The sequence below is a fragment of the Nocardia sp. CY15 genome, assembly GCF_009829295.1.
Lineage (GTDB): Bacteria > Actinomycetota > Actinomycetes > Mycobacteriales > Mycobacteriaceae > Nocardia > Nocardia sputi.
The window spans coordinates 1-57,471 of sequence record NZ_VUOT01000007.1 but is presented as its reverse complement, the minus strand read 5'-3'; the positions used below and the strand labels follow the sequence as shown (position 1 = coordinate 57,471).

Genomic DNA, 57,471 nt, shown 5'->3' with positions numbered 1-57,471 from the left:
GTATAGAAGGTGTTGGTGCGCACCGTCACGGAAACACGGGTGCCGATCCGGCCTGCCGCGGCCATCTCCTCGGCGACCTCGGTGGCCAGTCGCGCGACTTGGGCGCGGATCTCGCCGGGATCGGTCAGATCGTGCGGGAAGGTCTCGGATTTGCTGCGACCTACGGGGATTCGCGGTTCGGTGGTGACATCCGTATCGCCCTTGCCGTGGCCGAGCACCCGGAGATACGGCCCGGTGTTCGGCCCGAACTCCGCGGCGAGACGATGCCGGTCGGCCGCCATCAGGTCGCCGACGGTTCGGATGCCGAGGTCGGCGAGACGCGCGGCGATTCGGTCGCCGATACCCCACAGCGCGTTCGTCGGGCGATGGGCCATCACTTCGGTCCAGTTCGCCGCGGTGAGCCGGAAGACGCCCGTGGCGGCGCCCGCGCCGGCCACGGGCTCGGCCGAGGACTTGCCCGCCGATTTGGCGAAACCGGTCGCGAGCTTGGCGGTGAGCTTGTTGTCACCGATGCCGATGGAGCAGGTCAGTTCCAGTCCGGCGATGGCGGCGCGCACCTGGTGCGCGAGGGCCTCAGGGTCGTCGGTGTCGGCTGCGAGGAACGCCTCGTCCCAGCCCCACACCTCGACCCGCCCGGGAAACGTCCGCAGCAGCGCCATGACCTCGTCGGAGGCGTCCTCGTAGGCGGTCATGTCCACGGGAAGGAAGACGCCGTCGGGGCACTTGCGCTGGGCGCTGCGCAACGGCATCCCGGCCCGCACGCCGAACGCGCGCGCCGGATAGGACGCGCAGGTCACCACCTTGCGCGCCTCGGTGGGATCGCCGTGGCCGCCGACGATGACCGGCAGTCCCCGCAGTTCCGGATGACGGCGGAATTCCACCGCCGCCTGGAACTGGTCGAGATCGACGTGCAACAGCCATCTGGCCACATGCCGTTCTTACCGCAGTGCTGCGACACCATGCGTAATTCCAGTGCGAATCGGCGGCCGACCGGCGTTTCCACCGCGCCGCGAGCGTGCGTGTGTCCCGCGGACACCTCGCTGGACCGTTCCCAGGGTGCCGGACCCGCCATCAGGGTGCGAACTGCCCGCCGCTGCCAGGCAGATCCGCCGATGTTCGCCCGGCAGTCCCATGCCGTCGAGGAAGCACGTCTCGCCATGCGCATTGCGCTGCCCGAGAAACAGAATTAAATTCGGTATATGAAGATTCGAGATCGGTTGCTGCTGGCGGCCGAGCGCCAGTTCGCCGAGCACGGTGCGCTCGACGCGACGCTGACGCAGATCCGGGACGCGGCGGGCGCCAGCGTGGGGGCGCTCTACCACCACTTCCCGGACAAGGCCGACCTCTACCGGCAGGTGTGGGCCAACGCGCTGACGGACTACCAGAAGCATTTCTGGGCGGTAGTGGGCGACAGCACCGACGCGCGTGCGGGCGTCACCTCCGGCGTGCGCGAGCACTTGCGGTGGGTGAGCGAGAACCAGTACCGGGCCACGGTGCTCACCTCCGCCCGTCCGCCAGGAGTGCGCGAGAGCGAGAGCAATCGCCGCTTCTTGTCCGATGTGACGCGCTGGTGGCGCACGCACGCCGGATACGGGGTGGTGCGTGATCTGCCGGTCGATCTGGTCTACGCGCTGTGGCTGGGCCCCGCGCAGGAATACACGCGGCAGTGGCTGGGCGGCGAGATGCGCATCGCCCCGGCCGAAGTCGCGGGCGAACTCGCCGACGCCGCATGGCTCGCCCTCGCCGCCGATCGCACCCGAGCCGCGCAAGAGGTATCCCGATGACAACAGCCATGAGCCTCGACAGCGCCAGGAAAGTGCTGGCCGCACAGCCTTTTGCCGACCTGGTCGGCACCGAGATCACCGCCTTCGGCGACGGAGCCGCCACCCTGATCATCCCGTTGCGCCGCGAACTGACCCAGCAGTTCGGCTACGTGCACGGCGGCGTGCTCGCCTACGCCGCCGACAACGCCCTCACCTTCGCCGCGGGGACGGTTCTCGGCGCGAACGTGCTCACCGGCGGTTTCACCATCACCTACCTGCGACCGGGCGCGGGCACTCGGTTGCGCGCCGAGGCATCCGTCACCGGGTCGACGCGCCGCCAGGCGGTTGCCCACTGCCGGATCTACGCGGAGAGCGCCGACCGTGAACCGATCCTGCGCGCGGTGGCACAAGGCACCACCCGGCTCGCGGAAAGCGACCTGACGAACTCCAACCCCGCCTGACTCGCCCCACGCGCGAATCGTCGTGGACCCAGTGCGCCCAGCTCGCGCGCCGTGCGGCAGACGAAAGGCCGGGCACGGAGCATTCTCCGTGCCCGGCCCTTCCAGCACAGGTCAGGCGGTTGCCGCGTAGGCAGGGCCCAAAGCCGATTCGGTGACCGGTTCGATGGCGTAGGCCAGGATGTCGGCCACGTCGGCGACGGGGCGGACATCCAGCGCGGCCAGCACTTCCGCCGGGACGTCGTCCAGATCCGGCTCGTTGCGCGCCGGGATGAAGACCGTCTTCAACCCCGCCCGCTGGGCGGCGAGCAGCTTCTGCTTCACGCCGCCGATCGGCAGCACCCGGCCGTTCAGCGTGACCTCACCGGTCATGCCGACATCCGATCGCACCTGACGACCCAGCGCCAGCGACACCAGAGCGGTGACCATCGTGACGCCCGCGGACGGCCCGTCCTTCGGCACCGCGCCCGCCGGGAAGTGGATGTGGATGTTGCGATCGAGCACCGACGGCTCGATCCCGATTTCCTCCAGGTGGGAGCGCACGTAGGTCAGCGCGATCTGCGCGGACTCCTTCATGACGTCGCCGAGCTGGCCGGTGAGCGTCAGGGAGCGCTCGCCCTCGGCGGCGTTCGCCTCGATGTAGAGGACGTCGCCGCCCGCGCCGGTGACGGCGAGGCCGGTGGCCACACCCGGGACGGCGGTGCGTTCCACCGAATCGGGGGTGAAGCGCGGACGACCCAGGTAGTCCTTCAAGTCGTCCAATCCGATCGTCAGTGCTTCCTCGACCGGCACCTCGTAGCCCAGTTCGGGGTCGTAACCCGCCGCAGCGGGAACACTCTCGCGCTCCGACAGCCGAGTGGCGGCCTTGCGCAACGCTTTCGCGATCAGCCGCTCCATCTGCCGGACCCCGGCCTCCCTGGTGTAGTTGGCCGCGATTTCCCGCAGCGCCTCCTCGCTGACCGTCACCTCGTCGGCGGTCAACGCGTTGCGCTCGAGCTGCCGCGGCACCAGGAAGTCGCGGGCGATGGCCACCTTGTCGTCCTCGGTGTAGCCATCGACGGTGATCAGCTCCATCCGGTCCAGCAGCGGGCCGGGGATGGTCTCCATCACGTTCGCCGTGGCGATGAACAGCACGTCGGACAGGTCCAGGTCCAGATCGAGGTAGTGATCGCGGAACGTATGGTTCTGCGCCGGGTCCAGCACCTCGAGCAGGGCGGCCGCCGGGTCGCCGCGGAAGTCCGAGCCGACCTTGTCGATCTCGTCCAGCAGGACGACCGGGTTCATCGAACCGGCTTCCTTCATGGCGCGGACGATGCGACCGGGCAGTGCGCCGACGTAGGTCCGGCGGTGGCCACGGATCTCGGCCTCGTCGCGTACGCCACCCAGAGCCACGCGGACGAACTTGCGGCCCAGCGCCCGCGCCACGGACTCACCCAGCGATGTCTTGCCGACGCCGGGCGGCCCGACCAGCACCAGCACCGCGCCGGAGCCGCGTCCGCCGACGACCTCCAAGCCCCGGGCCGCACGGCGAGCCCGGACGGCCAGGTACTCCACCATGCGGTCCTTGACCTCGTCCAGACCGTGGTGGTCGGCGTCCAGGACCGCGCGGGCGGCCGACACATCGGTGCTGTCGGTGGTCTTCACCGTCCACGGCAGCTCGAGCACCATGTCCAGCCAAGTCCGGATCCAGCCGGATTCCGGACTCTGATCGCTGGCTCGCTCCAGCCTGCCGACCTCGCGCAGCGCCGCTTCGCGAACCGTGTCGGGTAGATCGGCCTGCTCGACGCGGGTGCGGTAATCGTCGGCGCCGTCCGGCTCGTCCTCACCGAGTTCCTTGCGGATGGCGTTGAGCTGCTGGCGCAGCAGGAATTCGCGCTGGCTCTTCTCCATGCCCTCGCGCACGTCTTCGCTGATCTTCTCGCTGATCTCGGCCTCGGCGATGTGCGCTTTGGTCCACTCGATCAGGGTGGCGAGCCGCTTGGCCACCTCGGGGGTCTCGAGCAGTTCACGCTTCTGCTCGGAAGTGAGGTACGTGGCGTAACCCGCGGTGTCGGCGATGGCCGACGGATCGGTCAATTGATTGACCGCATCGATGATCTGCCACGCCTCGCGGCGCTGCAGCACCGAGACGACCAGCTTCTTGTATTCGGCGGCCAGTTCCTTGGTGCGGCCGTCCGGGGCTGAAGTCTCGACCGGCTCCGCCTCGACCCACAAGGCCGCGCCGGGGCCGGTGACCCCGTGCCCGATCTTTGCGCGCCGTTCGGCCTTGAGGACGGCCGCCGGAGCACCACCGCGCATCCGGCCGACCTGTTCGATGGTGGCGACCACACCGTAGGTGGCGTAGCCCTCGTTCAGGCGCGGCGCGAGCAGCACGGCGTCGGTCCCGGCGGCGCGCGCGGCATCGATCGCGGCCTGCGCCGATTCGTCCAGTTCGATGGGCACGACCATGCCCGGCAGCACGATCGGATCGGTCAGGAACAGCACCGGCAGGTTCTGTGGTGTAGTCACGTCTTCGACCCTTCCAAAAGTTGAGCGATGCCTACTCAACCCGCGATGGTTCGGGTTTGTTCCGTCCACGACCGAACGTTCGCCGACGGCGAATTCCCCACTCGGAACTGTGACGCGCGCCACGGACGCGGACACCGAGCCTCTTCGGATCCTCGCCCCGCCATTCGACTTCCGATTCGCCGGATACTCCTCGTTGACACCCCGTCCAAGGCAATGAGAACGTGGGGGCCTTGATATCTCATACCGGCGGTACCGCCGGATCGGCTTAGGGAGTCCTATCCATGTCGTCGCTCGCCGCTGGCGTGTTCATCGACTGGGAAGGATTGACCGGGCAGCCGAAATTCGTGGTCGACCTGATCACGTTCCCGATCTTCAGCGCGCTGGCCGGTTGGCTGACCAACTGGACCGGCGTGCTGATGCTGTTCTGGCCGATCCGGTTCCGCGGCATCCGCATCCCGGGCCTGCACGTGCTCTATCCCTACTTCCCGCGCCGGGTCCAGGTGTTGCCCACCTTCTCCGGCGACGGCCGCCGCCTCGGATTCCAGGGCTTCATACCGGCGCGTGCGGAAAAGATGGCCAGCATCTGCGTGGACAAGGCGCTGATGCGGATCGGGAGCCCGAAGGACTTCATCCACGAACTCGACCTCGACGGCATCGCCGACTACGTCGCGGTGCTCGCGCGCCAGCAGGTGCGGCCGCTGGTCGACGAGCTGATGTACCGGGAGAACCCGGACCTGTGGCGCACGGTGCCGCGCGCCGCCAAACAGCTGATCTACCAGCGGGTGGATCGCGAACTGCCCGCGCTGTCACGCCGCGCTTTCGCCTCGCTCGGCGACAACGTCGACCAGCTCATCGATATCAAGAGCTTCGTGATCCGCTACCTCCAGCAGAACCCGGCCATCCTGAAGGACCTGACCACCACCATCGCGGCGCCCGAGCTGCGCTTCATGGTGCGCATCGGCTTGCTCGGCGCTCCCTTCGGCGTGCTGCTGGCCCTGTATCTGCATGTACACCAGCACATTCCGGTATTCGGCTGGGTTCCGGGCTGGGTGATCGTCCTGCTCTCCTCGGCGGCGATCGGTGTGATCGTCAACGTCATCGCGGTGAAGATGGTGTTCGAGCCCGGCGACCCGCAACCGAGGTACAAGTACCTGTGGAAGCAGGCGCTGCTGGCGAAACGACAGCCGCAGGCGGCGACCGATCTGGCCCATATCCTGGCCTACCAGGTGTTGACGCTGCCGAACCTGTCCGAGGAACTGCTGGAGGGCCCGAACGGGGACAAGACCAGGCAACTGCTGGAACGGTTGATCGCCGACGAGATCAATCGTCAACTCGGGCCGACCACCACACTGGTGCGGGCGGCTCTGGGTCGTCGCCAGTTCGACAACCTCACGGTGGGCGCGGCGGGCGCCGCGGTCGGTCTGGCTCCGACCCTGACCGAGGACGAAGAATTCAACCTGGAGCAGGCCAAGACCATCGATGAATTCGCGGCGCGCAAATTGCGAGACCTTACGCCGGGGGAGTTCATGGAGATGTTCTACGCGTCCGTGGAACAGGACGCCTGGCTGCTGTATCTGCACGGCGCGGTGCTCGGCCTCGTCGTCGGGGCGGCCCACCTGGTGGCTTTCGGCTGGTAGCGAGGCTCTTTGCGGGCAAGATAAAACAAGCATGCTTGCCTTTTTTTGGTCCCGCTGCGATGCTGGACGGCGGCGGCGCACGAGGCGGTGTGCCCGGATCGGTAGGGGAACGGATGGCTGACCTCGAGGCGCTGCTCGGCGATTTCGCCGACGAATGCGCGGACCTGGAACGACTCGTCGGCCCGTTGGCCGTCGAGGAGTGGGCGCGCGCCACACCTGCGGCCGGCTGGACCATCGCCCATCAGATCGGCCATCTGGCCTGGACCGACGAGGTCGCGACGATCGCCGCCGCGGACGCCGAAGGCTTTCAGAAGCTGCTGGCCGAGGCCGGCCCTCGTGCGCTCACGTTCGTCGACGAGGCGGCCGAGAAAGCCGCCACCGAACCCCCGGCCGACCTGCTCGATCGATGGCGGCGTGGCCGCGCGTCGCTCACCGCCGCGCTGCGCGCCGTGCCCGCGGGGGTCAAACTGCCGTGGTTCGGTCCGCCGATGAGCGCCGCGTCGATGATCACCGCCCGCATCATGGAGACCTGGGCGCACGGGCAGGATGTGGCCGACGCGCTCGGCGTGTACCGCAGGCCGACGGAGCGCCTGCGCACCGTGGCCCATATCGGCGTCCGCACCAGGAACTTCGCCTACACCGTGCACGGAAAGACCGCCCCGGCGGCGGAATTCCGGGTCGAGCTGATCGCGCCTGATCGCACGATCTGGTCGTGGGGCCCCGAGACCGCCGAGCAGCGCGTGACCGGGCCTGCGCTCGACTTCTGCCTACTGGTGACCCAGCGCCGTCATCCGGACGACCTGGCGCTCGTGGCGCACGGCGACGACGCCGCGGAATGGCTCACTATCGCGCAGGCTTTCGCAGGTCCGACGGGTGCGGGGCGGACAGCGGGCCAGTTCGCCTGACCCGCCCACACCCGACCCGATCGATGACGATTCGGGAGCGGGCGAGCGCCACACTTGGGTGCGCCGTGTTCATGTCGACGGCCGGACGCCGTTGGCCGGGTGTCTCGAGGTGGCAGTCGAGAATGACGCTCGCCAGCTGAATGATATTTACCCGCCGCTGCGTTCGCGGAAACATCGACGCCATGTCCATGGTGGGGACCTGTGATTTTTCGGCCTTACGACCGAGCGTCGATGTGATCCCGCTCTCTTCGACGCGGCACTCTCCCCGATCCCACAGGTAATCTGGACGAGCGTACAGCTTCCCATGGTGCTGGTCGCCTGTGGGAGCAGCATCGCAGGGAAAGGAACGCATCGTGACAGCACACCGACCTGCCCAGGTCGCGCGGCATGCCGCCGTCGTGCTCGCCGGTGCCGCCAGCTTGAGCCTGACCGCCGCGGCCGGCGCTTATGTCGTCCAACAGATCGCCGACTCACAGCGCCCCGATACCCGGCTCGCCGCGCCGACAGCCCCGGAGACCCCGCACGAGCCCGACCAGGGACACAGAGCCGTCCCCTATCCGGCATTGACCGGCAGCAGCTTCGTCTTGCCCGCAGCGGTTTCCGCTCCACGTGCCGCCGAGCCGGAAACCTCTGCCCCGCATATTATTTCGCCGACAGAGCCGACCGCGCCGACCGCGCCCGCACCTATCGGCGGCAAAGTCCGGCTCGGCGACGCCTATGTCGGTGCGCAGGTCGCGGAAGTCCAGCACGACACCGTCTCCGTCACCGTGGACACGAACGCCTTCACGATGCTGACGGATTTCCTCCATTCCGAACCCGCGCCGCAGCAGCCGGACGAGTCCGCTGTCACCACTATGCGCACCGACGTCGACACTCGGAGCGGTGAAGTGCGACTGGCGTTCTCCGATCCGAAGCTCGGCGAGCACGATCTGCGCCTCGATCGTCACGCCGCGCCCGCCGCAACCCCATCGCCGGACGGAGACCGCCGCCAGCACCCCGCCGAACCCGCGCTCGGGACAGCGAATTCCGTGGCGGTGTGACCTACCGTTTACCCTGCTCGGCATGAGCGCCTACGACTTCTGCGTCATCGGCGGCGGCATAGTCGGCGTCGCGACCGCGCACCGGATTCTGGCGCGCAACCCCGGTGCGAGCCTGGTGCTGCTGGAAAAAGCGCAGCATCTGGCCGCCCACCAAACCGGGCACAACAGCGGCGTCATCCACTCCGGCATCTACTATCCGCCGGACAGCCTGAAAGCCACGCTGTGCCGCCGGGGTGCGCGCTGGACCAAGGATTTCGCCGCGCGCCACGACATCCCGTATCGGGTGTGCGGCAAACTCCTGGTCGCCACCGACGACGCCGAATACGGACGCATGCTCGCGCTCCACGAACGATCGATCACCAATGGCGTGTCCGTCGAGCTGATCGATGCGGCGGAACTCGCTCGGCGCGAGCCGCGCGTCACCGGGGTCGGCGCACTGTTCGTTCCCGACACCGGCATCGTCGACTTCAGCCGGGTGACCGAAACGCTCGCCGATGAAGTTCGTCGCGCGGGTGGGGAATTCGTGCTCGGCACCGAAATCACCGCGCTCACCGAGAACTCGGACGCGGTGGTCGCCGCAGGCCCGACCGGCTCGTGGACGGCACGCCGCCTGGTGGTCTGCGCTGGTCTGCAGGCGGACCGGATGGCTCGAGCTGCCGGGCTGCGCACCGACTTTCGCATCGTTCCCTTCCGCGGTGAGTACTACCAGCTGCCGCCGGAGCGGCACGGACTGGTCAACACGTTGATCTATCCAATCCCGGACCCCGAATTGCCGTTCCTCGGAGTGCATTTGAGCCCGACGATCGACGGAGCGCTGACCGTGGGCCCGAACGCGGTGCTCGGGCTCGCCAGGGAGGGCTACGGCAAAGGCAGTCTCGACCTCAGGGATGCGCGAGAAATTCTCGCGTTTCCCGGATTTCACCGGGTCGCCAAGGCGAACGTACGCACCGGCCTGCGTGAACTGCGCAACTCGTTGTTCAAGCGCGGATATCTCGCGCAGTGCCGCCGCTACTGTCCGGAGCTGACGCTCACCGATCTGCTCCCGCGGGAAGCGGGTATTCGCGCGCAGGCGGTTCTGCGAGACGGAACTTTGGTGCACGACTTCATGATCGAGCGCACCGAGCGCTCGGTCCATCTGCTCAATGCCCCCTCACCTGCGGCGACTTCGGCCATGCCGATCGCCGAGCACATCGTCGATCAGCTCTGAGCAGGCGCCGGACCAAACCCTTCCCAACCAACCATTCGGTCGAATCCGGCAATACGGCGCACCGAATCGCGCAGAGCCCTCGAATAAATAGGAGAGCTGTAGTACTTTTAACGCCAGTCGTGGGACAGGGAGGGCCTATGGGCCACATCAAGTACGCGAGTGACGTCGGAGCGCCCGTCGAGGTCGCTTTCAACTACACGGACAACCATCTGTTCGTACCGGATTGGATGTTCGGCATCGCGGACTTCGTGCCGACCAGCGATCAGGACCGCGGACTCGGCGCGACTTTCGCCACCACCACACGCCTCGCGCTGTGGCGGCCGACTTCCGCCTGCGAGATCACCGAATACCGCCGCAATGCGGTGATCGAGTATACGTTGCGGGGGCGATTGTCCGGAACGCTGAGACTGCGTTTCGACCCGTTGGGTTACGGACGCTCGGTGCTGACCTCCGAGGCGGAGTACAGTCCACCTCGCGGAGTCACCGGGCGACTCGGCGCCGGCCTTGTCGACGCCGCGGTCAAATCGGCGCTACGGCGTACCGAGTCCCGGTTACGGAGGGAGATAGAGGAATTCCACGGTACCGATCTTGTCGGTCGGATTGCGTAGGGTGCCAGCCATGATCATCGTGAGCACCGACGGATCCTGCCTCCGCAATCCCGGCGGCGCCATCGGCTGGGCTTGGGTCAATCATCAGGGCTCCTCGGCGAGCGGAGGAGCCGCGTCCGGAACCAACCAGGTCGCGGAGTTGCGCGCGGTGCTGGAGGCGATCGTCGCCCATCCCGGGTCCGAACCCCTGCTCATCGAGAGCGATTCGCTCTATGCGATCAAGTGCGCCTCGGAATGGGTGGCAGGGTGGCGGGTCAACGGCTGGCGCACGTCCACCGGTGGCGCGGTGAAGAATGTCGAACTCGTCCGGCAGATCGATCGGGCCATCGCGAGCAGGCCGGGCCCGGTCCGGTTCCGTTGGGTTCGGGGACATGTCGGTAACTATTTCAACGAGCAGGCCGACGCACTGGCCGGAGAAGCGGCTCGGCAGGCCGCGGTCACCGCGGCTGTCGCCGAGGCGAACACCGTGGAAATGCTCGCGGTGACTGTGGAGGAAGCGTCGACGGCGCCGGAAGCGCCGAAGGACAAGGCCGCGGGGAAGGCGGCCGCGCCGTCGGCGCCACAGACTTTGACGCTGTTCTGATGCGCCCGAATCGCCGAAAGCTGCCCGAATGACCTCCGGCGGTGGTGGCTCGGCCCACCGCCGGAGGCGCTCGGCTAGTTGCCCGGCTGCGGTGCGGGTTGACCAGACGGTGCGGGCTGCGGAGCTCCGCCCGGCGCGGGAGCGCCCGGCAGTCCGGTGCCCGCACCCTTCAGCATCGGCGAATCGAGCTTCTCGACCAGCCACTTGTCGCCCGATTTCTGCAGCTGGGCGATCACCACGACGAACTGGCGCTCGGGGTTGGTCTGGGTGAAGTTGGTCCGGAACTGCGTGAGGGTCACCAGCACTTTGGCCGAGGTCGTGTCACCCGACTGGTAGCCGCATTGCACGTCATCGACCCACGACTTGACCTGCGCCTGCGTCATCGCGTCCTTCAACGCCTTGGTCGCGTCGTCGAACTCCTTGAGGAACTCGCCCGTCGAGCCGGCCTTCACCTTGGTGAAGTAGTCGTCGAGGTTCTTCGAATAGTCGTAGACCGAGACGTCCTTGCCGAAGGTGCACGCGGCGTTGGTCGAGTCGCGGATCGCGTCGAGCTTGTCGCCGCGGTCCTTGCCCTGCATGAAGAACACGACCACCGCGGTGATCGCCGCGACCGCGAGCACACCGGCCACGAACGCGGCCACCAGCGGGAGCGACGTGGATTTCCCGGAGGGCGCGGCCGCCTTGGGCGAGTCACGCTTCGCGGCCGGCTCGGATTTGTCTGCCTTCTCCGCCTTGGACATCTCGGGCTTCGCCGCGCCAGCGGCATCCTCCGACTTCCCGGTCACCGCGTCGGTGTCCTTGTCGGAGGCGGCGGCCGTGCTCTCGGCGTCCTTGTCGGTCTCGGCGTCGTCGGTAGACATCGATAAAACCTGCACTTTCCCGGCGCGCGTCGATGCGCCCCGATTGGCTTCAGCGGCTCGCGAGAGCGAACCTTGGGCGTTCCACCAGCGAGTATGCCCGGCCGACGGGATGGCCGCCGGGCCGGGTGCGACTCACCGCACCGGAGGCAGGGTCCGCTCGTTCGGATCCACACCCGGCGGCATGTGCGCGCCGTTGTTCGGCACGTCGGGCCGCGGCGCGTTCGCGGCGCCGCGGATCAACTGACCCGGCGGAGGGTTCTCACAGTAGTTCCACTTCGGGATCGTGCCGTCCTGCACGACCTCGTTGCGGATCTTCGGGGTGTCGTAGGTGCAGAACGGCCGCGGCCAGATGTCGATCATGGCGTGGAATTCGCCGTTGTGGGCCGGGACGCCGAGCGCTTCGCCTCCGAGTGCGAGCGAGGGGAACAGTGCGCGCAGCGCGGGCAGCCGCAGCTGCGCCGCCTTGGTGATCGCCTGGAAGTTGGTCGCGAGGCTGGTGATCGGATCGGCCGTCCGGTCCACCACCGCACCGAGGCTGGTGAGCTGACCTGGCGCCTGCTCGAGCACGCGTTGCAGTTCCGCGTTCGCGTTGTTGAACTGCTCGAACAGCACTCCCGAGTTGCTGGTCAGAGTGGCGAGATCAGGCTGCGCGTTGGACGTCGTGTTGGCGATGGTACGCAGGTTGGTGATCAGGTTCGTGGTCTGGGGGAGCAATGAGTCCAGGCCGGCCATCGCCAGGCTGATCCCGTTGATCATGCCGCGCAGCTGATCCGGACCCCCGCTGAGCGCGATGTCCAGCTCGTTCAGGATGACCTGGAAGTGGTCCGGATTGATCTGCGCGATCAGTGCGCTGGAGTTGTCCAGCACCGACCACACCGGCGTGGGCGTGTAGATCTTCTCCGGATCGAACTTGATCACCGCGCCGTTGGCCAGGTACGGCCCCTGCTCGGCGTTGGGCCGGAAGTCGATGTACTGCTCACCCGCGCCGGACAGCGCCTGCACCGCGATCCGGGTGTCCAACGGAATCTTGTACTTGGACTCGATCTGCGCGGTAGCGGCGATGGCCTGACCGCGATCGGTCAGCTCGATCGAGGTCACCTTGCCGATCCGCCACCCGCGCAGCGTCACGTCGTTGCCGGGCTGTAGACCGCCGGAGCGGTCCAGGTTCACCGTCACCGTGTAGTCGGACGCCAACGGGTTGACCCGCATGACGTTCACCATCAGGTAGGTCGCGCCGATCAGCAGCACGAGCACCAAGCCCACGTTCGACAGGAATATCTTGTGTCCGAGCAATTTGCGCAGGGAACTCATCGCTGTCCTCCCGCGATCCGGCCCTGCACCAGTTGCAGCACCTGGATGAGGCTGCCCGCGAAGTCCTGCAAGTCGTGCAGATCCTGGAACTTGCCGTGCTCCGGATCGGTGAGCGCGCTGATGTCCAGGTTGGTCGCGGTCGCGTACACCGCGAAGCTGCTGCCGCGGAAGGTCGCGTCGACCTTCGGCCGGATCTCCCGCAGCCGGTCCAGCAGTACGCCGAAGCCGTCACCGGTCTTGGCTATCGCGTCCATCAGCTGGCGGGTGTTCTCCAGCAGTCCGGTCAGCTGTTCGCTGGAGGTGTCGGCGTAATTGCCGAGTGCGGCGCTGGCCGTCGACAACTTGGTCAGCAGATCGCCGATGGCCCGGTTGTTCTCGGCGACGGCGCCGATCATCTGCGGCAGCGTGTCGGCCACTTCGCCCAGTTGTGCCCGCCTGCCCTCGAGCGTGTTGGCGAGAGTGCTGAACTCGCCGAGCACGCTGTCGATCCGGGCGGAGTTGGCGTTCAAGCTGCCCACCACGCCGGTCAGCTCGGTGATCAGGTGGGCCAGCTGCTCGCCGCGGCCGCCGACGATGGAGTCCAGCTCGGAGCCCAGCTTGGACAGGCTGGCGATGCCGCCGCCGTTGAACAGCATGGAGACCGAGATGAGCAACTGCTCGACGGTCGCGCCCGCGGAGGTGCTGTCGAGGGTGAGCGTGTCGCCGTCGTTCAGCATTTCCGCGCCGGGCTCGGTCTTGGGCTTGGACACCGCGACGAACACGTCGCCGAGGGGGGTGGCCTGCCGCAGCTCCGCCGTGCTGCCCTTGGGCAACTCGATGTCCTTGCTGATGGTCAGGTCCACGATGGCCTGGAAGTTCTTCGTCTTGATGTCGGTGACCACGCCGACGTCCGAGCCGCCGATCTTCACCTTCGCCTGATCGGGCAGGTTCAGCGCGTTCTCGAAGACCGCGTGGATGGTGTAGGTCTCTCCGGCCAGACCCGGTTTCGGCAGCGGCAGCTTCTCCACGGTGAGCCCGCAGCCGGAGGTGACCGCCACACCGGCCACCGCGGCCACGGCGACCAGCGCCCTGCGTGCCTTGATCGTCATTCGGTACGTCATTTCGTCAGTCCGAGCAGTGCGGCGGTGAGCCCGTAGTCGGGTCCGAAGTCCTGCATGTTCCCGGTGCGGCAGCCGTCGGCCTTCATTTGGATGCGTTCGCAGAACAGGCTGACGATCTCACCCGACAGCGCGGTGCCGATCACCGCGTGCAGCCGGACGTACCCGTGCTCGCGGTTGACGATCCCGTCGATGTTCTGCATGACCATCGGCGCCAGGTCGGCGACTTCGGTGAGGCCGTAAGCGTTGTCGCGCAGCTGCTGGGTCACGTTGGTCAGGCCGGTCATGGTCCCCGACAACTGATCCTCGTACTGGGTCAACGTGGTGCTGGTGTTCCGCAGGAAGGCGAGCAGTTGGTCGAGCGTGGCCTGCAGGCCGGGGGCCTGCTCGGCGAGCAGGCCGGTCATCTGGGTGACCCGGTTGCTGAAGTCGCGCACCGACTGGTCGTTCTCGGCCAGCATGGTGGTGAGATCGTTCAGCTTGATGATGATGCTGGAGATCGCGTCCTTGTTGTCCACACCGACCTTCAGCGCACTCGACAGCGCGTTGAGGGTGTCGCGAATCTTCTCGCCGTTGCCGTTGAGCATGGGGTAGAGCACCCGGCCGGACAGCGGGCCGATGCCCTCCTGGCCCGGCTCCGGCTTCAGCGCGGCCGCGAACTGGTCGATGGTCTTGATCATCGTGTCCAGCTCGACCGGCGTCTTGGTACGGGCCTTGGGCAGGTGCGCGCCGTCGGACAAGGTCTCGCCGCCGGTGTAGACGGGGGTGAGCTCGATGTGCCGGTCGGTCACGATGGACGGCGAGATGATCGCGGCGACCGCGTCCTTCGGGACCTTCACGTCCTTGTCGATCGACATGTGCACCTCGACCAGAGTGCCCTTGGGCACGATCTTGTCGACCTTGCCGACATCGAGCCCGAGCACCGTGATCGGGTTGCCCTCGTAGATGCCCGCGATGTTGTCGAAGTCCGCGGTGATCTGGAGGGTATTACCCAATGCGTCGTTCACCGAGCTCGGCAGCAGCGAGCAACTGCCGACCGTCAGCGCGGCGGCGCTGATCATCAGCGTCTTCGCGACGGTCTCGGGCCGAAAGCCCATGCGGAATCTCATCCCTGGCACCCCTCGATAACTTCGGCGAAGCACAACCAGTTGTCCGGGAACAGCCACGGCAGGCCGACGTCACCGTACGGACCGCTGCCACCCCAGGAGTTCGCCAGGTAGCGCACGGTCGGCGGCATGAGCGACAGCATCCGGTCCAGGTTGTCCTTGTTCTTCTGCAAGCCTTCGGCCATGGTGTTCAGCTGCTGGATGGTCGGGCCGAGCTGATCGTTGTTCTCCGCGCCGATCACCTCCAGCTGCTTGGTCAGGGCGGCGATGTTGTCCAGCAGCTGGCGCAGCAGTGCCTGGCGCTCCATCACCCGATTCGCGATGGCCTCGCCTTGGGTGATCACCAGCAGAATGCTGTTGCGGTTGTCGCCGAGGATCTGGGTGACGCGGTCCAAATCCTTGAGCAGGATGTCCACCTCGGTCTTGCGGCTATCGATCACTTTGGCCAGTGCGCCGACGCTGTCCAGTGCCTGGGCGGTGAGCTGAGGCGAGCCGTTCATCTGCTCGTTGATCAGGTTCAGCGACTCGGCCAGCTTCCTGGTGTCGAGCGCTTCGAACTTCGGGGTGCCGACCTGCACCACGTCGGCCAGGTTGTACGGAACCGCGGTGTTGGAGACCGGGATCCGCTTGCCCTTCAGGCCCGAGCCGTCGCCCGGCTCCAGGTCGACGTACCTGGCGCCGAGCAGCGTGGCCATCTTGATCGAGGCGCGGGCGTCCGGGCCGAGCTTCACGTCGTCGCTGACGCTCAGCGTGAGCAGCACGTGGCTGCCCTCCAGTTCGGCGTCGACGACCCGGCCGGAGGACACGCCCGCGATGTTCACCTTGTCGCCGACCTTGATGCCCGCGGCCTGCACGAACTCGGCTTTGATCGACTGCTCGCCGACGCCGATGAGCTTGTACACGCTGGACACCAGCAGCAGCACCACGATGAGGACGCCGCCGATGATGCCCAACCAGAAGTACCGGTTGCTTTCGAACCTGGACCTGAGTCTGGTCATCATGGGCGGCACACCGCCGAGTGCGAGGTTCCGCCGATCTGGGAGAACAGACCGCGGGGGAAGAGGATGCCGTAGAGCGACACGTCCAGCCCGCACAGGTAGGCGTTGGCGTAGGCGCCCTCGGAGGTGTGCCTGCCCGCCGCCGACAAGACGTTCGGCAGGTCGATCGCCGCCTGGTCGAGTTTGGCGCCGTTGTCCAGCAACAGCGTCAGCGCCGCGCTGGTGGAGTTCTGCGCGTTGCGCAAGCTCGGCTGGATCTGGTCCATCATGCCGACCAGTGACGTGGTCGCGCTCGCGATCTGCTCGGTGGATGCGAGCAAGGACTGTCCTTGCTCGTACAGCCCGCCGATCAAGGCCCGGGTCTGGGTTACCAGGGTCTCCAATTCATCTCCTCGTTTCGCCAACCCCGACATCACGCCCGACAGGTTGGTGATCACATCGGACAGGATCGCGTCTCTGCGCTGGAAGTCGGTGGCCAGCTGGGCAGCCTGGACGATGAACGCGCTCAATGAGACGCCGTCCCCCTGCAATGCCTGGATGAACGTCTCCGACAGCCGGTTGACCTGCTCCGGCTGCAACACCTGGAACAGGGGCTGGAAGCCGTTGAGCAGACCCGACACGTCGAACGACGGCTCGGTGCGGTCGATCGGGATCGAACCGTTGTTCCTCAGCGGCGCGGGGTTCGGCGCCTTGCCGGGAGCCAGCGCCACATACCGCTGGCCGATCAGGTTCTGGTAACGGACCAGCGCCTTGGTGTCGTCGTAGATCGTCTGGTCGCGCTGCACGACGAAGGTGACCTTCGCGACCGATTTCTTCAGGTTCGCGTCCCGGCCCCGCTCGATCTTCTCGACCTTGCCGACCCGCACGCCCGCCATGCGGACGTCGTCGCCTTCGTGCAAACCGAGCACGTCGGAGAACGTCGCGGAATAGGTGTAGGTGTCACCGCTGACGATGCGCGCCAGCGTGTTCCACACCACCACCGTCACCAGGATCGACACGATGGCGAAGATGCTGAATCCGATCAGCGGTTTGCGAATGCTCATCGTCGGGCACCGTTGTCGGACACCTGCATGGTTCCGCCCTTCAGAATCGAGCTCAGCAGCAGATATTCGGCGGTGGTCGGCTTGCGGCCGAGCAGCGCGGTGATCGCCGAGTCGCCCCGGTAGGAGATCGGCGCCGCCGACGGCGTGCCCTCGGGCGCGGCAGCCGGAGCGGCGGGCGCCGGTGCCGCGGCGGGCGGGAGCAAGCCCGGCGGCAGCATCGGGAACAGACCTTCGAGCGGGGTGCCCGCGAACGGCGCGGGCACGCCGCCGGTGGGGGCGGCCGCGGTGGCGCGGTTCGGGTCCGGGGTGGTGACGCCGGGAATCAGCGGCAGACCGGGCATGGGCACCACCGGCGGGAGCCCGGCGGCCGAGTCCAGCGCGCGCGGCTTCAGCTGTTCGGGCAGCTCGCCGACGTCGGCGACGGCGGGTGCGGTGTAGCAGCTCGGGCCGACCATCTCGCCGTAGCGCGGGCAGTCGGCCACGGTGTACGGGCGGTACGGGGTGAGCGTGAGACCGGCGTCCCAGACCTGCTGCTTCTGCGGACCCCAGGTGAACGTGGTGTCCATCCGCCGCATCGTCTCGCTCAGGTTCAACAGGCTCCTGGTGATCGCGTCCGGGTCCGCGGCGAGTGCGCCGAACATGTCGTTCGTACCGGCGGTGACCTCGATGCCGACGTTGGGGTTGCGGGCGAACAGGTCGTTGACCGTCTCGATGGTTCCGGCGGTGCCGGTGATCAGGGAGACCAGCTCACTGCGGCGGTCTGCGATGGTGCGCGCGGTCTGCACCGAGCTGCCGAGCACGTCGACCAGCTCGGGCGCGGACTGGTTGAGCGCGTTGAACGAAGCGGAGAAGTCGCTCAGCAGCACACCGAGATCCGGGATGGACTCATCGACGGCCAGCAGCCAGCGGTCCAGCCGCTCGACGGTGGAGCCGGGCATCCGGCCGCTGCCGTCCAACGCCTGGGACAGGGTGCCGAGGACCCGGCCGAATTGCACCGGATCGATCTTGTCGAGGATGTTGCGCACCGTGGTGAGCGTGTCCTGCAGCGCGATGGTTCCCTTGCTGCGGTCCTCCTCGATGACCGAACCCTCGTGCAGGTACTGGTCGGCCGGGCCGTTGAAGACGAGTTCGACCGAGGTGACGGCGAAGAGATTGCTCGGCACCACGCGGGCGGTCACGTTGGCCGGGATGTCGCCGGCGAATTCCGGCTTCATCTCGATCCGGACCTTCTGCAGCTCACCCTTGGCCGCGACATCGACGGTCTTCACCGCGCCGACGAGCACGCCGCGGAACTTGACGTCGGCCTGCTCGGGCAGACCGTCACCCGTGGTGGTCAGGTTCGCCGTGACGTTGATCTTCTCCTGGAAATACCCCTGGTAGCGCAACATCAGGAAGCCGAGCACCAACGCGAAGACGACCAGACCGCACACGCCTGCGATCAGCAACTGTCGCATCGTGGGCCCGCGCCCACTGGGATCGATGATCATCTGGTATTTACCCCGAGATCCGAATGCCTGGGTTGACACCCCAGATAGCCAATGTCATGAACAGGTTCGCGAAAACGACCGCGATGATGCACATCTTGATCGCACGGCCCGCGGCCACGCCGACGCCCTCGGGGCCACCGGAGGCGAAGAAGCCGTAGTAGCACTGGATGAACGTGGTGATCGCTACGAACAGGATCGCCTTGATCAGCGAGTAGATGACGTCGGTCGGGATGAGGAACTGATAGAAGTAGTGCTGGTAGGTGCCGGTGGCGGTGCCGCCGATCAGCTGCACGGTCAGCGCGCAGGAGACGTAGGCCATGGTGAGGCCGAGGCAGTAGAGCGGAATGATGGCCACCATCGCCGCGAACATCCTGGTGCTGATCAGATAGGGCAGCGGCCGGATGGCGATGGATTCCAGCGCGTCGATCTCCTCGGAGATGCGCATGGCGCCCAGCTGCGCGGTGAACCGGCAGCCGGCCTGGGCGGCGAAGGCCAGTGTCGCCAGCAGCGGGCCGAGTTCGCGGGTGGTCGCGAACGCCGATATCGCACCGGTGATCGGACTCAGGCCGAGCAGGTTCAACGAGTTGTAACCCTGGATGCCCACGGTCATGCCGCCGAAGGCGCTCAGAATGACGACGACGCCGATGGTGCCGCCACCGACGATGAGATTGCCGTTGCCCCAGGTGACGTCCGAGAGCAGGCGCCACACTTCCTTGGGGTAATGCTTGAGCGCCAGCGGAATCGACCCGATCGAGCGCAACAGGAAGAACACCTGGTGGCCGAGCCTGGCGAGCAGATCGACCGGTGCGTGCGCGGATTTCCGGATCGTCTGGAGAGGCCGCAGCAGCGGCGGTACATAGGTTGATGACACCGGCTCAGACCACCTGTGACGGGAATAGTGCGTTGTAAACCTGGGTGATGATGAGGTTCACCCCGAACAGCATGATGGCGGAACTCACCACTGCGGAATTCACCGAGTTGGCGACACCGCCGGGGCCGCCCCGGGTGTTCAATCCGGTATCGCAGGCGATGATTGCCGCGAGCAGGCCGAAAATCAGCGATTTCCCGAGAGCGACAAGCAGATCGGTGGTCACCGCGAACGACGAGAAGGTGCCGACGTAGGAGCCGGGCGTGCCGTTCTGCGCGAAGATATTGAAGATGTAGCCGGTCAAGAATCCGACGAAGACCACGAAGCCGCACAGCAGCACGCTCACCAGCATCGCGGCGCCCAGGCGCGGAGCCACCAGCCTGCGCAGCGGGTCGACGCCCATGACCTTCATGGCGTCGATCTCCTCGCGGATGGTGCGCGAGCCGAGGTCGGCGCAGACCGCGGAGCCGACGGCGCCCGCGATCATCAGCGAGGTGACCAGCGGGGCGCCCTGCTGAATAATGCCGAGGCCGTTGGCCGCGCCGATGAACGAGGTGGCGCCGACCTGACCGGCGACCGATCCGACCTGGATGGAGACGATCACGCCGATGGGGATGGCGACCAGCAGCGTCGGCGCCGCGGAGACACTGGCCATGAACGCGCATTGCCGGACGAACTCGCCGAAGGGAAAGCGCCTGCGGAAAATCGAGACGAACAGTTCGGCGACGGCGGCGAAGCCCATGGTGATCTGCCTGCCGAAAGTCTCCAGCGAACGCTTCGGATGATCTTGCCAGTAAGACCTCGTCCAATCGACCGCATCACTGAACCGTGACCCTGTTGGTGGACTCTCGGTCGACTGCACTGGCTAATCCTCCTCGACGCCGGTTGGCTGCCCCGACGACTCGTTTGCTTGACGCACCTTACTACGGAGTAGTGCGGAACACACCACCCCCTTGTGATCGCAGTCATAGATGTCGCTCACTGTTGCCGGAAAGCAATGGTCGACGCCTGGAAACACTGGGAACGAGCCCAAAGTCAGGTGCCCGACCTCTAGCACAAGCCACAGCCCACCTGCGCGAATCCGCAGCTATGCCGAGCGGATCGACGAATTACTTGGAGATTTATCATCGAAAATCAATTTTGTTTCCGGAGACCAACACGACGACTCCTTACTATCACCGAATCACTAACGGCCACGGGATTTTCACAAATGCGATAGCCGAATGCTATCGAAGAGGTAAGATACGTTTGATCTAGAATGTATTAAATAGGGTTGAAGCGCCGAGCAGTGGGGACAACCCCGGAGTAGGTGACGCGCCCGAGGTCGATTACTGACACGATGGGTGCGACAGATTGATATCGTGCGGGCTTCCGACGTCTGGAGGGACATGTTCAGCAAACTCGCCAAGGTGGCCAACGCCGCCTTCGCCGTCGCCCTGGGCGCGGCGCTGCTCGGCACGGGCGCTGGGGCCGCTAACGCCCAAACGGGCCCGCCGGTGTTGGGCGGTGGATCCGGCATCATCATCGACAACCAATTCGAATGCACGGTCACGACTGTCGGCCACGACAACGCGGGGCGTCTGGTCGGACTGACCGCGGGCCACTGCGGCGACCCGGGCGCACAGGTCTACGCCGAAGCCGATCGGGGCGCGGGCGTGATCGGCCGGTTCGTCTACTCCAACCACGACCTCGACTACGCCGTCATCCAGTTCGATCCGGGCAGGATCACCCCGGTGAACCGGATCGGCAACGTCACCATCACCGGACTCGGCGCACCGGCCACCTTCCCGCAGATCGTCTGCAAGGAAGGGCGCACCACCGGTAACACCTGCGGTATCGCGTGGGGCGACGTGTTCCGGACGAATGTCGAGACCTGGAGCCAGATGTGCGTGGTGGAAGGCGACTCCGGTGCTCCGGTCGTCGTCGGCTCGACGCTGGTGGGCATGGTGAACGCCTACCTGGCTCTGGCTTGCTTCGGTCCTGAGGTCGGCACCAACATGAGCGCGATCATGGCCGACGTCAACGGACGCGGCGGCGTCGGCGCGGGCTACATTCCGATCTGAATCGAATACCGACCTGAATCGAACACCGACGCCATTCGATGAGCGGCCCGAGCGGACAGCGATCCGTTCGGGCCGCTTATTTCTCGCTTCCGGCCGGCGCCACCGCCGGACCGGCGACCGCGCACTGCGGCATGCAGTCGACGCTGTCCAATGTGGGCGCGCGCCGCTCCGGACGTAGCAGCACCGCTGCGAGTACCGCCCCGGTCACCAGCAGTCCGGCGCACAGCCACATCGCGGCGGCGAAGCCGTCGTCGAAGGCTGCCGGATCATCCAGGGCATCCGAGATACCGACGAGCCCGGGCAGCGCCGCGACGGCGAGCAGTTGCGCGGTCCGCGCCACGGCATTGTTCACGCCCGAGGCGATGCCCGCCTCACCGGCCGGGACCGCGCCGAGCACCGCCCCGGTCAGCGGCGCGACCAGCACCGCGAGCCCCAGCCCGAAGACGAGGACGCCGGGCAGCACATCGGTCAGGTACCCGGTGTCGGGTCCGATGCGCAGCAACAGCACCAGACCCGCCGCCGCCAGCAGCGGGCCGGCGGTCATCGGGATTCGCGGCCCGTGCACTTGCGCCCAGCGCCCGGCCGGAGCCGAGAGCACGAGCATGATCAACGTGACCGGCACGGTCGCGACGCCGGACATCAGCGGCGAGTATCCCGCCACCAACTGCAGTTCCAGCACCAGCAGGAAGAACACGCCCCCGAGTGCGGCGTAGACCGCCAGCGTCACGAGATTCGCGGCGGTGAACACCCGGGAACTGAACAGCGACGGCGGCACCAGCGGGTGGTCACTGCGCAATTCGATCAGAACGAAGGCCCCGAGCAGCACCACACCGGCCACGATGAGCAGGGGCATGGTGTCGATCAGTCCCAGGGTCAGCGCACCGAGCGCGACCGCCACCACCAGCGCGCCGGGCACGTCGAGCTTCCCCGCCGCGTTCGGATCGCGGCTTTCCGGCACATGTCTCAGCGCGACCAGCACCACGACCAGGGCGAGCGGAATGTTGAGGAAGAAGATGGACCGCCACCCCGCGACCTCGATGAGCCAGCCACCGAGAAACGGCCCGAGCGCGCCCGCCACACCACCGAATCCGGACCACAGGCCGATCGCCGCGCCCTGGTCGCGCCGATCGATCGATGAGGAGATCAGGGCCAGGCTGCCCGGGGTGAGCATCGCGCCCGCGACGCCCTGCAGGATCCGGGCCCCTACCAGCATTTCGATGCTCGTCGCGGCGCCGCAGAGCACGGACGCGATCGCGAAGGCCACGGTTCCCCACACGAAGACCCGGCGGCGGCCGAGTTTGTCGCCGAGCGAGCCGCCGAGCAGGATGAACGAGGCGAGGGTGAGGGTGTACCCGTTCAGCGTCCATTGCAGCCCGGCCACATCCGTATGCAGCGATTCGCCGATCCGCGGCAGCGCGATGTTCACGACCGTCGCGTCGAGCGAGGCCACCGACGATCCGAGGATGGTGGCCAGCAGAATCCAACGACCGCTGCCGGACCGCAGCCGCGGTAGCTCGGTGGTGCTCACCAACTCAACTTAGCGGTCCACCGGCGATGGGAAGTTCCGGTCAGAGTTCCTGGACACAGACGACGAAACGGCGCTTGTCGTAGACGTACCCGGTGCCGCTGCCGCAGACGCTGACGTCGTCGGCGCCCTGCTGGATCTTGACCACCTTCACACCCTTCGCGGGCGACGAACCGGCGCAGTCGATGCGCTTGGGATCATCGCCGCCGACGTCCATGCAGCCACCGACCACCCAGTCGATGTCCAGGCAGAACGCGCCTTGTTCGATGCCGTTGATCGTCTCGGCGTAGTAGTTGTCGGCGTCGCTGCTGCACTGCGAGCTCTTGGCCTTCTTGTCGATCACCTTGTAGTTCGAGGCGCGACTACCGCAGGACGCCTTCTCGATGGTGGCGTTGGTGGTGGTGCCGCCGAGTGTCACGCAGTCACCGACCTCGGCCTGGAAGTCGGTGTCGCCGCTGGGCTTGCTCGTCGTCGGCTTGCCGGTGCTCGGGGTGGGTTTGCCGGACGACGGTTTCGGCGTGTTGGTCACCGAGACCGCGTCGATCGTGCCGTTGTCGACGGCGGGCTGGGCGGTACCGTTGATCGTGGAACTGCACCCGACCAACGTCAGCCCGGCCGCGATGGCGAGACCGGCGAAGGCGAGACGACCCCAGGTCAGTTGACGAGACACGTACAGTCCTCCCGAGCTGTAACGCTTTGGCGAACTCACGCCCCCGGAATCCGAAGTTGCCATGGCTGTGCTTGAAATACCACGCCATGAATACACCATGGACCGAGCGCACGTCGAGCCGGAGCCGGAAACGCGCGGCGGTCAATAGGTCTGGGTATGGTGGGATTTCTGGTGCGAGAGGAGTCCCCGGTGAAGCTGATCAGCGCAATCGCGTGTTCCACCGCCGCGATCGGAGGCTCCCTCGTCTTTCCGGGAACGGCTGCCGCTGTCGATGTGCACTGCCGATCCGAACACGGGACCGACATCACCGTCATCGACGGGGAGACGGCCTGCCGAGCGGCGACCGACAGTCACGGCCGAGCCACGGCCACAGCCACCGGCATCGACGGGGTCGGCTACGCCAACGCGACCCTCGGCGCGACGGCCATCGGCATCGGCGCGGCGGGAGGCGTCGGCGCGAGCTCGGGTGCCGGTGGAGTTCCGGTGGCGGTCGGCCTCGGCCCGGACGCCGTCGCGCTGACCTCGACCACCGACGATCCCGAGGCGCGGACGTTCGCGGTCTCGATCGCGTTCGAAGGGTCGCGAGCGGGGGTGGAGACCGCCGAACAAGCGGTCGTCTGCCTGGGCGTGGCTGCCTTCGCGTGGAACGCGGGTACCGGCGACGCATGCCTGGCCACGCCTTTCGGGCTCTGGCAGACCGACTGAACGAGTTACCCTGGTTGACCAGCCCGGATAACGGCGGTCAGGAGGTGACCCCATGGTTTCGGCAATGGCGGCGGACGGCTTCGAGCCCGCTGATTCCACGCGCGCGAAACTGGCGGCACCGCGCGAAATGCTGGTCGACCCGCGTTTCATCCGGCTGGCCGATCAGTTCTTCGGCATGTTCGCCCAGCCCGCGCGCGGGGGCGGCGCGCTGGCGGTCTACCTCGACGGCCGCCCCGTGGTCGACATCTGGGCCGGCTGGGCGGACAAGGAGCGCCGCTGGAACGGCGAAACCGTCGCGCTGACCTTCTCCACCGGCAAGGGCGTGGCCTCGACTGTGGTGCATCGCCTGGCCGAACGCGGGCTGATCGGCTACGACACACCGGTCGCCGAATACTGGCCGGAGTTCGCCGCGCACGGCAAAGACGACATCACGGTTCGTGACGTGCTGTGTCACCGCGCCGGCTTGCACCGGGTGCGCGGCCTGGTCCCCGGCCGCGAAGGCATCCTGAACTACGACGCCGTGGTGCGGGCGCTGGCCGACAGCCCGCCGGACCCCCGGCGCATCCGCACCTCCGGCTATCACGCGATCACCTTCGGCTGGCTGGTCGCCGAAATCGTGCAACGGGTGACGGGCGCGTCGTTCACCGATGTGCTGCGCAGCGAGATCGCCGAGCCGCTCGGCCTGGATGAGTACTGGTTCCGCGTCCCGGAATCCGAACGACACCGGATCGCCAAGATCTTCCGCCCCCTCGGTCCGCCGGGCATTCGCTGGAACACGGCCTCTTCGGTGCTGTCCTGGGTGCGGCCGGTGCGCGGGCTGGCCGAGGCCGGCATGCCGGAGAGCTTCGACGAGCTGGTCCGCGACCCCCGGGTGCACGACTCGGTGATGCCGGGCTGGAACGGGGTGTTCTCGGCGCGCGCGCTGGCGCGGATGTACGGGGCCTTGGCCAACGGCGGCGTCGTCTACGCGGGCCGGGCGGATCGGGGCGTGTACGGTGTCGGCGCGGCCGAATCAGAGCGGGTCGTGCGGTTCCTGGACCCGAAAACGATCGAGACGATCGGTCGGGTGCAGCCCGCCCAGAGCCGCGACTACGTGCTCGGCGTGCCGATTCGCTTCACGCTCGGCTATCACCGTCCGGTGCTGATGTCCAAGCAGCAACCACACCATGCGTTCGGCCATTACGGGGTGGGCGGCTCGGGCGCGTACGCCGACCTGGATCTCGGCATGTCGATCGCGTTCGTGACCAACGGGCTCGGCAGCATGGTGACCGCGCTCGGCGACGCCAGGCTGGCGCGACTGGCGGCAACGGCGCAGACCACGGTGCACAAGCACAAGCAGGCCGCACACTAGGCTCGGCCGCTTCTACGAGGCTGCCGGGCGCACCGAACCGGTGTGGTCGCGGGCTCTGCGCCGCACACCATCACTACCGGTCCGTATCGCCCGATTTCGTCCGCCATCCTCAGTGAGCTTCATCACTAACAGGTTTGTGGCGAACCATATTTCGCGACCGCTCGGCTACCGACTCGGCGCTGCGCGATCCCGCGTGACCGGGACGTTTCCCCTCATCTATACCCGACGTAATCAATTGTGACCTGAGCCACAACAACTCGCTGTGGTGAATAACTCTGAAATACAACTGGCTTCGGTACGCGCCGGGACGGTAGGAATGGACAACGGGTCGGGCCGTCGATACCAGTGGGGCCGCTCTTCTGACTCCGCGCTGAAATGAAAGATCTCGCTACGCGTGCGTCTGCGTGCGCGCGAGAGATGGAATGGACGATTAACCTATGCATGCCGCTTTGCACACCGGGTCGTTGCCTGCTCGCCGCAGGGGAGCGCGGCTGACCCGCCGGATGCGCGAGGGCGTCCTGCTGTCCGCCGCGATCGCGACGGCCGGTGTTCTGCTCGTCGCGCCCGCGCACGCCGAACCGATCCCGGGGATCGGCACCGGCTCGGCCGCCGCGGCCACCGAGCCCACCCCGCAGGCGAACTTCGCGCCGCCCTCGATCAACATCGCCGACGGCGAGGTCGTCGGCGTCGCACAGCCGATCATCATCACCTTCAAGGAACCGGTGACCGACCACGCCACCGCCGAGAAGGCCATTCAGATCACCTCGTCGAAGCCTGTTCCCGGCCACTTCTACTGGCGCGGCGACAAGCAGGTGCGCTGGCGGCCGAACGACTTCTGGCCGGACAACACCGACGTGCAGGTGCAGGCGGGCGGCACCACCAGCTCGTTCCGCATCGGTGACGCGTTCGTTGCGACCGCCGACGACGAGACCCACACCATCACCGTCACCCGCAACGGGGAGGTGGTGCGGGAAATGCCCACCTCGATGGGCAAGCCCAAGCACGAGACGCCGAACGGCATCTACATCGTCGGCGAGCAGCAGCGCAAGATGATCATGGACTCGTCGACCTACGGCGTGCCGATCACCGACCCCGAGGGCTACAAGCTCGAGGTCGAGTACGCCACCCGCATCTCCAACAGCGGCATCTTCGTGCACGCGGCTCCCTGGTCGGTCGCGCAGCAGGGCGTCTCCAACGCCAGCCACGGCTGCCTGAACGTCAGCACCGAAGACGGCAAGTGGTTCTTCGAGAACGCGCGGCGGGGCGACCCGGTGATCGTGCAGAACACCCAGGGCGGCACGCTCAGCGCGAGCGACGGATTGGGCGACTGGAACTGAGGGTCCGGCAACCCCGGGTCCACCTGAAGCCGAACACTACGAACGATTGCTCGAGGCGATCGGTCGTAGTGTTCGGCTTTTGCTTTCTTCAAGACCGCTCGGGCCCGGCAATCACCAGATCTTCACGCGCTCAGCGGGTTCCAGGTACAGCGCATCGCCGGGTTCGACGCCGAACGCCTCGTGGAAGCGGTCGATATTGCGCACGACGGCATTGCAGCGGAACTCCGGCGGCGAGTGCGGATCGGTGGCCAGGCGCCGAATGGCTTCCTCTGTGCGGGCTTTCGTGCGCCACACTTGCGCCCAGCCGTAGAACACCCGTTGCAGGCCGGTGAGCCCGTCGATCTCCGGCGCGTCGGCGCCGCCGAGCGAGATCTTGTACGCCTCCAGCGCGATGGAGAGGCCGCCGAGGTCACCGATGTTCTCGCCGATGGTGAACTGGCCGTTCACGGTGTGCTCGTCCGGCAGATCCTTGGGGGAGAGCACGTCGTACTGATCGATCAACGCCTTTGTCCGCTTGCCGAATTCGGCGCGGTCCTCGTCGGTCCACCAGTCGACCATGTTGCCGTCGCCGTCGTACTTCGCGCCCTGGTCGTCGAAGCCGTGCCCGATCTCGTGACCGATCACCGCGCCGATGCCGCCGTAGTTGGCCGCGTCGTCGGCGTTCATGTCGAAAAACGGCGGCTGGAGAATGGCGGCCGGGAAGACGATCTCGTTCATACCCGGGTTGTAGTAGGCGTTCACCGTCTGGGGCGTCATGAACCACTCGTCCCGGTCGACCGGACCGCCGAGCTTGCTCAACTCCCGATCGTGCTCGGCGGCGTAGCCTCTGCGGTAGTTGCCGACCAGGTCGGCCGGGTCGATCACCACGCCCGAGTAGTCCCGCCACTTGTCCGGATAGCCGATCTTCGGGGTGAACTTCTCCAGTTTCTCCAGCGCGGCGATCCTGGTGCCCTGGCCCATCCACTCCAGCTCGGCGATGTTGCGGCGGTAGGCCTCCTGCAGATTGGCCACCAACTCGACCATCCGTGCCTTGGCCTGCGGCGGGAAATGTTCGGCCACATACAGTTTGCCGACCGCCTCGCCCAGCAGGTCCTGCACCAGCGTGACGCCGCGCTTCCAGCGCTCCCGATTCTCCTCCGCGCCGGTGAGCGTGCGGCCGTAGAAGTCGAAGTTCTCCTCGACCACCTCGTCGGTCAGATACGGTGCACGCGAGCGCAGCACCCGCCACGCCGCCCATGCCCGCCAGTTCGCGAGCGGCTCGTCGGCCCAGAGCCGGGCGAACGTGCGCAGATAATCCGGCTGGCGGACGACCACCTCGGCGAACAGCTCGGACCCTGCCCCCTCGACGCCTTCGGCCAGCGCGGAAGTCCACGCGGCCCAGTCGAACTCGGGGTTTTCGGCGGCCAACGCGTCGAAGGTGGTCAGGTTGTACCTGAGTTCGGCGTCACGGCGGCGTACCACGTCCCAGTGCCCGGCGGCCAGTTTCCGCTCCAGCGCGAAGACGCGCTCGCCCACGGTGTCGAGTTCGTCCGGCAGCAGCCCGGCGACCTGCGGGTCGGCGGCAGCCAGGGCGAACATGCGGTTGATGTGCGCGATGTACTTCGCGCGGATCTCGGCGAACTCGTCCTGCCGGTAATACGACTCGTCGGGCAGGCCGATGCCGGACTGGGTGGCGTGCACCAGATAGCGGTCGGAGTCCTTGTCGTCGGTGTCGACGAACACGGCGACGGCGCCACCGACGCCGGTGCGCTGCAACCAGCCGAGCAGCGACGCGAAAGCCACCTTGTCGCCGACCTCGGCGATCGCGGCGAGTTCGGCGGCGATCGGCGCGAGCCCGGCGGCGGCCACCGCGTCGGTGTCCATGAAGCTGGAGTACAGGTCACCGATCTTGCGGGCGTCGCTGCCCGGCTCGGCGCCGGCGTCCGCGGCATTCTGGATGATTGCCTTGACGTCCAGCTCCGCCTGGTCGTACAGCGCGCGGAAGGCGCCGTCCACGGCCCGGTCGGCCGGGATCTTGTGCTCGGCCAGCCATTTGCCGTTTACGTGCGCGAACAAGTCATCCTGCACCCGCACGCCCTGGTCGAGGTAGGACAGATCGATACCGGAAGGACGGGTCGGTTCGGAAGTCACGGTCTCCAGTATGCCGATGTGGGGGATGAGTCGGCCCCCGGCCGCAGCCGACCGGGGGCGTCGAACAGGGAAATCAGGCAGGCAAGACGATGCAATCGAATTCGCCGTCGTAGGCGCCGAGCAGGAAGGCGTCCCACTCCTCGGGGGTGTAGACGAGGGTGATTCCGCCGTGACGCAGAGTGGTGTGACCGTTGGCGGCGGTGTGTGCGCGCAGTTCGCCATTCGATCGCCCGCGGGTGCGCAGGGTATCGAGGAACGCGGTCCATTCGGCTGCGGTGACGGTGATGACGGGCTCTTCGGCGGGGCGGTTCGCCGGGTCGCGGCGATATTTGCTGTCACGGATGAGCACCGCATCACCATCGAACCGGACCTCGACGCATTGGTTGCCATTGTTCGATCTGGTCGATGTGAACCAGCCGGTACGTACCGGCCGCGCGGTGATGGCCATGGGCAGGATTTTACACGCCGGAATAGCGTCTGATCAGGGCCAATGAGTCCAACCGTGACAACGATTGGTCCACCGCGCGCAGGTAGGCGAAGCGTAGATCGCGGACCAGATCCGGGTCCTCGACGGCCCCGCCGAACACCGCGCTCTCCACCCAGCCGAAGGTGGGCAGTTGCTCGCCGGCGAAGTCGATGAGGTGGAAGCTGGACCCGCCGAGTACCGCGCCCGCGGTGGCCGCGAACGGGATCACGCGCACCTCGACGGTGTCCAGTTCTTCGATCAGATCGGCCAGGTAGCGCAACTGTCCCCGCAATACGTCCGGGCCGCCGGTCTGCTGGAGCAGAGTGCCCTCACCGAACACCGCGGTCAACTCGACCGGGTCCGCGCCGCGCAGCCGCTCTTGGCGCCGCATCCGGATCGCCACCAGCTGCTCGACCTGGACAGGCCGGATCATCACGTCGGCGCTGATCAACGCGCGAGCGTAGTCCTCGGTCTGCAGCAGCCCCGGAACGACGAGGCTGTCGTAGCTGCGGATGCTCTGCGCACCGTATTCCATGCCGTAGAGCCGCTGCAGCTCCGGTCCGATCAACGCCGAGGACCTCGCCCACCATCCGCGCTGCTTGCTGGCCTCGAGCAAGGCGAGCAGCTCCGCGCGCTCCTCGGCTTCCACCTCCAGCAGTTCGAGCACCGGGCCGATGGTCTCGGTGGTCAGTACGCGCCTGCCTTTCTCCACGTGCGACCAGTTGGCCGGCGTGAAGCCCACCCGCCTGGCGAAGCCCGCGGAGTCGAACCCGCGCTGTTCACGCAGTTCCCGCAGCCGAAGCACCAGTTCCCAGCGGGCAACGGTGGGCGAGACGGGTGCCATGTGTGGGGATGCTACGCCCACTCCGCCGCGCGGTCGTGGTGACTATTGTCAAGTGACTTGCCCAGGACTAGGGTCGGGTCCAGCGATCGATTCTTCCGAGCACGCGTCCACCACAGCGAGGCGAGGTTGTTCGTCATGAGTACATCGCGCATCCAATCGGGCAGGCATCTGGCGTCCACGGATTTCCCGTCGATCCAGGACGCGTTCGCTCGCTGCCGTCGCTACCGCGATGACAACGGGCTCTACGGTCTCGTTGACCCGCTCCTCGGTCGCATCATGCTGGAAGTGGGCTCGGTCGGCGCGGTCGTGATGCCGAGCGGGTTCGGCCGACAGGTGCGCGAGCGGCTGGCCGCGGGGCCCGAGGCCCGGCCGGGGCCGATCATCGCGCATCCGCGCGCGGATCGCTGGACTTTCCTGACCGGGCCTACAGACAACTCGTACCTGGATACCGGACTGTTCACCGACCTTTTCCGGGTCTGCGCCTCGATCGGGTTGCCGGGCAGCCATATCGTGCTGCCCTCACCCACCGACGAGCACAGCGGCTACCGAACCTGGGTCGCGGCGCCCGACGGCGACTTCCGCCGTGATTTCGCCGAGGTGATCGCCACGACCCGGGCGTGCGCGGCGGCTACCGGGGCGTCGGCGCGGGCGGTGGAGTGAGCGTGATGCTGAACTTGTCCTCCAGCTTCTGATTCCACTCGCGCTCGCACCGCTCGATCTCGGCCTGGTCGTTGCCCGCCTTGTTCACACAGTCCACGAAGTCTTTTCCGCCCGAGTCGACGAAGAAGCTGTAACCCACGATGGTGAGCAGGATGGCGCCGACGATGCCCAGCGCGCCGAGGACCACACCGGTGATCGCCATCCCCATGCCTCCGGCGGTGCCCGCACGGGCCTTGAACACCGCGACGATCCCGAGGATGACGGCCAAGATGCCGAAGAGGTAGCCGCCGACGACCGTCCAGAAGAACAGCAGCGCGAGGATGCCGAGCACCAGCGCGGTGATCGCCAGGCCCCTGCCTTTCGGCGATTCCTGCCAGTAGGCGGGGCCGCCCGGGTACTGGCCGCCCGGCGGCTGCGGATATTGCCCGGGCGGCGGGTACTGGCCGGGCGGCGGGGGCGGATATTGCGACATGGACTTCCTCTCCGTCGGTGCCTCGCGATGCTCGGTCCGGACGAGGTGGTCCGGAGGTGCGCGGCGGTCGCCTACTGATCGCGCTCCCCGCGGACGGATGTTAATGCGAAACGGCTACTGGGCGCCCAGCCTCGCGTGCATCTCCCAAACCAAGATTTCCGAAGGCCTGCGCGCCACCACACGTTGGCCTCCCGACCTGGTCAAACGCACCGCGTCCCCCTCGTAGAGCGGGCCGACACCCTCCATGTCCACCTCCCCGCGCGCCACGAACAAATGCAAGTACGGCGCATCGGGCAGATCGATCACCTGCTCGCCCGACTCCGCGCCGGCCATCCGCGCCACATGCAGCGCCGAATGGCTGCTGTTGATGGCGATGGCAGTCCGATCGCGGTACCGGGGCAGTCCCGAGGCGACCGTCACCAGGCCACCGCCTGCCAGTTCGTCATCGATTTCGAGCTGCTCGTAGCCGGGGGTGAGACCCGGTTCGTCGGGCACGACCCACATCTGCACGAAATGCACGGGCTCGTCGTGTTCGGGGGCTCGGCCGTCCAACCGCCACGCGTCGTTCTTCTCAGAATGCAGGATGCCGGTGCCCGCGCTCATACGCTGGGCCAGCCCCGGATAGATGACGCCGCTGTGGCCCAGGGAATCCTGGTGCACCAGACTGCCCCCTAGCACCCAGGTGACGATCTCCATGTCCCGATGCGGGTGGGTGTCGAAACCCTGGCCCGGGGAGACGACGTCTTCGTTGTTGACCAGCAGCAGGCCGTGGTGGGTGTTGTCGGGATCGTAGTGCTCCCCGAAGGAGAACGAATGCTTCGAATCCAGCCAGGAGACCCGCGTCTTCATGCGGTCGCCGCCACGGTGGACATCGATGTGTGGTGTCGTGAGTGTGGACATCATGGTCCTCCTCTCGGGACCGTGCACCGATCGCCATTCAGGGTAGGAGCACTTCCACCGCGGTACTCCACATTCCTAGTAAATTGTGCCGCACTCGGCATTTTACGCGAGCGACCGGAAGGTGAACGGGAGGCGAGCAGAACCAACCGGTACGTCGAAACGTCGGGCCACCTCGTCGGATATCGCGGTCCGGTCCCGATTGCCAAGCGCCGCAACGCCGCCCGGAGGTAACGACGTGCTCCAGCCCGATGACCTCGCCCGGATCGAGCAGCAACTCCGCAGCGAAGCGCGTCGCGATGGCATCGCGCATTTCGTGGTCGGCGTCGCCGTGTTCCGCGAAAACCTGCTCCTGGTGGTGCGCCGAGTCGCGGACGACTATCACGGCGGTATGTACGAACTGCCCGGAGGAGGTGTCGAATCGGGGGAGACATTCGCCGAGTGCGTCGAGCGGGAATTGCTGGAGGAAACGGGGTTGCGGATGCGCGCCGTCACCGACTTCCTCGACGGATTCGATTACGCGACCCGGACCAAGTCGAAAGTGCGGAAATATTGCTTCGTCGTGGAGGCGGAGCCAGGCGATGTCGCCCTCGCGCCAGGGGAGCACGACGCGTTCGCGTGGATCGACGCTACCGCGCTCGACGAGCTGCCGATGGCGCCGGATATGCGGCGGATGGTGAGCATGCTGGTCGACCGGGTCTGACTCGCGCGCCGCGTCCTTCGCGCCCGACGCGCGAGCGTGCGGCGACGTCGGCGAACGCAGTACGCTCGCGGACGTGTCGACTGGTCCCGCCGAAGGCCTCACTCCCGCGGAGCAACGGCCGGGTGGACTGCGCGCCACACTTCGGGCAAGCCCGGGCGTGTCGCGGCTGGCCGTTGTGCGTTTCGCCGGGCAGTTCGGCGACGGGATGTTCCAGGCGGCGCTGTCGGGCGCGATCCTGTTCAATCCGGAGCGGCAGACCGATCCGACGGCCATCGCGGCGGGCTTCGCGGTACTTCTGCTGCCGTATTCGCTGATCGGCCCGTACGCGGGCGCGCTGCTGGATCGTTGGGACCGGCGCACCGTGCTGCTGGTGGCCAACGTACTGCGCGCCGTTCTGATCGCGCTGGTGAGCGCGGGCCTGCTGGCCGGGGTCGGCGAGACGCCGCTGCTGCTGCTGGCTTTGGCTGTGGTCGGCGTCAGCCGTTTCGTCCTGGCGGGGGTCTCGGCGGCGCTGCCGCGGATACTGCCGCAGGAGTGGCTGGTGCCGATGAACTCGGTGCTGGCCACGGTCGCGTCCGGATGCGCCGGATTGGGCGCGGCCATGGCGGTGGGAATCATCGGGCTGATCGGGGCGGGAGACTGGGCCTCGGCGGTCGCGGTCACCATCAGCGGCGCCGGGTCGGTGCTCGGTGCGGCCTTGGCGGCGGGGTTCCGGCCGCGGGCGCTCGGTCCCGCGCCGGACGCGGCGAAGGGGGACAACACCGTGCACGCGATCGCCACCGGTCTGCGTACCGGCGCGACGGCGGTGTGGGAGTCCAGAGCGGTCACGACCGCGATGCTGGGCATCGGCACGCATCGGATCGTCTTCGGCGTCAATACGCTGATCATGGTGCTGGTGTTACGCCAGACTCCGATCGACGGCTCCGGACTCAGCGGGGGCTTGGTCGGCTTCGGCGTCGCGATCGCCGCCACCGCGGCGGGCATGCTGGTGGCCGCCGGCGTCGCGCCACTGCTCATCCCCCGGCTGGGACGGGCGCGCACCGTGGTCGTCGGCCTGATCACCGCGATGCTGGTGCAACTGACGCTGGTCACGCCGATCGCGTTCGCAGACTCGGGCGCCGCGGTGGAGCGTGCGCACCAACTTCTCCTGGCCGGCGCCTTCCTCCTCGGACTCGCCGGACAGACGATCAAGCTGACCGGTGACGCGACCATGCAGATCGATATCGACGACGCCCGCCGCGGTCAGGTGTTCGCGCTGCAGGACACCGTCTTCAACGTCGCGTTCGTGCTGGCGATCGCGGCCGCGGCCCTGATCGTTCCGGCCGACGGCCGATCGGCGGGGGTGGTGCTGGCCGGCGCCGCGATCTACGCCGCGGGCATCGTGGCCATCGCGTTGAACACGCGACGCGGCGCGATCAGCTGAAAGACGGTTCGTCGCCGGATTTTCGCTCGTCTTCGCGGCTCAGCCAGTGCGCGAGGTGCTCGGGCAGCGCGTCTGGCACCGCGCCGCCGGGCCGTGCGGCCGCACGATCGGAATCCGGTAGTCGAGTGTCGCCGAGCAGACGATCCGGCACGTCCGCGTCGGTGCGGACGATCCAGTCGAGCGGCTCGCTGTCCGCATCGCCGGGCAGACCCGTGATCTCGTGGTTCCACGTGCCGAGGCCGGTGGGATCGGTGAAGAAATGGTCGAGCACACCGTCGTCGTCGAGATCCAGCGCCGCGATGTCGGCGCGGCCCGAGCCTGCCGTGTCCCACAGCGCGTCGTCGGCGATGCCGTCGCCGTCGAAATCCAGCCGCACCGCGTCGGCCGCGCCCGTATTGCCGAGTTCCAGATCGGCCTCGCTGGTCCAGACATGCACGGGTCCGTCACCGGTACCGAACACGTACTCGATCTCGTTCATATGTCTTTGGACGCGCCCGCCGCGACGCCGGTTCCATCACGTGGGCTTTTTCGATTCGCCGTCCCCCGTTCGCGGGCCTTGTTCCGGTAAGTTGACCTGTCAGCGGCCGACCGACAGGAGTCCACACGACATGGGTTTTCCGGTGCACGACCCCGACGCGGTACGACAACTGCTGGGCGCGTGGAAGACTCGGTCCGCCACCGGGCGTCCGACCACCGGATAGCCGCGGCCGGGCGGACCTGATGCGCGAATCCGGAATCAAATCCCCCTGTGCACCGGCCCTGTTCGGCGCACTGCTCGTCGGCGCCCTCACCGTGCCGATGCCCGCCGCGCAGGCCGCACCGTTCCCCTGGGCGCCCCCGCCGGTGAACAGCTGCGGCGAGATCGGATTCGACCCGCTCAACCGCGAGCCGGATCCCGCGCAACCCCCGCCGCCGCCGCTGCCCCCGCAGATCAACATCCCGGTGCCGATTCCGGAACTCACGCCGGTTCCCGTGCCCGATCCGCCGCAGGACAACACACGGATCGTGCCCGACCCGTTGCCCGCGAATCCGTGCGACAACCCGTGCCCGGACATCAGGGACAACCCGAAGCACCCCGAGCCGGATCCCGAGCCGAGCCCGACGCCCGAGACCGGGGCCGACGAGGGGACCGGTTCGAGTTCCGGCTCCTCCGGCTCCGCGTCGGGATCCGGTTCGAGCAGTGGTCCAGGCACCGGTTCCAGCTCGGGTTCCGGCGAGCCGGTCAAACTGCCGCGCATCGAATTCGAGCCGGAGGTCGAGCCGATCCCGGTCCCGGTGCCCGGCGGTCCCGGCGAGGAGCCCCAGCCCGCTCCACCGCATGTGGTGCATCCGGCCGAACCGGGCCCGCTCGCGGCCCCGGTGGCCGCGCCGATGGTCGAGTCGGTGCGGCTGGTCGAGCAGGTGACCGGGCACGGCTCGCAGAACCGCACCGACATGCGCTGGCAGGTCGACGGAACCGACCTGGGGCTGATGTGGGAGACGGAGCCCGGCGAGGTCGCCGTGGTCTTCGGCGACACCTTCGGTAAAGGCTGGGGCGGTGGCGGCGCGGGCAACGACGACCAGGATTGGCGCAGCAACGTCATCGGTTTCAGCACCGACAGCGATCTGTCCGACGGCTTGACGCTCGATACCTTCGCGCAGGACAGCCGGTGCCACGCCGCGGAGATCCTGGGCAGCCGCAAGATCAAGAACTGGGAGACCACCACCATCCCCACCTCCGGTTTCGCCGTCGGGAACCGGCAGTACCTCAGCTACATGTCGGTGAACAGGTGGAGCCGTATCCCCGGCCTGTGGTGGACCAACTACGGCGGCATCGCCTACTCCGACGATCGTGGGCGCACCTGGAAGAAAGACCAGCATGCCAAGTGGGAGAACTTCTTCGGTCTGGGCAGGTTCCAGGTCGCGGCGATGGTGCCCCACGGCGAGCACGTCTACATGTTCGGCACGCCCAACGGACGCATCGGCGTGATCGGCTTGGCCCGCGTGCCCAAGCGCCACATCCTGAACAAGTCCGCCTATCAGTACTGGGTAGGTGGCAGTTGGGCTCCCGCCGCCGAGAACCAGGCCACCCCATTGGTGCTCGGCATGGCCAGTGAGCTGTCGGTGCGCTACGACCAGGAGACCGAGCAGTGGCAGATGGTCTACCTGGATTCGGCGCGGGGCGCGATCGTTCTGCGTACCGCGGCAAGCCCGCAGGGGGCCTGGACGGACGCGATCCCGCTGGTGTCCACCGCCGACTATCCGAAGTCCTACGGCGGGTTCATCCATCCGTGGTCGACCAGCGAGGACCTGTACTTTGTCCTCTCGGAGTGGGACAGCTACAACGTATATCTCATGCACGCCCGGCTGAATCCGAGCGCGAGCCGGATTCAGCCGGCACGCTCGAACCGCACGGGCTGACCCGGGCGCGCCTGCGCGACCGCGTCCACGTCGGCGTCGACGACCACCGCGATCACCGGATACCCGCCCGTGACCGGATGATCGGCGAGGAAGACGACCGGCTGTCCGCTCGGCGGCACCTGGATCGAGCCGAGGGCCATGCCTTCGGTCGGCAGTTCGCGAGTGACAGCGCGGGTCAGCGGCTGCCCGGCCCGGCGATCCAACCGTGCGCCGACCCGGTCGGTATCGGCGGATACCTCCCATTCGCCGTGGAACAAGGCGGTGGCGTCGGTGAACCAGTCGTCGCGCGGACCGAGTACGGCGCGCACGGTGAGGACGTCAGCGGGCAAATCGGCGACAGGGGCGAGGTCCACCACCGGAATGGTGCGCGGAGAAGGCCCGACCGGCAGACGATCGCCCTTCGCCAGAGGCTCCGGCCCCAGTCCGGACAGGGTGTCGCGGCTGCGAGACCCGAGCGTCTTCGGCACATCGATGCCGCCACGCACCGCGATGTAGCTGCGCAGTCCGGTGGACGCGTAACCGAGCCGCAGCGCCTGCCCGGGCTCGAGTTCCAGCACGCTCGCGTGGCCGACGGGCCTGCCGTCGACGGTAGCGGGCGCGGGCGCGCCGGTGACGGCCAGCATGACGTGCTCCTCGGCGTGCAGGGCGAGCCCGCCGAGCAGCACCTCGATGGCCGCGTGACCCTCCGGATTGCCGACCAGCCGATTGGCCAACCGCAACGACCCGCGATCGGCCGCCCCAGCGGGACCGACACCGGAATCGAACCAGCCCGGCCGCCCGAGATCTTGGATGGTCGCGAACGGACCCACCTGCTCGACGACGATCATCCGCCACCCCCCGCGTCGAGGAATCGGACCGTGGCGCCCGCGCGAATCAACGCGGGCGGGTCGCGCTCGGCATCCCACATCCTGAGGTCGGTGGTCCCGATCAGCTGCCACCCGCCGGGTGTGCTGCGTGGATACACGGCGCTGTATCCACCGGCGAGTGCTACCGCACCCGCCGGAATCGACGTACGCGCCTGGGCTCTGCGCGGAACCGACAGCCTGCCGTCGGGCGATTCCAGGTAGCCGAAGCCCGGCGCGAATCCGACGAAAGCACACCGCCACACCGTGCCGGTGTGCGCGGCCACCACTTCCGCGGTCGTGAGTTCCAATGCCCGGGCGACGTCATCGAGGTCGGCGCCGTCGTAGCGCACCGGAATCGACACCGGGTCGGCACCGAATGCCAGGTCCGGCAATGTTCCACGGGAAACACCGGGCGACTGCTCGGCGTGCAGCGCGACCAGCAGCGTTGTCAACACCCTGCGGACGGCTTCGGCGTCACGGGGTGAATCGAGCGTGAGCAGTACCGTTTCCGCGGCGGGGAGCAGGTCCTGCACGCCGGGCACCGGGCGGTCCCGCAGCGCGGTGACGAGTGCCGCGACCACCTCGCGCCGCTGCGGCGTGATCAGCAGCGCCCGATCACCCGCCGCGCGGATCGCGTCCTCCGCCGCCTTCCGCTCCGCGTGGGTTCCCGCGCCCTTCGTCGTCATATCCAGGCCGTCATATCCACGCCTCAGCCGAACGGCTCCACCGGCACGCCGACCTCGTCCAGCGCGGTGCGGATGTGCCGCGCCATCTCCACGGCGGCGGGCGAATCACCGTGCACGCAGATGCTCGCGGCACGCACCGCGACCTCGCTGGAGCCATCGGCCGTCCGCACGGCGCCGGACTTGGCGATCGAGACCGCCTGGGCGACGGCCTCCCGCGGACCCAACACCGCCCCGGCCGCACCGCGTGCGGCCAGCGAGCCATCGGGCGTGTAGGCCCGGTCGGCGAAACCTTCGCCGACGAATCGCACTCCGGCTGCCTGGGCCGCCGACTCCAACTGGGTGCCCGCCGGGCCCAGCAGGGCCAGCCGCGGGTCGTACTCCGCGATCGCGGCCAGCACTGCGTCGGCCAGCTGCCGATCTCGCGCGGCCGAGTGATAGAGCGCCCCATGCGGTTTCACGTAGCGGACCCGGTCGCCCGCGGCCTTCGCGAAAGCGTCCAGGCCGCCGATCTGATACAGCACCTCGTCGCGCAGCTCACCGGGCGCGACCGCGATCTCTCGCCGCCCGAAACCGGCCAGGTCGCGATAACCGACGTGGGCGCCGATCCGAACACCCTTCTCGACCGCGAGAGCGCAGGTCCTGCGCATGATCGCAGGGTCGCCCGCGTGGAATCCGCAGGCGATGTTCGCACTGGTGACGATGTCGAGCATGGCGGCGTCGTCGCCCATCGTCCACGGACCGAAGCCCTCGCCGAGATCACTGTTCAGGTCCAGCGCCATGTGCGTCCTCCCAGCAGTGTGTCGCAGGCGGCCTTCCGATTCTCGTGCCCGAGCGTGGCCCTCGGCAAGGACGTCCGGTCCGCGCGAGGTGGATCACAACGCGCGGGTCCGGACCGCCGCGCCAAGTACGCTCAGTCCAATCATGGCCACGTATTTCGATCCGAAGTCCTGGTCGCCCATGCGGGCCGTCGACCTCGGAAAGCGCCTGTTCGATCAATCCTGGCTGGAGCAGTGGGTCGCGCTCAGCACCGCCTGGGTGGATCCGGTCGCCGACCTCGGCGCGGGCACCGTCACGGCGCTGCTGCCGGACGTGCTGATGACCATGCTCAGCGAGGGCATCCTGAGTCGGTTCGGCGGGCAGGAGGTCAGCGCGACCCTGCTGGGTCACGATCTGCACGCCACCTTGCAAGTGCTGAAGGTGCGTCGCCGCGGCGCGCACTTCCAGACCAAGACGGTGCTGTCGCGGCTGCGCTGGGACGATCACCCGATCGAGGCCGTGACCGTCATCGCACACGGCGTCCGCCTGATTCCGGGCGTGCCGACAAAGATCCGTACCGCCCGGCTCGACCTCGACGGCACCGTCAGCACCGCGGCGCTGGTCGGATGGCTCAACACCCAGCCACTGGACTGGGCCCTGGACGTGCACCCGAGCGGACTGATCCGAGCCCGGCACCGCCGACGGCTGCTGACCGCCCTGGTGGACGCGTCGATCAGGGACAACCGACTGGACATCGACGTACGCGCTGCGAGCTGGTTCGGCGTCCGGATACCGCGACGGATGATCGACGTTCCCGCCGTTCCGCTCGAGCACCTGCCCAAGGACGCGCGGATCGCGCGTGCCGATCGGGAGGGCGACCTGATCCGTTTCCGCGTCGAACTGCCGGAGATCACCGGGTCGTTCGACCTGGCCCAGATGCGCTCGGCGATCTTGGCGGGTACCACCCTGATCGTGTTCTGACCCGATCAGCTCTGCGACTTCCACCACTCGAGCAGCGCCGCCTCGGCCTCGTCCCGGCTGAGCGGACCACGGTCGAGGCGAAGCTCCTTCAGGAAGCGCCAAGCCCGGCCGACTTCGGGGCCCGGCGGCACACCGAGCAGTTCCATGATCGCGTTGCCGTCCAGATCCGGACGTACCTTGGCCAGGTCCTCCTGCTCCCGCAACCGCTCGATCCGCGCCTCCAACTCGTCGTAGGTGGCCCGCAGCGCGGCGGCCCTGCGCTTGTTGCGGGTGGTGCAGTCGGCGCGGACGAGTTTGTGCAGGCGGGGGAGCAGCTCGGCGGCGTCGGTGACATAGCGGCGCACCGCGGAATCGGTCCACTGACCTTTGCCGTAACCGTGGAAGCGCAGATGCAGGAACACCAGCCGGGCCACGTCCTCGGTGAACTGCTTCGGGTATTTCAGCGCCCGCATCCGTTTGCGCACCATCTTCGCACCGACCACCTCGTGGTGATGGAAGCTGACGCCGCCGCCCGGCTCGTTGCGCTTGGTGTCTGGCTTGCCGATGTCGTGCAGCAGCGCGGCCCAGCGCAGCACCAGATCGGGGTCGCCCTCCTCCTGGTCGATGGCCTGCTCCAGCACGGTGAGCGAATGCCAGTAGACGTCCTTGTGCTGGTGATGTTCGTCGATCTCCAGCTTCATCGCGGGCACCTCGGGCAGCACCCGCTGCGCAAGCCCGGTCTCGCACATGACGTTGATGCCGTCGATCGGGTGCGCGCCCGCGATGAGCTTGTCCAGTTCGACCCGCACCCGCTCGGCGGTGATGCGATCGATCTGGTCGGCCATCGCGGTGATCGCGGCCCGCACCCGGGGAAGCGGCTCGAAGCCCAGTTGGGAGACGAACCGTGCGGCGCGCAGCATGCGCAGCGGGTCGTCGTTGAACGAATCCTCCGGCGCCGCAGGCGTATCCAGCACACCCTCGAGCAGGGCGTTCATGCCGTCGAGCGGGTCGACGAATTCCAGCGCGCCGTCCGCGCCGATCTTCACGGCCATCGCGTTCACCGTGAAGTCCCGGCGCACCAGGTCTTCCTCGAGCGAGTCACCGAAGGTCACCTGGGGATTGCGGGAGACCCGGTCGTAGCTGTCGGCGCGGAACGTGGTGATCTCCAGCTGGTGACCGGCCTTGGCCGCGCTGACCGTGCCGAACGCCAGACCACCGGTATCCCACAGATGGTCGGCCCACCCGCGCAGGATGTCCTGCACGACTTCCGGCCGCGCGTCGGTGGTGAAGTCCAGATCCGTCCCCAGCCGGCCGAGCACCGCGTCCCGCACGCTCCCACCGACCAAGTACAGCTCGTGCCCCCGCGCCGCGAACATCTCGCCGAGGGGCGTCAGCACATCCGACAGCCCCCCGAGTGTCACCGCCGCGGCGGCCAGCAGTCGGGTACGTCTATCCAGCGCAGCGTCCTTGGACTTCGGCGAAACCACGAATGAGCAGCTTACCGAGCCGCGCGAACGGATATCGCGCCGCAGGCCCACGCAGCAGCCCAGATATATAAGGACACCGGCATCTACCCAGCCAGCAGCCTCCGCACACCCAGGGAGTCACCTGCCCGCCATTCCGCGCTTCACGCGATCCACCGCAGCCCGCAGTGCTGAAGACCACAACACGCCGCGACGCAGGCGGGACAAATTCAACACAGTAGGATTGCCAGGTGTCTCCGGCCGATCGTGCGAACAGTCGACGCCGCCAGCCTCGGCGCCGCGGTTCGGCCGCCAATGCCGCGAAGCCACGGATGCGCACGGTCCGGGAGACCTCGGCGGGCGGGCTGGTCGTCGACGGCTTGGACGGTCCTCGGGAATCACGCAGCGCCGCGCTCATCGGACGCACCGATCGCCGCGGGCGGTTACTGTGGTCGCTGCCGAAAGGACATATCGAAGAAGGTGAGACCGCCGAGCAGACCGCGATCCGCGAGGTCGCCGAGGAGACCGGCATCAACGGCGTGGTGGTCGCCGAACTCGGCAGCATCGATTACTGGTTCGTGACCGACGGTCGGCGGGTACACAAAACGGTGCATCATTATCTGCTGCGTTCGGTCGGTGGCGAACTGTCCGACGCCGACGTGGAAGTGACCCAGGTCGCCTGGGTTCCCTTGACTGAACTGGATTCTCGGCTGGCCTATGCCGACGAGCGGCGGCTTGCGGAGATGGCGAACAAGCTGATCGACCGGATGGAGACCGGCAAGCGATGACGCGTGGACTGTTCCGGATCTTCGTGGCGGTCCTGACCATCCTCGGCCCGGTGACGACGCTGCCACTGCTCGATTCCGCGTCGGCCGTGGCGCAACCGACCGGGTCCGGCGCCACGTCGAATCCCAGATTCCTGAAGCTGTCGCTCGATTCGGTGACGCCGACCACGGTGACCACCACCAGCGATTCGGTGCTCACGGTCGCGGGCACGGTCACCAATATCGGCGATCGCGTGGTGGACGACGTCAGCATCCGCATCCAGCGTGCGGCGGCGATCACGGCGCCGGTGGGGTTGCGCGCCACTTTGCGCCTCGACGAAGTCAATTACGACGTCAACGGCGAGTTCGAGGATGTCGCGCAGCGGCTGAATCCCGGGCAACGCAAGCAGTTCACACTGAGCATCCCGTTGCGCTCCGAGACCGGCGCCACGTCGCTGCGCATCACGGAGCCGGGTGTCTACCCGCTGTTGCTGAACGTGAACGGTGAACCGGCCTACGGCACACAGGCCAGGCTCGACGACGCCCGGTTCTTGCTCCCGGTGCTCGGCGTGCCGCCCGCGCCCAGCGACGGCGCCGCCTCCGCCGCCCCGCCGGTGTCCGCGCCCACCGACGCGCCGGTGGCGACGACATTGCTGTGGCCGCTGGCCGACCGGCCGCGGCTCGTCGCGGGCCATCCGGGCAGCGTCGACGGCAAGGTGGAGCTGACCGACGACGAACTGGCCGCTTCGCTCGGCAAGGGCGGCCGTCTCGATCAGTTGTTGGCCGCGCTGGAGGGAATGTCCGGTCCGGATGCGGTCCGTGACGCCGAACTGGCTTCGGCCGTGTGCGTCGCCATCGATCCCGACCTGCTGCTCACGGTGCGTGCGATGACCAACGGTTATCGCGTGCTCGCCAGCCCGTCCGATCCCGACGGGGCGACGCGGGCGGGCGCGGGCGCCGAACAGGCGCAGATCTGGCTGGACCGGTTGCGCGCGCTGTCCGGGTCGATGTGCACGGTGGCGCTGCCGTTCGCGCAGGTCGATCTCACCGCGCTCGCCGCGGTCGAAGATCCGGCGCTGTCCGCGCGCGCGATCAACGAACCGGCCGAGGTCGTCGACTCGATCCTGGCCACCCGCTCGGTGCGCGGGGTCAGCCTGCCGGATTCCGGCAGCATCGACGCGGGGGCGGGCCAGCTGTTGCGCGACCATGGTTTCGACACCGCTGTGCTCGCCTCGACGGCGGCCGTTCCACAGGGAAGCATGGACTGGGCGCAGTCCAGCAGTGACAGCGGACACACCACAAGCGGTTCGAGCGAGGACGTGACGACCCCGGACCCGGCCATCCCGGAAGTGGTTCGGCTGCCCGAAATCACCGCGAGTCGGCCGCCCGCACCCGCGCCGCCGACGCCGCCGGTCGCGGGCAACCCCGCACCACCTGCCGCGAGTCCACCCATCCCGCCCGCCGACCCCGCGCTGCGCGCGGTGACGTTCGACATCTGGTCCGCGACGGCGCTCGCCGCGCTGGGCTCGAATCCGCCCACCCCGCCGTTCACCCCGTCCCGGGTCCGCTACGACGTCACCAACGACTCGCGCGCGGCACGCTTGCAGGACGCGCTCGGGGCGATCTCGTGGAGCGCGCTGCATCCGGAGACGAACCGGCCGCGTTCGCTGTTGCTCGTCCCGCCACAGCAGTGGGGTGCGAACAAGGACGAGGCGACCGCTTTGCTGCGCCAAGTCGACCTGCTGCTGCGCGGCAACCTCGCCACCGCACGTCCGTTCCCTGAGCTGGTGGCGCTGCCGCCGGACTCACAGCCCTACGAGCTGGACTACCTCCCGCAGGCGGCGCAGGACGCGGTCCCGGACCGGTTCGTGCTGCCCGTGCGCGACCAGGGCCGTGGGATCACCGAGATGATGCGCGCGCTGGTGGACGTGCCGGAGGCCGAGCCGACGCCACACGATTTCCTGACGCCGCTGCGCGACGACCTGTTGCGCGTGCTGAGCCTTTCGGATCGGCGTACGGGCGACGCCGCGCCGGCGGACACGTTCGCTCAGCGCCGACTGGACCAGAACACGCGGACGATGGACAAGCTCTATCGCTCGGTCACCGTGCTTCCACCGGGCGGGGTGTACACCCTCGCTTCCGAGCAGAGTCCTTTGCTGCTGGTCGCACGCAATGATCTGCCGGTGGCCATCCGCGTCAGGTTCCGGATCGAGGCGCCTGCGGAGACGGAGATCACCGATCCCGGCGAACAGCAGCTCCCGGCGAACGGATCGCGGTCGTTCCAGATTCCGACGGAGGTCAGCGACAGCCGGAACCTGGTCATTCCGATCTCGCTCACCACACCGGAGGGTGTCGCGCTCGGCAATCCCACGCAGGTCTCGGTGCGTTCGAACGCCTATGGTCAGGCCTTGGCGATAATTACGGGATGCGCCGCACTCCTGCTGCTTCTGCTGGCCGGTCGCCGTTTGTGGCGCCGGTTCCGCGGGCAGCCCGATCCGGCGGACGAGGGCTTCGATCCGGGCACCAGACGCCGGGTCAACCGGTACCGGCGCGCGCGCAGGCGGATGCTGCGGGAGCAGGAGCAGGAGCAGCTTCAGGAGACGCGGTGACCGATCCCGCTTCGACGGGGCCGCGCACATTGCGTCTACCTGCGTCGATGTGGTGTACCGCGGTGGGGTGTGGCACGGTGGAGGACAATTACGTTCCCGGGCCCGCCCGGTCCGGGAGGGAACCACTGACAGAATGTTCGCCGATCACGGCGGACCGTTGCGGCGGGCCGCGGCTCACCGCACCGATGGGGGTGCGGATATCCCGGCGGGTACAGGAGGCATGATGAGCGACGATGACATATCGGCTCATCGCCCTCGACCAGGCGAGCGCCTCGACGGGCCGCCGGTTCGCCGAGCTCCCGCCGCTCCGTGGGAACGCGGCCCGGCACAGCCCGATGCGGAGAATCCCGGCTTGAACGGCGGCCCGTACCACGACGGACCGCCGCCTCGGGTACCGCAGGTGAGTCGTCCTCCGGCCGCGCCGCAGCCGCGGCCTGGTCAGCGCATGCCACCGCCGCCACCGCCTGCCGCCCAGCCGCGGCCGCCCGTGCCGCCACCGCCGCGCCCCGGCCCCGCGCCACACCCGAACCAACGGCAATATCCTGCCCCGCCGGCGGGCCCGGCCGGGGGTCCCGCACAACCGCGACCGGTACCGCCTGCCCCCGCTCGTCCAGCGCCCGCCGGCCCATCAGCCGGCGCCCCGAGGCAAGCGCCGCCGCCCGTGCCGCCACGCGCGCCGCGGTCCGGCGGGATTCCGGTCGCACCGCGTCCGCCTCGGCCCGGTGGCATTCCGGCTGTGCCCCGGCCCCCGCAGTCGGGTCCGATCCCCGCCGCGCAGCGGCCACCACACTCCGGGCCGATCCCGGCCGCCGCGCCGGAATCCGATCGAGTGCCGCCGCCCCGCTACGCCCCGCCGCAGCCGCAGCAGTTCCCGCCCCCGCCACGGCAACGACCGGCTGCCCCGGTCCGGCGCGAGCCCGCCGAACCGGGTCGCCCGCGGACCAGGGAGTGGCCCGCCGCCACCGCCACCGCCACCGCGGAGCCGAAGGCGGACGATTCGAAGCAGAGCTCGAGTTCCCGGCTGCTCAGCGATTCGGGATCGATCGCCTTCGCGACGTTGATCAGCAGGATCACCGGGTTCGGCAAGCAACTGCTGCTGCTGACCGTGCTCGGCCCCGCCATCGCCAGTGCGTTCACCGTCGCCAGCCAGATCCCGAACATGATCGCGGAACTGGTGCTCGGCGCGGTGCTCACGGCGATCGTGGTGCCGACACTGGTGCGCGCGGAGCAGGAGGATCCGGATCGCGGAGCCGCGTTCGTCCGGCGTCTGGTGACCGCCGCTTTCGTGGTTCTGGCCACCGCCGCGCTGTTGGCGACGGCCGCGGCGCCGGTACTGACCACCCACGTCTTCCTTTCCGACGACGGCAAGGTCAACACCGCGCTCACTACGGCGCTGGCCTTCCTGCTGTTGCCAGCGATCTTGTTCTACGGCATGTCGGCGCTGCTCACGGCGATCCTCAACACCCAGCAGATGTTCAAGCCCGGCGCATGGGCCCCGGTGTTGAACAACCTCGTGGTGCTCACCGTGCTGGGCTTGTACGTCCTGATGCCGGGAGAGATCACGCTGGACCCGGTCCGCATGAGCGACCCGAAACTGCTGGTGCTCGGCGTCGGCGTCACGATCGGCGTGGTGGTACAGGCGGTCAGTCTCATCCCGGCGATCCGCAGGGCAGGCATCGACCTGCGCCCCCTCTGGGGCATCGACGACCGCCTCAAGCAGTTCGGCGGCATGGGCGCGGCCATCATCCTGTACGTCCTGATCAGCCAGGCGGGCTTCGTGTTCGCCACGCGGATCTCCTCGCATGCCGACGCGGCGGGCCCGGCGATCTACAACAACGCCTGGCTGCTGCTGCAACTGCCGTACGGCGTACTCGGTGTCACGGTGCTCACCGCGATCATGCCTCGGCTGAGCCGCAACGCCGCCGCCGACGACACGCCCGCGGTGGTCGACGATCTTTCCGCCGCCACCCGGTTGACCATGATCGCCCTGGTCCCGGTGGTCACCTTCCTCACGCTGGCCGGTCCGCAGGTCGGGCAGGCGCTCTACGGCTACGGCAATTTCGGATCCGACGCCGAACGACTCGGGCTCGCGGTCAGCTGGTCGGCGTTCGCGCTGATCCCGTACTCGCTCGTGCTGATCCACCTGCGCGTGTTCTACGCCAGGGAGCAGGCATGGATTCCGACCTGGATCATTCTCGGCATCACCGCCGCCAAGATCGTCTTCTCGGCGCTGGCTCCGGTGCTCACCGACGCCGAGCACGTGGTGATCGCGCTCGGCGTCGCGAACGGCCTCGGCTTCGCGGTGGGCGCCGTGGTGGGCGGTTACCTCTTGCACCGCAGTCTCGGTGATCTTCGGATGGCCAACGTCGGCCGCACAGTGACACGTGTCGTGCTCGCGTCACTCGCGGGCGGGGCGGTGATGTGGATCGTGGACCGGGTACTCGGTCTGGATCGGCTGACCGCGGCATTCCACGGACCGGGTTCGCTGATCCGGGTGGCGATCACCGCGATCGTCATGTTCGCGGTGGCCTTCGGCTTGATGCGACTGGCCGGTATCCCGGAGATCGTCGCCATAACCGTGTCCATCTCCCGGCGTCTCGGCTGGACGCCGCCCGCGCCGGAGCTGGATCTGGAGAGCCCGGCCGAAGACCCGTACGTCACACAGGTACTCCGCAGGCCGGACCCCTACTTGGCGTACCCGCGGTTCGATCCGTACATGGACGCCCAGACCATGGTGCTGCCTGTGATCAGACCCGACGCCGTTGACCGCACCGGCATGGGTGAGTTCCCGTACCCTGTTCGGCAGACAAGCACAAGTGGCGAATTCGCCGGAACCTCGACATATCAGGGCGAAGGAGGACCGAGGGTGAGCGACGACGCGGTGGGCGGCGTCCCAGCCGCCGATTCTTCTGCGACCACGCCCGGCGGACTGTCCACCGATGTACCGCCGACCGCGGGGGAGCCGTTGGATCCCGCGTACGCGAGCAAGGAGCCGGGCACGGCTCCGCCGGATCAGGACGCGCCGAGATCGCAGGAGAACCAATTGCCTGCGCGCGATCCGATGTACGACACCGGGATGATCCCGATCGGATCGCCGGAAATGCCGCCGATGGGTGGCGAGAACCTGGGCGCGCGGCGAGTCCCGCGCGGCCCCAAGCTGATTCCGGGCGCTTCGGTGGCCGGCGGGCGCTATCGCCTGCTGGCCAGTCACGGCGGCGCCCGCGGCTTGAAGTTCTGGCAGGCGCTGGACATCAAACTCGATCGCGAGGTCGCGCTGACCTTCGTCGACGCCGACCAGAAGGCGACCGAGAACTCCGGCCAGGACGGCCCCCAGGCGATCCTGTCGCGGACGCTGCGCCTCGGCCGGATCAACTCGCCGGGTCTGGCCCGCGTCTTGGACGTCGTGCGCGGCAGCTCCGGCGGCATCGTGGTGGCGGAGTGGACACCGGGCCGCTCGCTGCGCGAGATGGCCGAGACGGTGCCCTCGCCGATCGGCGCGGCGCGTGCCATCCGCGCCCTCGCTTCGGCGGCCGAGCTGGCTCACCGCGGCGGTGGTTCGCTGTCCATCGATCATCCCGACCGGGTGCGTATCAGCGCCTCCGGTGACGCGGTGCTCGCCTTCCCCGGCACCTTGTCCGACTCCGACGCGCAATCCGACGTGCGCGGTCTCGGCGCGATGCTGTACGCGCTGATCACGGCGCGCTGGCCGATCCGCTCCGGGGGTGTCACGGGCGCCGCCGCAACGGTCGGCGGGCTCCGGCTGGCCGACCTCGGCCCGGATGGCACGCCGGTGGAACCGCGACAGATCCGTCCCGAGGTACCGTTCGAGATCTCCGCGGTCGCCGTGCGCTCGCTGGAGTCGAACAAGGGCGTGCGCACCGCCGCGACGGTTCAGCATGTGCTGGAGCAGGCGTCGGTGGTCGATCAGAAGACCGATTTCATTCCGGTGCTGCGGCTCGGGCAGCGCGCGCCGGCGAACATGGACGACTCGCTCGCCGATCCGGAACTGCTCGCGGCCGAACGCGAACGCTCGCAGCGCATGATGTGGATCATGGTCGGCCTCGGCATCCTCGCCGCGCTGGTCGTCGGCATCGTGATCTGGTGGATGGTCAGCGTGTTCGCGCCGGGCGCTTCCGATGCGCCGCTGAACGAACAACGCAACATCGGTCTGACGACCAACAACCAGCCCGTGCCGACGCCCGCTGCCGCGGGCCCGAACCTCAATTCGAACGGTGTGCCGGTCCCGGTGACCGGCGTGTCGGTGTTCTCGCCGGAGGGCACCGCCGACGGCGTCGCCAACGTGCAGGCGGTGCTGGACGACGACCCGGCCACCCAGTGGCGCACCGATCAGTACTTCCAGCAGTTCCCGGCGCTCAAGAAGGGGGTCGGGCTGCTGGCGACGCTCCCCGCTCCCGCCAAGCTCACGAACGTCTCGATCAACTCGCCCAGCGCGGGCACGTCGGTGGAGATCCGCACCTCGCCCACCGGTTCGCCGACGCTGGATCAGACCCAGCTGATCGGTTCCGCCCGGCTCGACGACGGCGTCACCGACATCCCGGTGCGGGCCGACCAAGCCGCCCGCTACGTTCTCGTCTGGATCACCGGACTCGGCAACTCCGGAGGACAGTTCCAGACCGCGATCGCCGATATTCGTCTCGACGCCGCACCCTAGCCCGGCTCCGCTTTCGCCGCACACACTCGTTCGTGCAGGCCATTCGTAGCGCAACGCAGAGCGTCGCGTCTTCCTCCGTACCCGGCTCGATCACTTGGTTGCTGCCAAATCGTTACGGACGATATGATCTTCGGGCGCTCTCAGCAGGGGAGCTTCCCAGGTTCCGTGTTTCGATCCTGGATGCTGCGAATCTCGGTGATGGTCAACACTGCCCGTTGCCGCCGTGAGGGCCGTCCAAGGGGTTGGCATTGTCGTCCGAAGTGAACGAGGAGTTCGGCGGGGGGTCGTCGCGACCGGTGGTATGTCACGAACGTTCCTTCGTACCCGGTGAATGCACCGATGTGGAGTTGTTGCGGGCGCATGTTCGTGGTCAGCGGCACGCGTTCGCCGAGCTGCTGCGCCGGCACAACGATCATCTGTGGCAGACCGCGCTACGCACGTCCTACACACGTGAGGACGCGGCGGATTCGCTTCAGGACGCGCTGTTGTCGGCACATCGCACGGCTGCCTCCTTCCGCGCGGAAGCGGAGGTCCGCAGCTGGTTGCACGCCATCGTGGTGAACGCCTGCCTGGACCGGATCCGCCGCAACAAGACCAGGTACGCGTTGTCGCTGTCGCCGGAAACGATGCCCGAGCCCAAGGACACCCGCGACGAGATGGCCGAGGTGGAGATGTCCATGGTCATCGATCGCGCTCTGTTCTCGTTGCCGCCGGACCAGCGGACCGCGCTCGTCGCGGTCGATGTGGAGGGGTATAGCGTGGCCGAGGCAGCCGCGTTGCTCGGTGTGCCCGAAGGAACGATCAAAAGCCGGTGCGCCCGCGCACGGCAGCGTTTGAAAGAGCGATTGGATTTTCTGCGTGATCCGGGGAACCGGAGGTAGTTGGGATGCGTCATTAACAGTGACGAACCACTGAACGATCCAGAGGCCGTCCCCGATGATGAGGGGATCCCCGCGATGTCAGATGCGAACAACGGAGGTGCGATGGCGACCCGGTCCGTACCGCAGCCCCCGTTCACGTCCGAATTGCTGGCCGACCTGCATGCCGGCAATGTGTCACCGGCACAGCGCGAGCAGTTGTGGCCGATGGTCTCGCGAGATCCGGAAGCGATGCGCTACCTGCGCTCCCTCGACAACGTCAGCGCCGAGTTGCGTGCCCTCGGCCGGGACGAGCGCGTCATCCATCGGATGCCCGAGGACGTGGCGGCCCGGCTCGCGCTGTTCGCCGACGAGCTGGAACCGCCCGAGGATGCGCCGGCGCGGGCCGCCACGGTTCATGAGCTGCCGCGCCCGTCGGCGGATGAGATCCCCGACTCGTCAAGGGCTTCCGATTCCGCACCGGTCGCTCTCGACGACCGGCGCCGTAGCAGGCTGCGCTGGTTCGCCGCGGCCGCCGCGGCCATCGTCACCGTGGCGTGCGCGAGTGTCTTCGTTACGACGATGCGCGACGGCGACGCCCCCGCACCCACCGCGCAGCCCACCACCGGCAACGAGGATGTGGGCGACGACCTCACCGCCACGGTCGCCCTCAGCGCGCTCGGCCGCAACAACGTCACCGGATCGCTGGCCCGGCCGGGCGCACTCGAGCGTTGTATCCAGGCGAACGGGCTCGACCGCACGGTACTCGGTTCCACGGACATCAGGTTCCGCGGCGGCAACGCGGTGCTCATCCTGCTCAACGGCCCCCACCCGCCCAAGATCACCGCGCTGGTCGTCGGGACCGGTTGCGCTACAGGCGATCCACAGCGCAGAGCTTTGCAGGACATCGGCTGAGGCGATCCGGCTCCTGCGATCTGGACCACGTGCACGGTGTGACCCCGGTGATGCGGGAACAACAGCCATTACCCTGTTGTTGACCGACACGTCCCAACGAATCCTCCCGGAAGGGCCCCATGAGCGAGCGTAGCGAGCGAACAAGCGACACCGGCGCGCCAGTTCGCGACCTGATCATCATCGGCTCCGGACCTGCCGGCTACACCGCCGCCGTCTACGCGGGTCGCGCCGAGCTCCAGCCGCTGCAGTTCGAGGGGACCCAGTTCGGTGGTGCGCTGATGACCACCACCGAAGTCGAGAACTTCCCCGGCTTCCGCGGGGGCATCATGGGCCCTGATCTCATGGAGGAGATGCGCGAGCAAGCCAAACGATTCGGCGCGGACATCCGCACCGAAGACGTGGATGCCGTCGACCTGACCGGCCCGATCAAGAAGGTCGTCGTCGGCGGGGAGACTTTCGAGGCCTACGCCGTCATCCTCGCCATGGGGTCGGCCGCGCGGTACCTGAACGTCCCGGGTGAGCAGCGGTTGCTCGGCCGCGGTGTCAGCGCCTGCGCCACCTGCGACGGCTTCTTCTTCAAGGGCCAGGACATCGTGGTGGCCGGCGGCGGCGACTCCGCGATGGAAGAGGCGACCTTCCTGACCAAGTTCGCCTCCAGCGTCACCATCGTGCACCGCCGCGAGGAATTCCGTGCCTCCCGCATCATGCTGGAGCGCGCGAAGGCGAACGAGAAGATCAAGTTCGTGCTCAACGCGGAAGTGGTCGAGGTGCACGGTGACAACAGCGTCACCCATCTGACCTTGCGCGACACCCGAACCGGTGAGACCTCCGACTTGCCCGCCACCGGCCTGTTCGTCGCGATCGGTCACGACCCGCGCAGCGAACTCGTCAAAGGCCAGGTCGCACTGGACGAGGAGGGATACGTGCTGGTGCAGCACCCGACGACCGCGACCGACATCGCGGGCGTCTTCGCCGCGGGCGATCTCGTCGACCACACCTACCGTCAGGCGATCACCGCCGCGGGCACCGGCTGCCGAGCAGCCATCGACGCCGAGCGCTGGTTGGCCGAGCAGGGCGACATCACCTCGAACACCCTCGCCCACGCGGGCGGGTCGGTGAGCGTCCCCGCCAACTGAGCTCGAGTCCATCGAGCCCGCCCAGCTTTCGTCTCGCTGTATCGCAAGGAGAATATTCATGTCCAAGTCCGTCAACACGGTCGTCGTCACCGACGCGTCCTTCGCCGACGATGTGCTGTTGAGTGAGAAGCCCGTCCTCGTCGATTTCTGGGCCGACTGGTGCGGGCCGTGCAAGATGGTCGCGCCCGTCCTGGAGGAGATCGCGGGCACCCACGCGGACAAGCTGACCATCGCGAAGCTGGACGTGGACGCCAACCCGAGCACCGCCCGCGATTATCAGATCCTTTCGCTGCCCACTATGATGCTGTTCCGCGGTGGTAAGCCGGTCAAGCAGATCGTCGGAGCGAAGGGCAAAGCGGCCCTTCTGCGCGAACTCGAAGACGTCATCTGACGACACGATCCGACGACTCGCCGTAGGATGCCTGGACCCGGGGATTGTCGAAACCCGGTCCAGGTCTGAGACAATCGACCGACGCTCCGGTCGTGCGAAGGTGTATCCCATCGCATGAGTGGGTACCCGCGGGTTGACGGAAGGAAAGGGCTCTCACGCATGCACCGACTTCGTCACGGCGATTCCGGTCCAGCCGTAGCAGAGGTTCGGAGCACCCTGGCAAGCCTCGGGTTCCTACACGCGCACGTCGGTACCGGTAACGCGGACGCACGCGAGTACTGGAAGGACACCGAGGTGTACTTCGACCACCACCTCGACTCCGCGGTACGCGCGTTCCAGCAGCATCGCGGCTTGCTCGTCGACGGAGTGGTCGGCCCGGCGACCTACCGGGCACTGAAGGAAGCGTCCTACCGGCTCGGCGCGCGCACGCTGATCTATCAGCTGTCCGCGCCGCTGTACGGCGATGACGTGGCCACGCTCCAGCGCAGGTTGCAGGACCTCGGTTTCTACGTGCACCGCGTCGACGGCTACTTCGGTCCACACACCCATGACGCGCTGACCGCGTTCCAGCGGGAGATCGGGCTGTCGGCCGACGGCATCTGCGGTCCCGACACGCTGCGCTCGCTCGACCTGCTCGGCGCGCGCGTGACCGGCGGCAATCCCCACCGGATCGCCGAAGAAGAGGTGGTGCACCGAGCGGGTCCGCAGCTGACCGGCAAGCGGATCGTCATCGATCCGGGTCTCGGCGGTCCGGACAAGGGCTGGGCGGTACCGACCGAGTACGGCGACGTCTACGAGTCGGAAATCCTCTGGGACCTGGCAAGCCGTCTGGAGGGGCGGATGGCGGCCACGGGTATGGAGACCTTCCTGTCGCGTCCGTGGGGCGCCAACCCCACCGACGCCGAACGCGCGGACACCTCCAACGCCTTCGACGCGGATCTGATGATCTCGCTGCGCTGCGCCACCAACCCCAGCCCGCTGGCCAACGGCGTCGCCGGGTTCTACTTCGGCAACTCGCACGGCTCGGTCTCCATGATCGGACAGGTCCTGGCGGGCTTCATCCAGCGGGAAGTCGTCGCACGAACCTCGTTGCAGGACTGCCGTACTCATGCGCGTACCTGGGACCTGCTGCGCCTCACCAAGATGCCGACCGTGCAGGTCGACATCGGTTACCTGACAAACGGATACGACGCCTCGGTGCTCACCAACCCGCGCATGCGCGACGTGATCGCCGAAGCCATTCTGATCTCGGTGAAGCGGCTGTACCTGCTCGGCCAGGACGATCAGCCCACGGGCACCTATACTTTCGCGGAGTTGCTGGCCGAAGAACTTGCCGCCGCGGATCGCATGTAGGGGTTCCGGTAGTAACCGCCGAAAAATCAACGGATATGGCGTAGCTTGTTCAGCGGCGGTTGGTGTCCGGGCCCAGGATCGAGGTCAACTCACGCATCGCCTGTGGGGATGGTTTGAAGTAGCGGCGCAGGTTCTCGGCTTTGCGGTGTCGGGACTTGGCCATCAGTTCCAGCAGGCTGGCCCCGGATTCTCCGAGGTGGGTCAGGCCGGAATGGCGTAGTTCGTGCAGGTCCCAGCCGGTTCCGGGCCCGTCGATGGCGGTGGCGGTGTCGAGTAGGTCGCGGGCCTGGTCGTAGGACAGCCGGGCGAGGCCGGTGTCGGGGCAGACGTCGCGGTCGGCGAGGTACTTGCCGGGTCCCGGTCGGCGGTGGGTCACGAACACGGGTCCGCGGGTGCGGTCGCGGATGAGCCGGGGCAGCAGGCGGGCGGTGCCGGCGTCCCAGTACACGTTTTCGAGGACGTGTTCGTGGTGGGTGGCGCCGCGGCGGCGGGTGCGGGGTTTGGCGCCCTTGGACTTCACCGCCGCGGTGCGGCCGGCGAGGTCGAGGTCTTCGATGTTGACCTGGAGTAGTTCTTCGGCGCGGGCGCAGGTTTCGTACAGCATCCGCCACAGCGTCTTCTCGCGCAGGTGGATCTCGCGGCGGGCGATGAGCCGGTCGATCGCGGTGCGCGAACGGACCGGGGTCTCGGAGTCCGGTGGTGTCGACCGCCCGGCTGAGGCCGGGAGCGTCGGTGCGGTCCAGCCCTGTTCGGCGCACCAGCTCAGCCATTTACCGACCGCGGCGCGGCGCGCGTTCCAGGTGTTGACCGCCGCGTTGCCCCACAGGGTTTCCAGCGCGGCGCCGATTTCGGCGTCGGTGACCGAGTCCAGAGCGCGGCTGTGCCCGATAAGCCCATCAGGGCCGCGGCCGTCGAGCTGGTCGACGGTCTTGACGATCGCGATGCCGTAGGCGCGGCGGGTGTTCGCCGAGCCGATGGTGTCGAGGAACGCGTCGGCGGCGGTGCGCAGGGTGCGCGCCGGCAGGGCTGTGCGCAGCCGGGTCACCTTCGCGGCCATCGGATTCCCCTCGTCAGTGCTTACCCCGGATAACGGGGCCGCTTCGTGTACCCGGCGGAGCAGGTCCGCCGCAGTCGAACCTCACGATACCCCGGATAACAGACCATTATCCGGGGTACCACTGCTATCGTTGAGCGGTCACGGCCAGACGCGTACCGCCGTTCGCCGCAGTCACCGATGCCCACGCCCCCGGATGACAGAGTCAGCCAGGGTCTCTGGGCCCGCGCCATGAGCCACGCCGTCCTGCCTACCGGTGCCTCCACCCGGCCGGGTGGAGGCACCTTCGTCGTTCCCGGCTAGCGCCGAGTCCGCCGCGATCATGGAATATCGTGCCGGTCATGACCACGGATGACTGGTTGGCCGACACCCGAACCTCTTATGACACGGTCGCGGTCAGCTATGCCGACCAAGTGCGCGGCGCCCTCGCCGGACACCAGTACCTTCGCGCGGCTCTGGCGTTGTTCGCCGACAGCGTGCGGACCGCTGGCGGCGGACCGGTCGCGGACGTCGGCTGCGGCCCCGGTGAAGTCACCGCCCACCTGCATGAGCTCGGTGTCGACGCCTTCGGTATCGACCTCTCCCCGGCGATGATCGACGTGGCCCGGCGCGACCATCCCGGCCTGCGGTTCGAGGTGGGCTCGATGACGGAACTGAACCTGCCCGTCGCTTCGGTGGCCGGCCTGCTCGCCTGGCAGTCGTTGATCCACATCCCCGACGACGAGGTGCCGACTGTATTCGGGCGCTTCCACCGAGCATTGCGTCCCGGCGGACCGTTGCAACTCCTGTTTCACGTCGGCGACGAGTCGCTGTTGAAGACGGAGGGCTACGGCGGTCACCCGATGAAGGTCCATGTCCACCGCCGTCAGCCGGACCAGGTGGCGTCCTGGCTGCACGATGCCGGATTCGTGGTCGAGGCCCAGATGCTGCTCGACCCGGATGCGAAAGCTCAGCAAGCGATTCTTTTCGCACGCAGTAAGTCCTAACTTCTGCATATGTCGGGCTCGCCATTCGGAACCGCGGGGTCCCCGACGTACACCGCCCGGCGGGAAGCGTGGGTACCGCCGAGACCTGGAGTACGCATGTCACCGAAGAAGCAGCCCACCGCCGCCAAACGCGCTCGCGCCGCCGCCCGCGAGGGCGACAAGTACACCACCGCACTGCGCGGTGGGACCGCGGCCGGCACCCGCACCGAGCCCGAGCCCGTCGATCCCGAGCTGATCGTCGCCGGGCGGGCACGCCTCCACCGAGACCACCCAGGTGTACGCACTGCTCGCTGACAAGGTCGCCGACGACGAGATCCGCGCCGCACGACGCAAGCGATCTGCTGATCGCTGAAAGTAGGCTGCATTGCCTTTCTTGGATCGTGGACGATGGCCTTGTGACGTCGAATCCGTACGGTGACCCTGTTCTCTTTCTGGAGCGGCTGGGGAGGATCACGCAACGCGCTGCGCGTGCTGAAGAACTTCTTCAATGGAGCCTGAATCCTCAGAACGCCGATGCCGGTAGCTGTATGGCTGCCGATGACCAGGGCCTGATGAGCGACTTCGGTGAGCGTCGTTTCGAGTCAGCGGCACTCTGGCCGCTGATGAGCGCAACTGCCAGCGTCGGGGCCGCCGCTGGCATCTTCATCCAAGCAAATCAGTCCCGCAGGCTTCATGCCCCCGCCATCGCCGCGTTGTGCCGCAGCGCTGTCGAGTCAGCTGGTCGGGTCATTTGGCTACTGTCACCCGAAGACCGCCAGGTCCGCCGTGACAGTGGCCGGTCCCCGATAATGCGACCACCCGGGAGTAGAGCCCGGGTTGTTCGTCAGTTGTCAGTTGATCCCGCAGTCCACCGGGTGGTGGGTGTGGGTGCAGGCCGCAGCGTACTCAGCCGGTGTCCG

51 protein-coding genes (1 of these 51 only partly in view) are annotated in these 57,471 nt (G+C 67.7%); 27 read left to right on the top strand and 24 right to left on the bottom strand.

Annotated features, from left to right (window positions below; translation table 11 throughout):
• On the bottom strand, positions 1-929 hold the 5' portion of the coding sequence (locus tag GVY39_RS11265; RefSeq protein WP_159923492.1) for a DNA polymerase IV. Its footprint begins 142 nt before the window's first position; 929 of the gene's 1,071 nt are visible here — the first part of the coding sequence; its start codon is at positions 927-929; its stop codon lies beyond the left edge, outside the window.
• Positions 930-1,199: 270 nt separating this feature from the next.
• On the opposite strand from GVY39_RS11265, the gene GVY39_RS11260 reads away from it, so the two are divergent.
• Together GVY39_RS11260 and GVY39_RS11255 are read left to right on the top strand one after the other, a co-directional pair.
• On the top strand, positions 1,200-1,784 hold the full coding sequence (locus GVY39_RS11260; RefSeq protein WP_159923494.1) for a TetR/AcrR family transcriptional regulator: 585 nt from the start codon (positions 1,200-1,202) through the stop codon (positions 1,782-1,784).
• Positions 1,781-2,224, top strand: coding sequence for a PaaI family thioesterase (locus tag GVY39_RS11255; RefSeq protein ID WP_159923496.1), 444 nt, complete (start codon positions 1,781-1,783; stop codon positions 2,222-2,224). The genes GVY39_RS11260 and GVY39_RS11255 overlap by 4 nt, the downstream gene beginning before the upstream one ends.
• A gap of 111 nt (positions 2,225-2,335) precedes the next feature.
• Here the strand turns inward: GVY39_RS11255 and lon are convergent, their stop codons facing one another.
• Positions 2,336-4,669, bottom strand: a complete 2,334-nt coding sequence (lon, locus tag GVY39_RS11250) for an endopeptidase La (RefSeq protein ID WP_236565420.1) — start codon at positions 4,667-4,669, stop codon at positions 2,336-2,338.
• A 341-nt stretch (positions 4,670-5,010) separates the two neighbouring features.
• Between lon and GVY39_RS11245 the strand changes: the two genes are divergently transcribed.
• From GVY39_RS11245 to GVY39_RS11220, 6 genes are all read left to right on the top strand, one after another.
• Complete coding sequence (locus tag GVY39_RS11245) at positions 5,011-6,366, top strand: hypothetical protein (RefSeq protein WP_159923498.1); 1,356 nt, start codon at positions 5,011-5,013, stop codon at positions 6,364-6,366.
• A gap of 113 nt (positions 6,367-6,479) precedes the next feature.
• Entirely contained in the window at positions 6,480-7,271 is a 792-nt protein-coding gene (locus tag GVY39_RS11240) for a TIGR03084 family metal-binding protein (protein ID WP_159923500.1), read from the top strand.
• Between the two features lie 353 nt (positions 7,272-7,624).
• Positions 7,625-8,311 (top strand): hypothetical protein, encoded by a 687-nt coding sequence (locus GVY39_RS11235; RefSeq protein WP_159923502.1) that lies wholly within the window; start codon positions 7,625-7,627, stop codon positions 8,309-8,311.
• Between the two features lie 22 nt (positions 8,312-8,333).
• Positions 8,334-9,518: an L-2-hydroxyglutarate oxidase gene (gene lhgO / locus GVY39_RS11230; protein ID WP_159923504.1), complete on the top strand. Its 1,185-nt coding sequence runs from the start codon at positions 8,334-8,336 to the stop codon at positions 9,516-9,518.
• A gap of 137 nt (positions 9,519-9,655) precedes the next feature.
• Entirely contained in the window at positions 9,656-10,126 is a 471-nt protein-coding gene (locus GVY39_RS11225) for an SRPBCC family protein (RefSeq protein ID WP_159923506.1), read from the top strand.
• 10 nt (positions 10,127-10,136) lie between these two features.
• Entirely contained in the window at positions 10,137-10,709 is a 573-nt protein-coding gene (locus tag GVY39_RS11220) for a ribonuclease H (protein ID WP_159923508.1), read from the top strand.
• 74 nt (positions 10,710-10,783) lie between these two features.
• Here the strand turns inward: GVY39_RS11220 and GVY39_RS11215 are convergent, their stop codons facing one another.
• From GVY39_RS11215 to GVY39_RS11175, 9 genes are all read right to left on the bottom strand, one after another.
• Complete coding sequence (locus GVY39_RS11215) at positions 10,784-11,569, bottom strand: hypothetical protein (RefSeq protein ID WP_159923510.1); 786 nt, start codon at positions 11,567-11,569, stop codon at positions 10,784-10,786.
• 132 nt (positions 11,570-11,701) lie between these two features.
• Entirely contained in the window at positions 11,702-12,880 is a 1,179-nt protein-coding gene (locus tag GVY39_RS11210) for an MlaD family protein (RefSeq protein WP_159923512.1), read from the bottom strand.
• Positions 12,877-13,968, bottom strand: a complete 1,092-nt coding sequence (locus tag GVY39_RS11205; RefSeq protein WP_159923514.1) for an MCE family protein — start codon at positions 13,966-13,968, stop codon at positions 12,877-12,879. Before GVY39_RS11205 ends, GVY39_RS11210 begins: the two co-directional genes overlap by 4 nt.
• An 8-nt stretch (positions 13,969-13,976) precedes the next feature.
• The gene (locus GVY39_RS11200) at positions 13,977-15,074 is read right to left on the bottom strand and encodes an MCE family protein (RefSeq protein WP_223519649.1); all 1,098 of its coding nucleotides are present in this window, start codon (positions 15,072-15,074) and stop codon (positions 13,977-13,979) included.
• Positions 15,075-15,082: 8 nt separating this feature from the next.
• Positions 15,083-16,081 carry an MCE family protein gene (locus GVY39_RS11195; RefSeq protein ID WP_159923642.1) on the bottom strand — a complete coding sequence of 333 codons (999 nt, stop codon included), beginning with the start codon at positions 16,079-16,081 and terminating at the stop codon, positions 15,083-15,085.
• Complete coding sequence (locus tag GVY39_RS11190) at positions 16,081-17,124, bottom strand: MCE family protein (RefSeq protein WP_159923518.1); 1,044 nt, start codon at positions 17,122-17,124, stop codon at positions 16,081-16,083. The genes GVY39_RS11195 and GVY39_RS11190 overlap by 1 nt, the downstream gene beginning before the upstream one ends.
• The gene (locus tag GVY39_RS11185) at positions 17,121-18,611 is read right to left on the bottom strand and encodes an MlaD family protein (protein WP_159923520.1); all 1,491 of its coding nucleotides are present in this window, start codon (positions 18,609-18,611) and stop codon (positions 17,121-17,123) included. Before GVY39_RS11185 ends, GVY39_RS11190 begins: the two co-directional genes overlap by 4 nt.
• Positions 18,612-18,618: 7 nt before the next feature.
• Positions 18,619-19,482: an ABC transporter permease gene (locus tag GVY39_RS11180; protein ID WP_159923522.1), complete on the bottom strand. Its 864-nt coding sequence runs from the start codon at positions 19,480-19,482 to the stop codon at positions 18,619-18,621.
• A gap of 4 nt (positions 19,483-19,486) precedes the next feature.
• Positions 19,487-20,341 carry an ABC transporter permease gene (locus GVY39_RS11175; protein ID WP_159923524.1) on the bottom strand — a complete coding sequence of 285 codons (855 nt, stop codon included), beginning with the start codon at positions 20,339-20,341 and terminating at the stop codon, positions 19,487-19,489.
• A gap of 526 nt (positions 20,342-20,867) precedes the next feature.
• Here GVY39_RS11175 and GVY39_RS11170 point away from each other — a divergent pair.
• Positions 20,868-21,542, top strand: coding sequence for a S1 family peptidase (locus GVY39_RS11170; protein ID WP_159923526.1), 675 nt, complete (start codon positions 20,868-20,870; stop codon positions 21,540-21,542).
• A 76-nt stretch (positions 21,543-21,618) separates the two neighbouring features.
• Here the strand turns inward: GVY39_RS11170 and GVY39_RS11165 are convergent, their stop codons facing one another.
• Together GVY39_RS11165 and GVY39_RS11160 are read right to left on the bottom strand one after the other, a co-directional pair.
• A complete protein-coding gene (locus GVY39_RS11165; protein ID WP_159923528.1) occupies positions 21,619-23,070 on the bottom strand; it encodes an MFS transporter in 1,452 nt (483 codons plus the stop codon).
• Positions 23,071-23,110: 40 nt separating this feature from the next.
• Positions 23,111-23,737, bottom strand: coding sequence for a hypothetical protein (locus GVY39_RS11160; RefSeq protein WP_159923530.1), 627 nt, complete (start codon positions 23,735-23,737; stop codon positions 23,111-23,113).
• Between the two features lie 189 nt (positions 23,738-23,926).
• Here GVY39_RS11160 and GVY39_RS11155 point away from each other — a divergent pair, with 189 nt between their 5' ends.
• The 3 genes from GVY39_RS11155 to GVY39_RS11145 all read left to right on the top strand — a co-directional run bounded on the left by GVY39_RS11155 (position 23,927) and on the right by GVY39_RS11145 (position 27,130).
• Positions 23,927-24,442: a DUF6764 family protein gene (locus tag GVY39_RS11155; RefSeq protein WP_159923532.1), complete on the top strand. Its 516-nt coding sequence runs from the start codon at positions 23,927-23,929 to the stop codon at positions 24,440-24,442.
• A 64-nt stretch (positions 24,443-24,506) separates the two neighbouring features.
• A complete protein-coding gene (locus GVY39_RS11150; protein ID WP_195069966.1) occupies positions 24,507-25,793 on the top strand; it encodes a serine hydrolase domain-containing protein in 1,287 nt (428 codons plus the stop codon).
• 437 nt (positions 25,794-26,230) lie between these two features.
• Positions 26,231-27,130 (top strand): L,D-transpeptidase, encoded by a 900-nt coding sequence (locus tag GVY39_RS11145; RefSeq protein ID WP_159923536.1) that lies wholly within the window; start codon positions 26,231-26,233, stop codon positions 27,128-27,130.
• 111 nt (positions 27,131-27,241) lie between these two features.
• Here GVY39_RS11145 and GVY39_RS11140 read toward each other — a convergent pair whose 3' ends face one another.
• The 3 genes from GVY39_RS11140 to GVY39_RS11130 form a co-directional block, all read right to left on the bottom strand.
• The gene (locus tag GVY39_RS11140) at positions 27,242-29,260 is read right to left on the bottom strand and encodes a M13 family metallopeptidase (protein ID WP_159923538.1); all 2,019 of its coding nucleotides are present in this window, start codon (positions 29,258-29,260) and stop codon (positions 27,242-27,244) included.
• A 73-nt stretch (positions 29,261-29,333) separates the two neighbouring features.
• Entirely contained in the window at positions 29,334-29,708 is a 375-nt protein-coding gene (locus tag GVY39_RS11135; RefSeq protein WP_159923540.1) for a DUF397 domain-containing protein, read from the bottom strand.
• Between the two features lie 10 nt (positions 29,709-29,718).
• Entirely contained in the window at positions 29,719-30,570 is an 852-nt protein-coding gene (locus GVY39_RS11130; protein ID WP_159923542.1) for a Scr1 family TA system antitoxin-like transcriptional regulator, read from the bottom strand.
• Between the two features lie 135 nt (positions 30,571-30,705).
• Between GVY39_RS11130 and GVY39_RS11125 the strand changes: the two genes are divergently transcribed.
• Positions 30,706-31,230 carry a hypothetical protein gene (locus GVY39_RS11125; RefSeq protein WP_159923544.1) on the top strand — a complete coding sequence of 175 codons (525 nt, stop codon included), beginning with the start codon at positions 30,706-30,708 and terminating at the stop codon, positions 31,228-31,230.
• Here the strand turns inward: GVY39_RS11125 and GVY39_RS11120 are convergent.
• Both GVY39_RS11120 and GVY39_RS11115 read right to left on the bottom strand, forming a co-directional pair.
• Positions 31,199-31,702 (bottom strand): DUF4190 domain-containing protein, encoded by a 504-nt coding sequence (locus GVY39_RS11120; protein WP_159923546.1) that lies wholly within the window; start codon positions 31,700-31,702, stop codon positions 31,199-31,201. The two genes, GVY39_RS11125 and GVY39_RS11120, sit on opposite strands and share 32 nt — an antisense overlap.
• A 114-nt stretch (positions 31,703-31,816) precedes the next feature.
• On the bottom strand, positions 31,817-32,602 hold the full coding sequence (locus tag GVY39_RS11115; protein ID WP_159923644.1) for a pirin-like bicupin family protein: 786 nt from the start codon (positions 32,600-32,602) through the stop codon (positions 31,817-31,819).
• A gap of 235 nt (positions 32,603-32,837) precedes the next feature.
• Here GVY39_RS11115 and GVY39_RS11110 point away from each other — a divergent pair, with 235 nt between their 5' ends.
• On the top strand, positions 32,838-33,302 hold the full coding sequence (locus GVY39_RS11110; protein WP_236565416.1) for an NUDIX hydrolase: 465 nt from the start codon (positions 32,838-32,840) through the stop codon (positions 33,300-33,302).
• A 73-nt stretch (positions 33,303-33,375) separates the two neighbouring features.
• Positions 33,376-34,725: an MFS transporter gene (locus tag GVY39_RS11105; RefSeq protein ID WP_321209631.1), complete on the top strand. Its 1,350-nt coding sequence runs from the start codon at positions 33,376-33,378 to the stop codon at positions 34,723-34,725.
• Here the strand turns inward: GVY39_RS11105 and GVY39_RS11100 are convergent.
• Positions 34,718-35,203 (bottom strand): hypothetical protein, encoded by a 486-nt coding sequence (locus GVY39_RS11100; protein WP_159923550.1) that lies wholly within the window; start codon positions 35,201-35,203, stop codon positions 34,718-34,720. The two genes, GVY39_RS11105 and GVY39_RS11100, sit on opposite strands and share 8 nt — an antisense overlap.
• 242 nt (positions 35,204-35,445) lie before the next feature.
• Here GVY39_RS11100 and GVY39_RS11095 point away from each other — a divergent pair, with 242 nt between their 5' ends.
• Positions 35,446-37,125 carry a DUF4185 domain-containing protein gene (locus GVY39_RS11095; protein WP_159923552.1) on the top strand — a complete coding sequence of 560 codons (1,680 nt, stop codon included), beginning with the start codon at positions 35,446-35,448 and terminating at the stop codon, positions 37,123-37,125.
• Here GVY39_RS11095 and GVY39_RS11090 read toward each other — a convergent pair.
• From GVY39_RS11090 to GVY39_RS11080, 3 genes are read right to left on the bottom strand one after another with little or no spacing between them, the layout of a single operon-like run.
• Positions 37,095-37,952, bottom strand: a complete 858-nt coding sequence (locus GVY39_RS11090; protein ID WP_159923554.1) for a biotin-dependent carboxyltransferase family protein — start codon at positions 37,950-37,952, stop codon at positions 37,095-37,097. The two genes, GVY39_RS11095 and GVY39_RS11090, sit on opposite strands and share 31 nt — an antisense overlap.
• Positions 37,949-38,656 (bottom strand): allophanate hydrolase subunit 1, encoded by a 708-nt coding sequence (locus tag GVY39_RS11085; protein ID WP_159923556.1) that lies wholly within the window; start codon positions 38,654-38,656, stop codon positions 37,949-37,951. The genes GVY39_RS11090 and GVY39_RS11085 overlap by 4 nt, the downstream gene beginning before the upstream one ends.
• Before the next feature lie 23 nt (positions 38,657-38,679).
• The gene (locus tag GVY39_RS11080; RefSeq protein WP_159923558.1) at positions 38,680-39,435 is read right to left on the bottom strand and encodes a LamB/YcsF family protein; all 756 of its coding nucleotides are present in this window, start codon (positions 39,433-39,435) and stop codon (positions 38,680-38,682) included.
• 142 nt (positions 39,436-39,577) lie between these two features.
• Between GVY39_RS11080 and GVY39_RS11075 the strand changes: the two genes are divergently transcribed.
• Positions 39,578-40,393 carry a hypothetical protein gene (locus tag GVY39_RS11075; RefSeq protein ID WP_159923560.1) on the top strand — a complete coding sequence of 272 codons (816 nt, stop codon included), beginning with the start codon at positions 39,578-39,580 and terminating at the stop codon, positions 40,391-40,393.
• A 5-nt stretch (positions 40,394-40,398) separates the two neighbouring features.
• Here the strand turns inward: GVY39_RS11075 and GVY39_RS11070 are convergent, their stop codons facing one another.
• A complete protein-coding gene (locus GVY39_RS11070) occupies positions 40,399-41,859 on the bottom strand; it encodes a CCA tRNA nucleotidyltransferase (RefSeq protein ID WP_159923562.1) in 1,461 nt (486 codons plus the stop codon).
• A gap of 227 nt (positions 41,860-42,086) precedes the next feature.
• Here GVY39_RS11070 and GVY39_RS11065 point away from each other — a divergent pair, with 227 nt between their 5' ends.
• From GVY39_RS11065 to GVY39_RS11030, 8 genes are all read left to right on the top strand, one after another.
• Complete coding sequence (locus GVY39_RS11065; protein WP_159923564.1) at positions 42,087-42,623, top strand: NUDIX hydrolase; 537 nt, start codon at positions 42,087-42,089, stop codon at positions 42,621-42,623.
• Positions 42,620-45,208 (top strand): DUF6049 family protein, encoded by a 2,589-nt coding sequence (locus GVY39_RS11060; protein ID WP_159923566.1) that lies wholly within the window; start codon positions 42,620-42,622, stop codon positions 45,206-45,208. Before GVY39_RS11065 ends, GVY39_RS11060 begins: the two co-directional genes overlap by 4 nt.
• A 223-nt stretch (positions 45,209-45,431) precedes the next feature.
• Complete coding sequence (locus GVY39_RS11055) at positions 45,432-49,880, top strand: lipid II flippase MurJ (RefSeq protein WP_236565417.1); 4,449 nt, start codon at positions 45,432-45,434, stop codon at positions 49,878-49,880.
• Positions 49,881-50,176: 296 nt separating this feature from the next.
• Entirely contained in the window at positions 50,177-50,761 is a 585-nt protein-coding gene (gene sigM, locus GVY39_RS11050; RefSeq protein WP_159923650.1) for an RNA polymerase sigma factor SigM, read from the top strand.
• Between the two features lie 102 nt (positions 50,762-50,863).
• Positions 50,864-51,652 (top strand): hypothetical protein, encoded by a 789-nt coding sequence (locus tag GVY39_RS11045; RefSeq protein WP_159923568.1) that lies wholly within the window; start codon positions 50,864-50,866, stop codon positions 51,650-51,652.
• Between the two features lie 119 nt (positions 51,653-51,771).
• Entirely contained in the window at positions 51,772-52,788 is a 1,017-nt protein-coding gene (gene trxB / locus GVY39_RS11040) for a thioredoxin-disulfide reductase (RefSeq protein ID WP_159923570.1), read from the top strand.
• A 58-nt stretch (positions 52,789-52,846) separates the two neighbouring features.
• Positions 52,847-53,179 (top strand): thioredoxin, encoded by a 333-nt coding sequence (gene trxA, locus GVY39_RS11035; protein WP_159923572.1) that lies wholly within the window; start codon positions 52,847-52,849, stop codon positions 53,177-53,179.
• 159 nt (positions 53,180-53,338) lie between these two features.
• Positions 53,339-54,532 (top strand): N-acetylmuramoyl-L-alanine amidase, encoded by a 1,194-nt coding sequence (locus GVY39_RS11030; RefSeq protein ID WP_159923574.1) that lies wholly within the window; start codon positions 53,339-53,341, stop codon positions 54,530-54,532.
• Between the two features lie 49 nt (positions 54,533-54,581).
• On the opposite strand, the gene GVY39_RS11025 is transcribed toward GVY39_RS11030, so the two are convergent.
• Positions 54,582-55,589, bottom strand: a complete 1,008-nt coding sequence (locus GVY39_RS11025) for a site-specific integrase (RefSeq protein ID WP_195139263.1) — start codon at positions 55,587-55,589, stop codon at positions 54,582-54,584.
• 338 nt (positions 55,590-55,927) lie between these two features.
• Here GVY39_RS11025 and GVY39_RS11020 point away from each other — a divergent pair, with 338 nt between their 5' ends.
• Both GVY39_RS11020 and GVY39_RS11015 read left to right on the top strand, forming a co-directional pair.
• The gene (locus tag GVY39_RS11020) at positions 55,928-56,572 is read left to right on the top strand and encodes a class I SAM-dependent methyltransferase (protein ID WP_159923576.1); all 645 of its coding nucleotides are present in this window, start codon (positions 55,928-55,930) and stop codon (positions 56,570-56,572) included.
• Between the two features lie 96 nt (positions 56,573-56,668).
• Positions 56,669-56,866 carry a hypothetical protein gene (locus GVY39_RS11015; RefSeq protein WP_159923578.1) on the top strand — a complete coding sequence of 66 codons (198 nt, stop codon included), beginning with the start codon at positions 56,669-56,671 and terminating at the stop codon, positions 56,864-56,866.
• Positions 56,867-57,471: the final 605 nt, after the last annotated feature.

Excerpts from the sequence above, each read along its gene's own strand:
- GVY39_RS11260 (WP_159923494.1), top strand. The coding sequence starts at position 1,200 with ATGAAGATTCGAGATCGGTTGCTGCTGGCGGCCGAGCGCCAGTTCGCC.
- GVY39_RS11255 (WP_159923496.1), top strand. The coding sequence starts at position 1,781 with ATGACAACAGCCATGAGCCTCGACAGCGCCAGGAAAGTGCTGGCCGCA.
- lon (WP_236565420.1), bottom strand. The coding sequence starts at position 4,669 with ATGGTCGTGCCCATCGAACTGGACGAATCGGCGCAGGCCGCGATCGAT.
- GVY39_RS11245 (WP_159923498.1), top strand. The coding sequence starts at position 5,011 with ATGTCGTCGCTCGCCGCTGGCGTGTTCATCGACTGGGAAGGATTGACC.
- GVY39_RS11240 (WP_159923500.1), top strand. The coding sequence starts at position 6,480 with ATGGCTGACCTCGAGGCGCTGCTCGGCGATTTCGCCGACGAATGCGCG.
- lhgO (WP_159923504.1), top strand. The coding sequence starts at position 8,334 with ATGAGCGCCTACGACTTCTGCGTCATCGGCGGCGGCATAGTCGGCGTC.
- GVY39_RS11225 (WP_159923506.1), top strand. The coding sequence starts at position 9,656 with ATGGGCCACATCAAGTACGCGAGTGACGTCGGAGCGCCCGTCGAGGTC.
- GVY39_RS11220 (WP_159923508.1), top strand. The coding sequence starts at position 10,137 with ATGATCATCGTGAGCACCGACGGATCCTGCCTCCGCAATCCCGGCGGC.
- GVY39_RS11215 (WP_159923510.1), bottom strand. The coding sequence starts at position 11,569 with ATGTCTACCGACGACGCCGAGACCGACAAGGACGCCGAGAGCACGGCC.
- GVY39_RS11210 (WP_159923512.1), bottom strand. The coding sequence starts at position 12,880 with ATGAGTTCCCTGCGCAAATTGCTCGGACACAAGATATTCCTGTCGAAC.
- GVY39_RS11205 (WP_159923514.1), bottom strand. The coding sequence starts at position 13,968 with ATGACGATCAAGGCACGCAGGGCGCTGGTCGCCGTGGCCGCGGTGGCC.
- GVY39_RS11200 (WP_223519649.1), bottom strand. The coding sequence starts at position 15,074 with ATGGGCTTTCGGCCCGAGACCGTCGCGAAGACGCTGATGATCAGCGCC.
- GVY39_RS11195 (WP_159923642.1), bottom strand. The coding sequence starts at position 16,081 with ATGACCAGACTCAGGTCCAGGTTCGAAAGCAACCGGTACTTCTGGTTG.
- GVY39_RS11190 (WP_159923518.1), bottom strand. The coding sequence starts at position 17,124 with ATGAGCATTCGCAAACCGCTGATCGGATTCAGCATCTTCGCCATCGTG.
- GVY39_RS11185 (WP_159923520.1), bottom strand. The coding sequence starts at position 18,611 with ATGATCATCGATCCCAGTGGGCGCGGGCCCACGATGCGACAGTTGCTG.
- GVY39_RS11170 (WP_159923526.1), top strand. The coding sequence starts at position 20,868 with ATGTTCAGCAAACTCGCCAAGGTGGCCAACGCCGCCTTCGCCGTCGCC.
- GVY39_RS11150 (WP_195069966.1), top strand. The coding sequence starts at position 24,507 with ATGGCGGCGGACGGCTTCGAGCCCGCTGATTCCACGCGCGCGAAACTG.
- GVY39_RS11145 (WP_159923536.1), top strand. The coding sequence starts at position 26,231 with ATGCATGCCGCTTTGCACACCGGGTCGTTGCCTGCTCGCCGCAGGGGA.
- GVY39_RS11135 (WP_159923540.1), bottom strand. The coding sequence starts at position 29,708 with ATGGCCATCACCGCGCGGCCGGTACGTACCGGCTGGTTCACATCGACC.
- GVY39_RS11130 (WP_159923542.1), bottom strand. The coding sequence starts at position 30,570 with ATGGCACCCGTCTCGCCCACCGTTGCCCGCTGGGAACTGGTGCTTCGG.
- GVY39_RS11125 (WP_159923544.1), top strand. The coding sequence starts at position 30,706 with ATGAGTACATCGCGCATCCAATCGGGCAGGCATCTGGCGTCCACGGAT.
- GVY39_RS11120 (WP_159923546.1), bottom strand. The coding sequence starts at position 31,702 with ATGTCGCAATATCCGCCCCCGCCGCCCGGCCAGTACCCGCCGCCCGGG.
- GVY39_RS11115 (WP_159923644.1), bottom strand. The coding sequence starts at position 32,602 with ATGTCCACACTCACGACACCACACATCGATGTCCACCGTGGCGGCGAC.
- GVY39_RS11100 (WP_159923550.1), bottom strand. The coding sequence starts at position 35,203 with ATGAACGAGATCGAGTACGTGTTCGGTACCGGTGACGGACCCGTGCAT.
- GVY39_RS11095 (WP_159923552.1), top strand. The coding sequence starts at position 35,446 with ATGCGCGAATCCGGAATCAAATCCCCCTGTGCACCGGCCCTGTTCGGC.
- GVY39_RS11090 (WP_159923554.1), bottom strand. The coding sequence starts at position 37,952 with ATGATCGTCGTCGAGCAGGTGGGTCCGTTCGCGACCATCCAAGATCTC.
- GVY39_RS11085 (WP_159923556.1), bottom strand. The coding sequence starts at position 38,656 with ATGACGACGAAGGGCGCGGGAACCCACGCGGAGCGGAAGGCGGCGGAG.
- GVY39_RS11080 (WP_159923558.1), bottom strand. The coding sequence starts at position 39,435 with ATGGCGCTGGACCTGAACAGTGATCTCGGCGAGGGCTTCGGTCCGTGG.
- GVY39_RS11075 (WP_159923560.1), top strand. The coding sequence starts at position 39,578 with ATGGCCACGTATTTCGATCCGAAGTCCTGGTCGCCCATGCGGGCCGTC.
- GVY39_RS11060 (WP_159923566.1), top strand. The coding sequence starts at position 42,620 with ATGACGCGTGGACTGTTCCGGATCTTCGTGGCGGTCCTGACCATCCTC.
- GVY39_RS11055 (WP_236565417.1), top strand. The coding sequence starts at position 45,432 with ATGAGCGACGATGACATATCGGCTCATCGCCCTCGACCAGGCGAGCGC.
- GVY39_RS11045 (WP_159923568.1), top strand. The coding sequence starts at position 50,864 with ATGGCGACCCGGTCCGTACCGCAGCCCCCGTTCACGTCCGAATTGCTG.
- trxB (WP_159923570.1), top strand. The coding sequence starts at position 51,772 with ATGAGCGAGCGTAGCGAGCGAACAAGCGACACCGGCGCGCCAGTTCGC.
- trxA (WP_159923572.1), top strand. The coding sequence starts at position 52,847 with ATGTCCAAGTCCGTCAACACGGTCGTCGTCACCGACGCGTCCTTCGCC.
- GVY39_RS11030 (WP_159923574.1), top strand. The coding sequence starts at position 53,339 with ATGCACCGACTTCGTCACGGCGATTCCGGTCCAGCCGTAGCAGAGGTT.
- GVY39_RS11025 (WP_195139263.1), bottom strand. The coding sequence starts at position 55,589 with ATGGCCGCGAAGGTGACCCGGCTGCGCACAGCCCTGCCGGCGCGCACC.
- GVY39_RS11020 (WP_159923576.1), top strand. The coding sequence starts at position 55,928 with ATGACCACGGATGACTGGTTGGCCGACACCCGAACCTCTTATGACACG.
- GVY39_RS11015 (WP_159923578.1), top strand. The coding sequence starts at position 56,669 with ATGTCACCGAAGAAGCAGCCCACCGCCGCCAAACGCGCTCGCGCCGCC.